The organism is Enterobacter sp. PGRG2 (genome assembly GCF_030291195.1).
Taxonomy (GTDB): domain Bacteria; phylum Pseudomonadota; class Gammaproteobacteria; order Enterobacterales; family Enterobacteriaceae; genus Enterobacter_D.
Genome location: NZ_CP127837.1, coordinates 2,425,101 through 2,482,233 on the forward strand (window position 1 = coordinate 2,425,101; position 57,133 = coordinate 2,482,233).

Genomic DNA, 57,133 nt, shown 5'->3' on the forward strand with positions numbered 1-57,133 from the left:
CCGGGTGCAGCTATGCACCCGTTTTCCCCCAACACCATGATTCAAGTTGCATTCAGGCAGCCCGGATAAGGCAGCTTGCATGATGATGTTTTTTAGCAGGAGATTAAAAATGCTCGACACAAATATGAAAACCCAGCTTAAGGCCTACCTTGAGCGTCTGACAAAGCCTGTTGAGTTGACTGCCACGCTGGATGACAGCGCCAAATCGGCGGAAATCAGGGAACTGCTGGTCGAAATCGCCGAACTGTCTGACAAAGTGACCTTTGTTGAAGATAACAGCCTGGCGGTACGTAAGCCGTCGTTCCGTATTGCTAACCCAGGCTCCGATCAGGGCCCGCGTTTCGCTGGCTCGCCGCTGGGTCATGAATTTACCTCGCTGGTGCTGGCGTTGCTGTGGACGGGCGGTCATCCGTCAAAAGAAGCGCAGTCTCTGCTGGAGCAGATCCGCGACATCGACGGTGATTTCGAATTTGAAACCTACTACTCGCTGACCTGCCACAACTGCCCGGACGTGGTGCAGGCGCTGAACCTGATGGCGGTACTTAACCCGCGCATCAAACACACTGCGATTGACGGCGGCGCGTTCCAGAACGAAATCACCGATCGCAACGTGATGGGCGTTCCGGCAGTCTATATGAACGGCAAAGAGTTCGGCCAGGGTCGTATGACGCTGACGGAGATCGTCGCCAAAGTGGACACCGGCGCGGAAAAACGCGCAGCCGATGAGCTGAACCAGCGTGAGGCCTATGACGTGCTGATCGTCGGTTCCGGCCCGGCGGGCGCAGCAGCGGCCGTGTACTCTGCACGTAAAGGTATTCGTACCGGTCTGATGGGCGAGCGTTTCGGCGGCCAGGTGCTCGACACTGTAGATATTGAAAACTATATCTCCGTGCCGAAAACTGAAGGTCAGAAGCTGGCAGGCGCGCTGAAAGCGCACGTGGATGATTACGATGTTGATGTTATCGACACGCAAAGCGCCACCAAACTGACCCCGGCGGCAGAAGAAGGCGGCCTGCACCAGATTGAAACCGCCTCCGGCGCGGTGCTGAAAGCGCGCAGCGTGATCATTGCCACCGGCGCAAAATGGCGCAACATGAACGTGCCGGGCGAAGATCAATATCGCACCAAAGGCGTAACCTATTGTCCGCACTGCGACGGCCCGCTGTTTAAAGGCAAGCGCGTGGCGGTAATTGGCGGCGGTAACTCCGGTGTGGAAGCGGCCATTGACCTGGCGGGTATCGTTGAACACGTAACCCTGCTGGAGTTTGCGCCAGAGATGAAAGCGGATCAGGTATTGCAGAATAAAGTTCGCAGCCTGCCAAACGTTGACATCATCCTGAATGCGCAGACCACGGAAGTGAAAGGCGACGGCACCCGTGTGACCGGCCTTGAGTATCGTGCCCGTGTAAGCGGCGATACGCACCAGCTGGAACTGTCAGGGATCTTCGTGCAGATTGGTCTGCTGCCGAATACGAACTGGCTGGAAGGCGCCATTGAGCGCAACCGCATGGGCGAAATCATCATCGACGCCAAATGCGAAACCAGCGTGAAAGGTGTGTTCGCGGCGGGTGACTGCACTACCGTGCCGTACAAACAGATTATTATTGCCACCGGTGAAGGGGCAAAAGCGTCACTGAGCGCCTTTGATCACCTGATCCGTACCAAAATCTGATAAGAAAGTAAGATACACCTGCATCAAAGGCCCGGCGGCGTCAGCTTCCGGGCCTTTGTTTTTATCAGAACGGCTTAACGTATCACCAGCACAGGCACATGCGCATGGCTGACAATGTTTGAAGCGTTGGACCCGAGTAAGTGAGTGCTCATTGACGGATTACGCGAGCCGATCACCACTACGTCCGCATGCAGCTCTTCGGCCATTTCATTCACCACATCGCGTACGCTGCCAACCCGCACATGGGTTTTGAGCCGTTCAGGTGGCAGTGAAAAATGGCTGAGCATGGTTTGCAGACGCGCTTGTGCTTCATTCTGGATATGCTCTTCAAAGCGGCGAATATCTGCGGCGAAGCGGTATAAACTCAGATGCGCCGAGCCGGGAACCACGTGCAGCAGATGGATAATTCCATCGGACTGCGCAAGAAATTCGGCGTGACGGATCGCCTTTTCACTGAGTTCCATGTCAAAAACATCAACCGGCATAATGATGGACTTATACATAATTACGTCTCCCTGTTAGTTCCAGGGCTTATTCAACCATAACTAACCCGCAATTTTTGTAAGGTTTGTCATGCATCCTGTAAAAGTCAGGCGTAACGGAAAGGATTGTACAAAAGAGCGTGCCGGAAAGAGGATGCGCAGGCATCCTCTGCAAGACAAAGCGCAGGGCTTAATCAGAAGAGTTAGCGATTGAATTCACCGGCCGCTTCGGGCTGATAAAGGATTTCAATCACTTCAAGGTGGGTGGAGGCGCCGCCGGGTAATTCCCACTGGATGCTGTCACCCACGCGCAGGCCCAGCAGTGCCGCGCCAACCGGGGCCAGTACGGATAACTGTTTCGTGCTGTCGCTCATCTGCGCCGGATAAACCAGCGTACGCACGCGGATTTCGCCGCGGGTCAGATCGCGAAACTTCACTTCACTGTTCATGGTCACCACATCGGCTGGCATTTCTTCCGGCGCGCACATCTGCGCGCGATCCAGTTCCGCGGTCAGCGCGGCGGCAACGGGCAGCCCGGCGTAGGGCGCCTGCTCCAGCAGCCGATCAATGCGCCCGGCGTCTCGTTCATTAATGATAATGGCAGGTCTGGACATTTCTTACTCCATGTCGTTCCCGGTGACATTCACCGAATTAATCCAAAGAAAAACCCTCACCGTCAGACGGCGAGGGTTTAGCAGATCCGATGATACTCATTCTTGCCCGATCATTGAAGTGATATAGCTCACACCCACGTTTTTCCGCGCCGCTTTTTTTGAATGATTTCGCCTTTCCGCCGCACAGGATCCGCTAAGATAACAGGCTGATTTTTACCGGAGCGCCCATGCCAGAGAATCCCTTACCCGCCGATCAGCAATTTTTCGCCGACCTGCTCAGTGGCCTGGTACTTAACCCACAGCGGCTGGGGCGCATCTGGTTTGCCGTACCCGCGGCTGGCGGCAGCCTGGCAGAATGGCCGCGGCTGGATATTGTGCTGCGCGGCGAATACGGTGCGCTGGGCGAAGGCGAAATGCTGTTTATCCCGGCGCGGACCGCGATCCGCCAGACGGGAGATAAACCGGCGATGGTGTTAAGTCTGGTGTTCGCCCCGGCGTGGCTGGGGCTGACCTTTCACGACAGCCGGGGACGGCAGCCGCTGCGCAACATTGAGCTGCCCCATCCGCAGCGCGGGGAAGGGGAGGCGATGCTGACGGCGCTCACACACCTCGCCCGCACACCGCAGGATCAGGACATTATTCAGCCGCTGGTGCTAAGTCTGCTGCATCTGTGCCGCAAGGTGGTCAACAGCCTGCCGGGTCGCTCCCTGCCGCGGGCGGATTTCCTTTATCAAAGCCTCTGTAACTGGATCGAGGATAACTACGCCACACCGCTGACCCGCGAGAGCGTCGCCGCGCTGTTTAACATCACGCCAAACCATTTATCGCGTCTGTTTTCCCGGCAGGGCACCATGAGTTTTGTGGACTATGTGCGCCAGGTGCGTATGGCAAAGGCGCGGATGATTTTGCAGAAATATCACCTGCCGATACACGAGGTGGCGCTGCGTTGTGGATTTCGCGACAGCGATTACTTTTGCCGCGTGTTCCGGCGTCAGTTCGGGCTGACGCCGGGGGAGTACCGGGCGCGTTTTCAGTAGGCTTACAGCTCCAGCTCCGCCTGCAACAGCGCCAGAATGGCCGGTGCGTCTCCGGCGGCAAAGAGCGCGTCGCGGAAGGCGGTATTCATTAGCTTACGGGCCAGCTGCGAAAATACCTTCACATGGCTGATGCCTTCGCTTTCGCCCAGCGTCAGCATAATCACCATCTCCACGTCGCCCCCGTCAGCGCCCCAGCTTATGGGCTGCGGCAGACGGGCAATGCTGACGCTGGAATGGCGCACCCACGGGGATTTGGTATGCGGGATCGCCACGCCAAAGCCGATAGCGGTCGAGACAATTTCCTCCCGTTGCCAGACATCTTCCTCCAGCGCCTGCGGCGCATCGGTACGGCCATGCAGCGCCAGATTGCCGCACAAATACTGGATCACCTGTTCACGTGAAGCGAGCGGCTCGCCAACGCAAATGGTTTCCAGCGCCAGCAGCGGGCGCGGCGCTTCATGCACCACGATATTATTTAACGCCAGCTCGATCTCCTCTGCGCTGCGGCACTCGCAGGCTTTCTCCGCCAGCTCACGGCATGCCGCATAATCCAGCTGGCGCACCAGCGCTTTCACCGGCGCGATGCGTGGTCCGCTCATGCTGAGTTCATCCAGATCCAGCCCCAGCAACAGCGGCAGATAACGGCTTTCGCCGCCCAGCTCGCCGCAAATGCCCACCCGCTTATGATGGCGGTGCGCGGTGCTGACAATCTGGCGCAGCATACGCAAGAACGACGGTGTGATGGGGTTATACAGCGGCGACACGCGCGGATTATTGCGATCCACCGCATAGAGGTATTGCGTCATGTCGTTCGAGCCGATGCTGAAGAAATCCACCTCCTCGCAGAAGTGGTCGATGATAAAGCACACCGACGGGACTTCGACCATAATGCCCAGCGGCAGGGTGGGGGCGACGCGCAATCCCTCCGCTTTCAGTTCGGCACGCACCGACTTCAGCATATTTTTCACCCACAGGATCTGATCGAGGCTGTGCACCATCGGGATCATCAACTGGGCATTGCCGAACGCGCTGGCGCGCAGAATGGCGCGCAGCTGCGTGCGAAACAGATCGGCAAACTCCGGATAAATGCGCACCGCGCGATAACCCAGGAACGGGTTTTCCTCATGAGGGATCGGCAGATAGGGAATATGTTTGTCGCCGCCAATGTCCATGGTGCGGAAAATCACCGGCTGATTGCCAGCACTGACCAGCACCTGCTGACAGGCTTCGAACTGCTCCTGCTCGTCCGGGGCGCTGTCGCGATCCATAAACAGCATTTCCGTTCTGAACAGGCCGACGCCCTGCGCGCCGCTGGCAAAGGCGGCGGGGGCCTCCAGCGCGCTGCCGATATTGGCGGCGATATCAACGCGGTGTCCGTCGCGGGTTATCGCCGGTAAACCGGCATCGTTGATTTGCTGCTGGTGGCGTTTCATCGCCAGCTTTTGCGCCAGCGCATAATAGCCGTTCACTGCCTCGTCCGGCGCCATCACCAGCACGCCGCATTCGCCGTCGAGTATGCACTCAGCGCCATCATGCAGGCTGAGGGAGGCAGGCGGCAGGCCGCTTAATACCGGAATAGCGTGGGCGCGGGCGAGGATCAGCGTGTGCGAGGTGCGCCCGGTTTTTTCCAGCACCATGCCTTTTAAATAATCTAAATCGAGGCCGAGAAACTGGCTCGGCGTGACGTCTTCCGCCACCAGAATCGTCGGCTGATTCAGCGTCAGGCTGCTGCCCTGCCGCACCTCAGGCCAGGTGATGTGCAGCAGTTGCTCGCTGATGTCGCGGATATCGCTGACCCGCTCACGCAGATAGTCGCTGGCGGAGGCCGCCAGTTTCGCGCATACCTGCTCCATATTCGTGATGATCGCCTGCGCCAGCCCCTGGCGCTGCTCGCTCATCAGCCGACGGATATTACCGCTGAATTCGGCATCCTGGATCAGCGACAGATGGGCGCTGATAATGGTTTTGCTTTCGCCATCCAGCGCCTGCAACTGCCCGTTCAGATGTTCGGCCAGCGCCGCCAGACTGTGCTCCAGCCGCGCGTTATCTTCCGCGCGGGCGGGCAGTTGCCGGTAACGATCAAGATTATCGTGTTGCCAGACGGTAAGACGGCCTGCGCCTATGCCGCCTGCCAGTACGCTGGCATGAATAAGCGTGGGATTAAGCCGGGCCAGCGAGCGCGGCAACGGCGTGGCAGACGGAGCTGCCTGCGGGGGCGGCAGGCTGTCGCTGTCAATAAACTGATGTTCGAGATAGTGCTCCAGCGCCCGGCGGGCGGCCTCTTCATCGCTGCCGTTGATTTCCAGACGGCAGCTGTCGTTAAACAGTGTGCCGGTACTCACCAGCGCCAGCGAGCTTTTGGCGTCGGCCTGGGTGTTGAGGCGCAGGTTAATAAAGCGAATATCGCTGTGCCAGGCGGCGCACTGTTCTTTCAGCGCCCAGGCGGGACGCGCATGCAGGCCGTTTGGCAGCGGGCAGTAAAAGGGGATGGTTAACATAAATGACTCCCTGAAAGAGAACCTGACCTGAAATCCGTCAGATCGTTGACCGTTGCGGCAGTAAACGCGTTGATCAGCGCCACCAGCAGGCGGTGTGTGTCCGCCAGATCCGTCAGATCGGCAATGGAGGCCGCGCAGTGACCGTGACGCGTGGGCGGCCCCAGCACAATAGTCGGCACGCCGGTACCGGACAGGTGAACCGCGCCGCCATCCGTGCCGCCGTTACTGAACATATCGTTTTGCAGCGTAATGCCATAGTCATGCGCCACCTGCTGCACAGCCGCGGCGAGCTTCGGCGGCGCAACCATCGATTTATCGTACAGCACCAGCATCGGCCCTTTGCCGATCTGCCGGTTATTGGCCGGGCCGTAATCAAAATTATTGCCCCAGCAGGCGGTGTCGAGCACCAGCGCCACATCAGGCTGCACCGCCCAGGAGGCAGTCTGCCCGCCGCGCAAACCCACTTCTTCGCTGGAGCTGGCGACCAGCCAGACCTCACAGGGCAGCGGCGTGGCGTGCAATTCCCGCAGCAGTGACAGCAACAGCCAGCAGCCGAGGCGATCGTCAAAAGCTTTGCCCATCACCCGCTGCCCGGGCAGCCTTTGAAATGGACTGGCAAAGGTGACGCGATCGCCGGGGGCAATGCCTGCGGCGCTGACCTCCTGCTGGCTTGCGGCGCCGATATCGACGCGCAGATTTCCGCCCTGGGCGTCGCCGTCCAGCAGGCCGTGAATTTTCTGTCCGTCGCGGGTAGTAATGCGCACCGGCTGAAGGGTGCGCGCGCTCAGGCGCACATTGCCGACGGGCAATACGTCAATCGCCCCGTCGCGGCTGATGCTGCGTACGATAAAGCCAACTTCATCCATATGGGCGCATATCATTACTTTTGGCCCGGCGCTGTCGTTAAGCCGGATCAGCACCGACCCCAGCCCGTCAAACTGCACCGCTTTGCCGTACTTCTGCGCTTCGCGAAGGAAAATATCCCGCACTTCCTGCTCGGCGGCAGCAATGGCATCCGCCTCACTGAGCGCTTTCAGTAATGCGACATCCATCAGCATTCTCCCGTCAGTTGCAGTTCCGTTGGCTGGCGATACAGCACCTCATGACCGCTGTCGGTGACCAGCACCATATCTTCGATGCGCACGCCGCCTTCGCCGGGCAGGTAAATCCCCGGCTCGACGGTCAGCACCATGCCCGGCTGTAAAGGCGTGGCGTCAGAAGGCGCGAAACGCGGATTTTCATGCACATCTATTCCGACCGCATGGCCGGTGTTATGGCCGAAGCGATCGCCATAGCCTGCATCAGCGATGAGCCGGCGTGCGGCGGCATCCACCTCCCGGCACAGCACGCCGGGGCGGATGGCGTTAATCGCCGCCCGCTGCGCGCGTAAGACGATCTGATAAATGTCGTAAAGCGGCGTCTCTTCGGGCGGCGTGTCGCGTCCGGCGACAAGGAAAGTCCTCGTCATATCCGAACAGTATCCCTGGTACTGGCAGCCGAAATCGAGGGTGACGAACTCACCCGCGACTATGACTTTTTCTGAGGCTTTGCCATGCGGCAGCGCACCGCGCGCGCCGCTGGCCACAATGGTGTTGAACGAGGGCTTTTCCGCCCCCTGTTGTTTCATATACCACTCCAGTTCGGCGGCCACTTCACGTTCACGCATCCCGGGGGCGATAAAGCGGCGAATGTGGTCGGCGCTGACATCGGCAATGCGGCAGGCTTCACGGATCAGCGCGATTTCCGCCGTGTTTTTTATCTGCCGTAACGGATCGAGCGACACGCTGACCAGGCTGGCGTTCAGCGCCTCGCGCCACTGATTACCGGTCTGCCAGCTGACGTGCTCGCCTTCAAAGCCGAGGGTGGCGATGTTTTCAGCGGCCAGCAGGCAATTGACCACTACCGGCATGGTATGTGTGGCATCCAGCAGATGCAGCTGGTAGCCCTTAACCCGGTCGACGATGTCGGCAAAGTAACGAAAATCCACCAGAATATGCGCCTGTTCACGGGTGATCAGCACATAACCTGAACTGGTGGCGATGCCCAGGTGCGGCAGCTTATTTTGCCGGGAGGCGATCAGCACCGCATCCAGCGCATTGTCCGACAGCCAGTCACGCAGGCGGCTAAGCAGTGTCATGGTATTTATCCTTGTCATTACAGGCTGTCGATTATCAGTTTGCCCCGGCGATAGAGCATATTGCGCGAGACAATCACCAGCAGGGCGGTGATCACCGCGCCAAGCAGGATGCCGAACATATAGACGCCAAGATTAGTCACCAGCGGCCACGCCCAGATCGCCGATTCCGGGAACCACTGCACTGCGCCAAGCCACACGGCGGTGGTGGAGCCGACGATGGCGCCAATCATATAGGACGGGATAGCGGTGAGCGGGCTTTCAAGCGCAAAGGGGATCGCCCCTTCGCTGATGCCCATAAACGCCAGGAACATCGCGGTTTTGCCCTGCGGGTACAGCTGGGCGCTGAACAGGCGTTTGCCGGTCAGACGGCGATCAAGCAGGGTGGCAAGGCCAAGGCCAATCGACGGAATGACAATGGCGATAGATCGGGCGGTGACCGGCAGGACGTGATCCGTGGTAAAGCTGAAGGCGACAAAACCGGCGGCTTTATTGATCGGCCCGCCCAGGTCGATGGCCGTCGTGGCGGAGATGCCGACGGCATACATCAGCGCGCCTTTTTCTCCGGCGGCGGTCAGCAGGGTGCGGATGCCGCCGTTGATCCAGCCGCCAAAGGGCGTGATCACGTAGTACATCGCCAGCATGACAAAAATCGCCGACAGGATCGGTATCAGGAAGGTAGTTTTAAACGCCAGCAGGTAATCAGGCATGCGGAACGTCTGATTCATCCACTTCACCAGATAACCGGCGGCAACAGAGATGATCAGCGCGCCAATAAAGGTCGACGGCACCGGCGCGGTGGTAACCCATTGCAGCGCGGTCGGGTCAAAGCTCAGCAACTGCGTGGGCTGAGTGGACATCAGCCCGCCAATAAATCCCGCCGGAAACGCCAGTTTGCCGCCGATGGAGTTGGCGACAAAGGCGGCGAACATCGGAATGGCAAAGCCAAACAGCACGCCGCCGAACGACTGCGACAGCCAGGCGAACTTCAGCAGCGATAAATTAAAGCCGGTGAATTGCCCGGAATTCAGGGCGTCCATGATGCCGGTATCGGCGGGAATATCCAGCCAGCTGTAAGCGATAAGCTGTGAAAACGCGAGGATAACGCCGCCCATGATGAGCGTCGGCACCATGCGTGAAATGCCGGACATAATATGTTGCGGTAACTCACCCCAAAAGCGACGACGGGTGGCCACAGTGTTGTTGACCGTCGCCGCTGCCCCTGAAGGACTGGCGACCACGGTTGCGCTGCGTTTTTTAATGGCCATGTGCTGATCCTATTACCAGGGATTAGTGTTCTGCGGCGATCATGTCTTCAATTTCTTTCAGCGTTCCGGCGGCATTTTTGATGGCGTCCTGAAGCGTAATTTCGTACACGTCGCGGGATTCAAAGCGCTCGTTATCTTCCGGCGTAATGGCGATGGCGTGAATGATGATCGTCGCCTCGGCGATGTCCTGCGCGGTCAGGCGGTTCTGGATCCCGTCCGCGCCCTGAGTTTCGATTTTTACCTCGTAGCCTGCGGCTTTTGCGGCGTCTTCCAGCGCCTGGGCGGCCATAAAAGTGTGGGCAAGGCCCATAGGGCAGGCGCAGAGCGCGATAAGTTTTTTGGTCATGATGAACTCCTGATATGAGTGGGACTGAGGGGATTATGGTGAGGGTTTAGCGGACGGGTTACCGGATAAATAATGCATTGACTGGATTTTTAATGCGGTGAAGGGGAAATGTGACGCAGGTCGCGAAGGGGGCTAAAGGAGAAAACACAAACAAAAAAGCGCAGCGTCTTTATGACACTGCGCCCCTGGCTAATGCGAAGATTAACCAGCGATGCCCGGCACCAGGATTTCCGTGGCGACGATCACCACAATCAGACCCACGACAACGGGAACAGAGGTGCGTTTTACCACTTCGAACGGCGAAATTTTTGCCATCCCGGCCACCGCTACCACCACGCCGGAAACCGGTGAAATGGTGCGGCCAAGGTTAGACGCCTGGAGCATCGGGATCGACAGATAGGCCGGGTTAATGCCCGCTTCGTGGGCCAGTTTGGGGATCATCTCCACAAAGGCATAAAAAGGCGCGTTACCGGAGCCGGTAGTCATGGCGGCCAGCATGGTGAGGATCACCAGCACCAGCATCAAAATAATGCTCGCGGAACCGAAAGAGGTGGCGATGGAAATCAGGCTCTGGATGAAACCAATGGTGCTCAGGCCCTGGGCGAAGACGCCGGCCGCCACCAGCAGGATCACCACGCCCGCAAAGGCGTCGGCCATACCGCGGTACGCCACTTCGAGGCCAGAGAACACTTTTTGCGTGTTAAAGCCGTGCAGGAACTCCAGGATGGCGGCCAGCAGCATACAGATCACCAGAATGGTGATGATGTGCAGTTCCGGGCCCCACTTACCGTCAAAAATCAGTACGCCGACAATGGGCGTGAACGGCAGAATGGCATAGAACGACGGCGCTGAGGTGACGATGTCGTTCACATCCAGCATTTCCGGGGTGATGTTCTCTTTTTTATCCAGATAGCGCTGCCAGAAAAAGTGCGCGATCGCCATGCAGATAATGGCCGCAATGGAGATGGGCAGCGTGGTTTTAAAGGCGAAATCAATCAGCGGCATCTCTGCAGCTTTCGCGGCCAGCACCACATCGCCGGAGGTCGGCGACAGAATGATGGCAGCCGGCGAGGCGCAGATTGCCGCCGCTGCGCCGCGGCTGATGCCTACGTTAACCATGACCGGGAACAGGGTGGCCATCAGCAATACGCCAAGGCCGGTCGCGGAGGAAACCGCCAGTGACATCAGACAGGCCACGAAATAAGCGGCAATCATCAGCACATAGGGAGAGTTAATATAACGCAGCGGTTTGGACGCCAGCTTGACCACCATGTCGTTGGCGCCGATATGCGTCATGTAAGCCGCGAAGCCGCACAGCATCATGATCATCATACCGAGGTCGCCGCCACGGCTCATCAGCAGAATTTTTATGTATTCGACGATGTCGGTGACATTATAGCCGGTGCTGGTGGCGCTGGCGGGCAGTACCTTATGACCCATCAGGGCGCTGATGATTAACAGCGTCAGACCGCCCACAAAAAGCACGCCCGTTGCGGAATAGCCTTTGATGATGTAGCGCGCGACGCCCACGATCACCACGACCCCGATAAGCAGTTCAATAAACGTTAACATGGTATCCCCGGAGAGACAGAACACGGCAAAGCATTCTGTGAAAAAATAAGTAAATGAAAAAACAAAGACGCAATGTGCCGAATTAATGGGCAAAAATAGCTGATTGAAATCAATAAACAGACGAGTAAAGCAGCTTCTCACGCTGTACGTCTATACACATGCTAAATATGCTGGCGCGTTGTAACCACGATTTTGCGCACCCCAACCCTGCGCTGCTGCGCTTTGCCGGCGCTTTTTTCCAGTAAAAAGAAACACTTTCATTGTCGAAAACGCCAAAGGCGTTGCCCCCATGCAGGCAAAAAAGTTCGCGACATTAATCACTTTTTCGTAAATATCGACTGGACAAAACCCATAACAATTGTTGTACTGATACCCGACACAGCATTTGTGTCGTATTTTCATGTAAAGGTAATTTAGATGTCTAAGATTAAAGGTAACGTTAAGTGGTTTAATGAGTCCAAAGGATTCGGTTTCATTACTCCGGAAGATGGCAGCAAAGATGTGTTCGTACACTTCTCTGCAATCCAGAGCAATGGTTTCAAAACCCTCGCTGAAGGTCAGCGCGTAGAGTTTGAAATCACTAACGGTGCCAAAGGCCCTTCTGCTGCTAACGTAATGCCTATCTAAGTTAGCGATAAGACAGAATTCAAAAACCCGCTGAGAAGCGGGTTTTTTTTGCGCTGAGCGCAGCGGTTACTGCGCATTGACGGTGGAAAAAATCCAGAACGCCAGCGCGGTCATGGCAAAAGAGCCAAAAAGATTCAGCGCAACGTTCAGCATCGCCCAGCCAAAACGCCCGTCCTGTAATAAAAAAACGACCTCCGCTGAGAAGGTGGAAAAGGTGGTCAGTCCGCCGCAAAAGCCGGTAGTGATAAGTAGCTTCCATAGCGGATCGATATGCGTCATCCGGTTAAACCAGGCCAGCCCCATACCGATAATAAATGCGCCAATAAGGTTCGCCGTCAGCGTCCCCAAAGGGATAGCGTGATGAGCAGGATTTAAGCGCAGACTCAAAAACCAGCGCAGTACACTTCCGGTTCCGCCGCCAATAAATACCGCCAAAAGAAGTTGTCCCACCGCCATGTCCTGCTATTTGATTTGTCAGAGGAATGAGTGTAATGCTGTCAGAATAATATGACTATCGCAAAAAGCTGAGGAGTGACGATGCGGGTGGCAGCGGGACAATTTGCGGTGACGCCGTACTGGGAAACCAATGCGCAGATCTGTGCCGACCTCATGGCACAGGCAGTCGTGCAACAGGCCGCTTTACTGGTGCTGCCGGAAGCCTTACTGGCGCGCCGGGATGACGACCCGACGCTGTCGGTGAAATCGGCGCAGCCGCTGGATGGCGGCTTTATTACGCGCCTGTTGCAGGCAAGCCACGGCAATACTATGACCACGGTGCTGACCCTGCATGTGCCTTCCACGGCGGGCAGGGCGGTCAATACGCTGGTGGCGATCCGCGGCGGCGAGATTATCGCCCATTACGCCAAGCTGCATCTCTACGACGCCTTCAGTATGCTGGAATCCGCACAGGTGGACGCGGGAGATAATATTGCCCCGCTGATTGAGATTGATGGCATGAATGTCGGGCTGATGACCTGTTACGATCTGCGTTTTCCGGAGCTGGCGCTGTCGCTGGCATTAGGGGGCGCGGATCTGCTGGTGTTACCCGCCGCCTGGGTGCGCGGCCCGCTGAAAGAGCAGCACTGGGCTACGCTGCTGGCGGCCCGTGCGCTCGACACCACCTGTTATCTGATCGCCGCCGGGGAGTGCGGTAATCGCAACATCGGACAGAGCCGGATTATCGATCCACAGGGTGTGACGCTGGCGGCCGCCGCTGAAGACCCGCAGCTGATTTTTGCAGAGCTAACGCGAGAGCGTATAATGCAGACGCGCGAAAAGCTGCCGGTGCTTAAAAACCGTCGCTTTGCGCCACCGCAATTATTGTGATGTTTTTTTAAACAACACTTGATTCACCTTGTTACAGATTGCTATTGTGTGCGCGCGTCATATGACCGTTAATAACGTCAGGTTTTAGGGCGCATTTCGCAGCCTGTTTTATGAAAGAAGGTATTTATGGGTGAGATTAGTATTACCAAACTGCTGGTGGTAGCCGCTCTGGTTGTGCTGCTGTTTGGTACCAAAAAGTTACGTACGCTCGGCGGTGACCTTGGCGCAGCCATCAAAGGCTTTAAGAAAGCCATGAACGACGATGACAGCAGCGCGAAGAAAACCGTAGACGGTGACATCGCCGCAGAGAAACTCACTCACAAAGAGTGATAGCAATGCCCCAGGCTTGCAAAAAAACCGGCTTATCAGGCCGGTTTTTTTATGCGCATCTGTAAGTAAATATGTCGTGCTTATTTTACTTCCAGACCTTTCGCCTGCATGTCGGCGTGATAGGACGAACGCACAAACGGGCCGCAGGCGGCATGGGTAAAGCCCATCGCCAGCGCTTCGGCTTTCATCTCATCAAATTCGTCCGGGCTGACGTAGCGCTGTACCGGCAGGTGATGGCGGCTTGGCTGCAAGTACTGACCCAGCGTCAACATGGTGACACCGTGGCGACGCAGATCGCGCATCACTTCGATGATTTCGGCGTTGGTTTCACCCAGGCCGACCATCAGACCGGATTTGGTCGGGATCTCCGGGTGCGCTTCTTTAAAACGCTCCAGCAGCTTCAGCGACCAGTTATAGTCCGCGCCAGGGCGTACCTGACGGTAGACGCGCGGCACGTTTTCCAGGTTGTGGTTAAACACATCCGGCGGCGTGGCGTTCAGGATGTCCAGCGCGCGATCCATACGACCACGGAAATCGGGAACCAGCGTCTCGATTTTGATGGTCGGGCTTTTCTCGCGGATGGCGGTGATACAATCAGCAAAGTGCTGTGCGCCGCCGTCACGCAGATCGTCGCGATCCACGGAGGTGATCACCACATAGCGCAGCGCCATGTCAGCGATGGTTTGCGCCAGTTTATTCGGTTCATTCGCATCAGGCGCGACCGGACGACCATGAGCAACGTCACAGAACGGGCAACGGCGGGTACAAATCGCGCCGAGGATCATAAAGGTGGCGGTGCCGTGGTTGAAACACTCCGCAAGGTTCGGGCATGACGCCTCTTCGCAAACAGAGTGCAGGCCGTTTTTGCGCATAGCCGCTTTGATACCCTGGATACGGGTGGAGTCTGCCGGGAGTTTGATTTTCATCCACTCCGGTTTTCTTAACAGGGCTTCACGCTCTGTTACCACGTTTTTGACCGGGATAAGAGCCATCTTATCGGCGTCGCGGTATTTAACACCGCGTTCCATCACAATGGGTTTACTCATAGCGTGCGTGTTCCAGTTGCGAATAACGAAGGAAAGCTTTTCAATTCAAGGGAATGTTGTATTTATCAACTATTTTTGAATTAGCTGCGCCGCAGTATACCATTGAAAAGGGTGATAAAGCAGCCTGACGGCCCGGCAAATTGTAAAATAGTTGTTGATTTGTGCCTTTACTGCCAGGGCACGCCGCCGTTATGTCAGGCAAACTCTCCCGTCAGAATGCACGGGATATTACATTGATGACGTTTTCCAGTACCGGATCGCGCATACTCAACTTGTTGTAATACAGAGAAATTTCAATCTGCTCATTGCTGACTGCCGGGAATTCAATCTCCTGTAACGGCCAGCAGGCGCTGAACAGGGTAAATAAACGGAAGGGCATCAGCCCCAACAGGTCACTGTTGCCGATCAGTGCTGCAATGGTGAACATATTGTAACTGCTAAAGCTCACCTGACGCTCAGGGAAGAGTTCCTGTATGCGCTGACGTAATACGCTCAGGTGCTGTCCTTCCAGCATCAACATCGTGTGCTCATACTGGCGCAGCGCCTCTTCAGTAATGGGCTGTTGCAGGCAAGGATGATCTTTTCGGCACATTAGCACCAGACGGTCAGAATAGAGCACATGCTGATTAAGCGCGCGGGTGCTCGGCAGATGCGTATCGATAATTAAATCAGTCTGAAACTGACTGAGCTGGCTTTCCCCGTCGTTAATGGGAATATTGCGCAGCAGCAAATGCGGCGACTGTGCTTTGATAGCCTGATAAATGGTCGGAATAACCAGCGCGCCAAGCGAGGGCGGCGTGCCCAGCGTAATGGTGCGCTGTTTATCATAGCTACCGGTGAGATCCAGCGCCCCCAGAATAGACTCCAGTCCCAGGCTGATATATTCGTGCAAATGCGTCGCATAGGCCGTTGGCGTCACGCCCTGGCCTTTACGGATAAACAGCGGATCGGGAAAGATAGTACGGAGCTTCTGAATGGACTGGCTGATGGCTGACGGAGTGAGATTAAGCACTTTTGCCGCATTCACAATGCCTTTATGCACGTAAACGGCTTCGAAAATCGTCAATAAATTAAGATCGATATTGCGCAATGTACGGAAGATCTGCGGTTTTGCGTCCTCGGGACGTTCTGTTATTCGATTTTCCGACGGGTCATTATAATCCACGCGTAAACTCCGAATTTATTCATGCGATGAATAATGCATAACAAATAAGTGTGATGATTATTAGCGCGCAGGACAGGCAATCACCAGCAGTGATTGCCCTGCGCTTTGATTTTCCTGCTGACCCCAGATGAAATCGTCAGCATGAATAATATATTAGACGCTAATATGTTGATGCGGGGGATTATTAAGTAAATTTAGGAAATTAGCGACTAATCGCGGGCCGGTTTTATCGGTGCTGGCGTCAGCAACCCACTGGCTCATTTGCGCCATTTCCATTCCTGCATAACCGCAGGGATTAATGCGCTGGAAAGGAGCAAGATCCATGGCGATATTTAACGCCAGGCCGTGAAAAGAACAGCCTTTGCGAATGCGCAGTCCCAGCGAACAGATTTTCTTGCCGCTCACATAGACGCCAGGCGCATCCGCGCGGGGATAAGCTTCAATATCTGACTCCGCCAGCGTGTTCACCACGGTTTGTTCCAGCAGGGTGACCAGTTCGCGTACGCCCAGCTTGCGGCGTTTCAGGTTTAACAGCACGTACATTACCTGCTGACCCGGTCCGTGATAGGTTACCTGGCCGCCACGGTCGCTCTGGATCACGGGAATATCCCCTGGCATCAGCACATGTTCGGCTTTTCCGGCCTGGCCCTGGGTAAACACCGGATGATGTTCCACCAGCCAGATTTCATCAGGCGTGGCGTCGTCGCGGGTATCGGTGAATTCATGCATTGCCAGGGAGACGGGCTCGTAAGGCTGTAAACCAAGGTGACGGATAAGGATCGTATCCTGAAGCAAAACAGCATCTCCGGAGAGAGGGAAGGGTGGCAGGAGTATATCATAATGACGTGTTACCTGAGATGCCCAGGTAACACGCCTGTTAATTACAGTACCATACGCACGATGTCGATATTGCCGAGCTCTTCGTACAGGGTTTCAACCTGCTCAATATGCGTCGCGGTGATAGTGATAGAGACCGAGTGGTAATTGCCTTTGCTGCTCGGTTTTACCTGCGGAGAGTAGTCACCAGGCGCATGGCGCTGTACCACTTCCACCACCTGATCAACCAGCTCCGGTTTCGCCTGACCCATTACTTTGTAAGTAAAGGGAGTCGGGAATTCAAGCAGTTCGTTAAGTTTGGTTTTCATGTCAGCTCCGGCGTTACAAAAAAGAACAACTCCCGCCACAGGGCGGGAGTTTTATTGATGCATAGTATATGGGGATGAAATTCAGACTTTCAAGTGCTGAATTTTTAACCAAACCAGTGGTGGAACATCAGCTTGATATAATCAATGATTTTGCCAAAGAAATTGCCTTCCGGAATTTCCTGCAACACCACCAGCGGACGCTGTTCAATGGTTTTGCCATCAAGCTGGAAGTTAATGGTGCCCACTACCTGATTTTTTTGCAGCGGCGCGTGCAGCTCCGTGCTGGTCAGCACATAGCTGGCCTTCAGATCTTTCATGCGGCCGCGCGGAATGGTCAGATAAACATCTTTATCCACGCCGAGGGAGGCGCGATCGCTGTCGCCAAACCAGGCGGGTTCAGAAGCAAACTCTTTACCTGCTTTGATCGGGTTAACAGTTTCAAAGAAACGGAAGCCCCAGGTCAGCAGTTTTTTGCTTTCGGTTTCACGGCCTTTAAAGGTGCGCCCGCCCATCACGGCGGAAATCAGACGCATCTGGCCTTCGGTTGCCGAAGCCACCAGGTTATAGCCTGCTTTATCGGTATGACCGGTTTTAATACCGTCAACGTTCAGGCTGTTGTCCCACAGCAAACCGTTGCGGTTGGTCTGGCGGATGCCGTTAAAGGTGAACTCTTTCTCTTTATAAATAGAGTATTCGTTTGGCACATCGCGGATCAGCGCCTGGCCAATCAGCGCCATATCGCGGGCGGAGCTGTACTGACCTTCAGCGTCCAGGCCGTGAACGGTCTGGAAATGGGAGTTTTTCAGGCCCAGCGCGTTAACGTAGCTGTTCATCAGGCCGACAAAAGCGTCCTGGCTGCCCGCGGCAAAATCGGCCATCGCCACGCAGGCGTCGTTACCGGATTGCAGGTTGATACCACGGATCAGCTGGGATACCGGCACCTGCATGCCTGGTTTCAGGAACATCAGCGAAGAGCCTTTGAACACCGGGTTGCCGGTTGCCCAGGCATCGTTATTGATGGTTACCAGGTCCGTTTCCTTGAACTTGCCTGCTTTCATGGCCTGACCGATGACGTAGCTGGTCATCATTTTGGTCAGGCTGGCCGGATCGCGGCGAGCATCGGCATTCTGCTCCGCCAGCACTTTACCGGAGTTGTAATCAATCAGGATGTAAGACTCGGCATCGATCTGCGGCACGCCGGGGATCATGGTTTTGATGTTCAGGTCATCGGCATGGGCAGCAGACAGAGTTGCGGCTGTCAGCGCGGTGGTGAGCGCGAGGCGCTTCACGAAACGAACGGAAAAAGTGGTCTTCATGGTCAGAACAACGACATCCGTGATGGAGTGAAAAAAAGTGCCTTACTATAGCAAAAGCTATAAGGGCAGGCATCTGACTTTCCGCATGATTTGTGAATGAAACTTACACAAATTGACAAAGTAAGATGCCCTGTTGGTATTTACTGCGCGCTGGCAATAAAGGATTGCAGCTGAGCTTCGCTCTGCAGACGTGACTGTAACGCGCTGGCGTCAGCCTTGCTGCTAAACGGCCCTAACTGAATACGCCAGACCGCGCCGTTTTGTACCACCCGACCCGGCACGGAAAACTGCTGTGCCAGACGCTGCTGATACTGCTGCGCGCGAGTCTGATCGCTGACCGCGCCCACCTGCACGACATAGCCGCTGGCAGCACCTGCGGCGGCTGGCGCTGCAACGCTACCCTGCACGGAGCCGGGCGCGGTGACTGGCGCGGCAGGCGTAACCGGTGCGGCGGCATGCGCCGGGGTAGCCACGACAGGCTGTGGCTGAGCGGCAGGCGGTTCGTTACCTTCCAGCACGCCGCTTGCAAGTGTGGTCGGCGCGCCGAGGAATCCGCCGCTGCTGACCGGTGCGCCCAGCGTGTTTTCGCTTTTCAGCGTATCGTTGCTGATCGGCTGCACGTCAGCCTGTGCCTGCTCAGGCTGCGGGAGGCTGGAGGCGCTGCCCATGCCGCCGGTCAGATCCGGACGGGCGGGCAGGGCGTATGTCTGTTTCGCCACCGTCGTACAGGCGGTGCCAGGCCCTGACAGCGTGCCATCCTGCGCCACGATAATCGGATCGATGCGCACTTTGGTATTGTTGGAGTTGTTCAGACGATCCGCGGCGGCACGCGACAGGGAAATCACGCGATCGTTACCATAAGGCCCGCGATCGTTAATACGCACCACGATCATACGGCCGTTCGCCAGGTTGGTGATCCGCGCATAGCTCGGTACCGGCAGCGTCGGGTGCGCGGCGGTGAGCTGCATGGGATCGAAGGCTTCGCCGGAGGCGGTCAGATTGCTGCCGGGTTCGGCATCATAAATGGCCGCCAGACCCGCCTGGCTGAAGCGCGACGGATCCTGGACGATTTTATAACGCTTGCCATCGCGTTCGTAATCCTGATTCACGGCAGGGTTAAGTGACTCGTAGCGCGGCTCAGCCCCGCCAATTTCAACAACCGGGCCGTTACATACCGCAGGCTGCGGCGCAACCGGCGCGGGCTGTTGTTGAGTGTCACTTGTACATGCTGCCAGTAATCCTGCTGCTATGCAGACTGCAAGCCATTGCTTACGCATTGCGCACCTCTTATACGCTTTTTGACAACATTTTCCGGTGGGTATGAATAGACATCACAATACCAAACCCGGCCATGAGTACGATGAGAGCGGAGCCTCCATAACTGACCAGCGGCAGAGGAACCCCTACCACCGGCAGAATACCGCTCACCATACCAATATTTACGAAGACATAAACAAACAAAATCAGCATTAAGCCACCGGCCATCACACGACCAAAGGTGGTCTGCGCGCGGGCGGCAATATACAGCCCACGAATAATCAGCAGCAAATAGAGCGCCAGCAGCACCAGGAAGCCCACCAGACCCAGCTCTTCCGCCACTACCGCAAAGATAAAGTCAGTGTGCCGTTCGGGCAGGAATTCCAGCTGCGACTGGGTACCATGCAACCACCCTTTACCGCGCAGCCCGCCGGAGCCAATGGCAATTTTCGACTGAATAATATGATAGCCCGCGCCCAGCGGATCGGTTTCCGGATCGAGCAACATCATCACGCGCTGTCGCTGATAATCATGCATCAGGAAGAACCACAGGATCGGGATAAAGGCCGCCAGCAGGATCGCCGCAATGCCGATCAGACGCCAGCTCAGGCCGGATAAAAACAGTACGAACAGACCGGAAAGCGCGACCAGAATCGACGTACCCAGATCCGGCTGCGCCGCCACCAGCAGCGTTGGCATAAAGATCAGCACCAGCGCAATAGCGGTATTTTTCAGCGAGGGTGGGCAGACGTCGCGGTTAATAAAGCGCGCCACCATCAGCGGCACGGCGATCTTGGCGATCTCGGAGGGCTGGAAACGCACAATGCCGAGATCAAGCCAGCGCTGCGCGCCTTTTGAGATCGCGCCGAAGGCGTCCACCGCCACCAGTAAAATAACGCAGATGATATACAGATAGGGCGCCCAGCCTTCGTAGACGCGCGGCGGGATTTGCGCCATCACCACCATCACCACCAGTCCCATGGCAATCTGCCCGATCTTGCGCTCGGTCATGCCAATGTCCTGGCCGCTGGCGCTCCAGATCACCAGCGCGCTGTAGGTCAGCAGGGCCAGAATAATCAGCAGTAACGTCGGGTCGATATGGATTTTATCCCAGAACGATTTCTTGTTCGGATTATCCGTCATGATCATTGGTCCTCTGCTGCCGCGGTTGCCGGATTTTCCGCAGGCAAATCGGTATTGTTATCGCCCAGCATAATGTGGTCGAGGATCTGGCGCATGATGGTACCGACCGCAGGGCCAGCGCCGCCGTTCTCCAGAATAATCGCCACCGCGACCTGGGGTTTATCGTACGGCGCAAAGGCCGTCATCAGTTTATGGTCACGCAGACGTTCAGCGATCTTATGCGCGTTATAGGTTTCGTTGGCCTTCAGGCCAAAGACCTGCGCAGTACCGGATTTGGCCGCCACTTTGTAAGGCGCATCGGCAAAATACTTATGCCCGGTGCCGTTTGCGCGGTTAGCCACGCCATACATACCGTCTTTGGCGATTTCCCAGTAACCGGAATGAATATCGCCCACCGGCGGCTGTTCCGGCTGTTTCCACGGGATCTGCTGACCATTTTCCAGCGTGCTCATTAACAGATGCGGCACTTTAACCACGCCGTCGTTAATCAAAATCATCATGGCCTTGTTCATCTGGACCGGCGTTGCCGTCCAGTAACCCTGGCCGATACCCACCGGAATGGTGTCACCCTGATACCAGGGTTTTTTGAAGCGCTTAAGCTTCCATTCGCGGGTTGGCATGTTGCCGGAGCGCTCTTCAGCCAGATCAATGCCGGTGTATTTGCCGTAGCCGAACTTGCTCATCCATTCGGAAAGGCGGTCAATCCCCATATCGTAGGCGACCTGATAGAAGAAGGTATCCGCCGACTCTTCCAGGGACTTGGTGATGTTCAGATGCCCGTGTCCCCATTTTTTCCAGTCGCGATAACGCTTCTCGGAGCCCGGCAGCTGCCACCAGCCTGGGTCAAACAGGCTGGTATTGCGGGTGATCACCCCCGTGCTTAAGGCTGATACCGCGACGTAAGGCTTCACCGTTGACGCCGGGGGATAGACGCCCTGGGTCGCGCGGTTAACCAGCGGCGTGTTCGGATCGTTAAGCAGGGCGCTGTAATCTTTGCTGGAGATGCCGTCGACAAACAGGTTCGGGTTATAGCTTGGCATGGATACCATCGCCAGAATGCCGCCGGTGCGCGGATCGGTCACCACCACCGCCGCGCGGCTGCCCGCCAGCAGGGTTTCGATATAGCTCTGTAGCTTCAGATCCAGCGTCAGGGTAATGTCATGACCGGCCTGCGGCGGCACTTCTTTGAGCTGACGGATCACCCGGCCACGGTTGTTAACTTCAACCTCTTCATAGCCGGTCTGCCCGTGCAGGACGTCTTCGTAATAACGTTCGATTCCCTGTTTACCAATATCATGAGTGGCGGCGTAGTTAGCCAGCTTGCCCTCTTTATCGAGGCGCTTCACATCGTTATCGTTGATTTTGGAAACATAGCCAAGCACGTGGGTCAGGGCGGAGCCATACGGATAAAAGCGGCGTTTATAGCCTTTGACTTCCACGCCAGGGAAACGGTACTGGTTAACGGCAAAGCGCGCGACCTGCACTTCTGTCAGGTTTGATTTCACGGGAATCGAGGTGAAGCGGTGCGAGCGGGCGCGCTCTTTTTTAAAGTTGGCGATGTCGTCATCAGTCAAATCGACCACGCCACGCAGCGCATCCAGCGTCTGCTGCACGTTGTCGACTTTTTCCGGCATCATCTCCACCTGATAAATGGTGCGGTTCAGCGCCAGGGGGATGCCGTTACGATCGTAAATAATGCCGCGACTGGGGGCGATGGGCACCAGTTTGATGCGGTTTTCGTTCGAGCGCGTCTGGTAGTCGGTATGCCGGAGAATTTGCAGATTATAAAGGTTGGCGATCAGGACACCAGAAAGCAGCAAAATCCCCGTAAAGGCGACCACAGCCCGGCGCACAAACAGCGCGGACTCAGCCGTATAGTCGCGAAAAGAATTCTGTAATTTCATCCGCTGCGTAATCTACCTGGTCTCATTACTCTCGGTGATAAGGATGGTTGGTAGTAATGCTCCATGCACGATAGAGGCTTTCCGCCACCAGTACCCGAACCAGCGGGTGGGGTAGCGTCAGTGCAGAGAGAGACCAACTTTGTTCAGCTGCCGCTTTACAGGCAGGGGATAACCCTTCCGGCCCGCCGATCAGCAGGCTGACGTCGCGTCCGTCCTGCTTCCAGCGTTCCAGTTCATGAGCCAGCTGCGGCGTATCCCAGGGTTTGCCCGGAATATCGAGGGTGACGATGCGGTTTTTGCCAGCCGCAGCCAGCATTAACTCACCCTCTTTATCGAGAATGCGTTTGATATCGGCGTTCTTACCGCGTTTTCCGGCGGGAATTTCTACCAGCTCGAACGGCATATCCTTCGGAAAACGACGCAGATATTCAGTAAAGCCGGTTTGTACCCAGTCCGGCATTTTGGTGCCGACGGCGACCAGTTGCAGCTTCACGCATTAACCCCAGAGTTTTTCCAGCTCGTACAGCGCACGGCTCTCTGCCTGCATGACGTGAACAATCACTTCGCCTAAATCGACCACCACCCAGTCGGCGACGTTTTCGCCTTCCACGCCAAGCGGCATCATGCCCGCCGCGCGTGACTCCTGCACCACATGGTCGGCAATCGACATCACATGGCGGGTGGAGGTGCCGGTGCAAATAATCATGCAATCAGTGATGCTGGACTTACCCTGAACGTCAATTTTCACGATGTCCTGACCTTTCAGGTCATCAATTTTGTCGATAACAAAATCCTGGAGTGCTTTACCCTGCAAGTGTTCCCCCTGGGAGCGTACATATAGTCATTAATGAAGGTATGACAGTATAACTGAACTGTCATTCTGGCGGGACACATGCCGCCAGTAAGATTTTTGAAAGTGGGCTATCATCCCACCCGCGGCAGGAGATTGCATCGCCATTTTTGTAAAACAATTTCTTAAAGACTTTGCATGGCGGGGCAAGTCCGGCAGCGGAGGATAACAGCCTTGCCGGGCGTGTCAATCATGTAATGACGCGCAGGACGATTATCCGGCGTCCGGCTGCCAGACCGCGCGGCTGTTCAGTACGCTCAGGGTGGCAAAATCCTCGTGAAAATCGATGGCGCTCCACGCCCCCTGTTCGACGCGAAAATGCCACAACGAGGCAGCAGGCATGTTAAGCAGCGTGGCGATCAGTAGACTGATCACCCCCTGATGGCTGACAATCAGCACGTTATCGTGGTGCTGCCAGTCACGCAGCCCGGCAATAAATTGTTGCACGCGCTGTGAAAAATCCTGAAACCCTTCGCCGTTGGTCGGCACGGCGTTCTGCCAGTCGAGACACCAGGCGGCGTAATTATCTGCGTCTTCCTGTTTTAAATCGCGATGATGGCGCAGTTCCCAGTCGCCAAAAAACATCTCATTGAGCAGGGGCGTGGTGTGCAGCGGAATATCACGGTCGTTCAGTACCAGCCGGGCGGTATGCTGCGCGCGTTCCAGGGCGCTGCACAGCACCTGATCGAAAGGCACCTCCCGCAGCAGCGAATGCAGCGCCGTGGCCTGGGCAATGCCGCGCGGCGTCAGTGACGTCGGCGCATGGCCGCTGTACAGCCCGGCGACGTTTGCTTCGGTTTCTCCATGACGTACAAGCCATAATCGCATACGCTATCCTCCGGATATTATCTGCATAAAGTCTACCATTGCGCGCTGAGCGGGCGCGGTTTTTTCGCTCCGATAGCCGCTTTAACAGGAGTTCACCGATGGCTTTGTTTCACAGCGCCCACGGCGGTAATATCCGCGAGGCGGCGGACATGCTGGGGATCGCGCCTGACGCCCTGCTGGATTTCAGCGCCAATATTAATCCTGCCGGGATGCCCGATACGCTGCGCCAGGCGCTGGTGGATAATCTGCGTCTTGCCGAACGTTACCCGGATGTGGAGTATCAGCATCTGCATCAGGCCCTTGCCGCGCATCATCAGCTGCCTGCCTCCTGGCTGCTGGCGGGCAACGGCGAAACGGAAGCGATTTTCACCCTGGTCGATGGCCTTGCGCCGCGCCGGGCAATGCTGGTTACGCCGGGTTTTGCGGAGTACCGCCGCGCGCTTAAGCGGGCCGGGTGTGCCATAGAAGATTTCGCGCTGCGTGAAGACGCAGGATGGCAGCTCACCGGGGACATTCTGGATGCGCTGACCGCCGATCTCGACTGCCTGTTTCTCTGTACGCCCAATAATCCGACCGGCTTACTGCCCGATGAAAGCTTGCTGCTGGCCATTGCCGCGCGCTGCCGGGCGCTTGGGATCGCGCTGATCCTCGATGAAGCCTTTATCGATTTTATCGAAGGCCACTGCGGATTTATTCCTTATCTTGCGGCGAACCCGCACGTCTGGGTGCTGCGATCCTTGACGAAATTCTATGCCATTCCGGGGCTGCGACTCGGCTATCTGATTAACAGCGATGCGCAGGCGGTCGGGCGCTTACGCCAGCGGCAGATGCCGTGGTCCATTAATGCCTTTGCCGCGCTGGCCGGCGAGATCCTGTTGCAGGATACGGATTACCAGCGCGCCACCTGGCAGTGGATCAACAGGGAACGGCCACGCCTGTATCAGGAGCTGAGCGCGCTGACAGGGCTGACTCTGTGGCCGGGGGTGGCGAATTATCTGTTTTTGCGCTGCGAGGTGCCTGGGCTGGATTTACAGCGGGCGCTGCTGGAGAAGCATATTTTGATCCGCAGTTGCAGTAACTATCCGGGGCTGGACGAACGCTATTATCGGGTGGCGGTGCGTAGCCTTAAGGAGAACGACAGCTTGATCGACGCGATGCAGGCGGTGCTTAGCGATACAGGCCCTGCTGTTTGATGTAATCAAGCACGCTCTCCGGTAGCAAATCGTCGCACGCTTCGCCGCGCGACAGTCGCTCGCGGATCAGCGTGGCGGAGATATTCAGCCATGGCGTTTCCGCGAGGAAAATCTTCCCGGCGGGCAGGGCATGCAGATCGTCGATGCGGTGGGTGAGGTGCTGCTCCAGCCACTGCTGGCTGGCCTCGTCACTCATCTGTTGTGGATAACCGGGACGACGGCAGACCAGCAAATGACAGTGATCAAGAATGGTTTCATAGCGGTGCCAGGTGGGGAAGGAGAGCAGAGAATCCTGGCCGATAATAAAAGCCAGCGGTCGCGTCGGGCCTTGCTCTTCCCGCCATGCCTGAATAGTTTGCGATGACCAGGAGGGCGTATCGCGTTGCAGTTCCCGCTCATCCAGCCTGAACAGCGGTTTATCGGCAATTGCCCGCTGGATCATGGTTTTACGTTGTAGCGAACTGGCTTGCGGCTGCGGACGATGCGGCGGCACGTTATTGGGCATGATGATCACCTGCGACAGGCCGATCAGATTCGCCAGCGCTTCCACGGGTTTAAGGTGCCCGTAATGAACCGGATCGAAAGTGCCGCCAAACAGTGCCTGTAACTGATTCATCTCATCCATCAATAAAAATATCTGCCAGTGCCTTATGACAGAGTAGCAGAGAAAGCCCTTCCAGCTCCGCCCATACCGATTGCCCGTAGTCCTGCTTTACCGTTAATTCAGTGCGGGAGAGCAGGTGTACCGCATGACGTAACTGTTCGTTACTGAGCCGGTTCAGCGCCTCGCTGGTCACCGCGCGGCGGTTCTGCCAGACGCGATGCTTATCAAACAGCGTGCGCAGCGGCGTGCTGGCGGACTGACGTTTTAAGGTCACCAGCAGCAGCAGTTCCCGCTGCAGGGTGCGCAGCAGGATCACCGGCTCGCAGCCTTCCAGACGCAGCTGTTGCAGGATATGGAGCGCGCGTTTGCTTTTCCCGGCGAGCAGCGTATCCACCCAGTGAAAAGGGGTAAAGTGCGCCGCGTCGTTAACGGCCTGCTCCACGCGGGGGAGCGTCAGCTTGCCGTCGGGCCACAGCAGCGCCAGCCGATCCAGCGCCTGCGCCAGCGCCAGCAGGTTGCCTTCATAGCAATAACACAGCAACTGGCTGGCCGCTTCATCAAGCTGAAGGTTGTTCTGTTTTGCGCGGTTCGCCACCCAGCGGGGCAGCTGCGCCTGTTCCGGCGTCTGACAGGTGACCATCACGGAGCGCTCTGTCAGCGCGCTAAACCAGGCGGCATTTTCCTGCGCTTTGGTGAGTTTGTTGCCCCGCACCATCAGCAGCAGATCGCCGTGCAGCAGGCTGACCAGCGTGGCGAGCTGTTCATTGATGGCGGCATTCGGGCCGTTATCGGGGAGCTGCAATAACAGCGTCTGACGGCTGGCAAACAGGCTCATGGCCTGGCACAGTGAAAAGAGGGCGGACCAGTCGGTGCTGGCATCAATGGTCACGCTGTGATGCTCATCAAAACCCTGGGCGATCGCCGCGGCGCGCACCAGATCCTGACTTTCCTGCAATAACAGCGGATCATTACCCAGTAGCAGATACGCCGCGCGCAGCCCTTCATTGAGCTGCGCGCGGAGTTGTTCAGGGTACAGCTTCAGCATCAGTTACCTAATGATGTTGGGGCGCTGGGCGCAACATCAGGCGTGGTCACCGGCACATCGGCATCCTCACTATTGGCATGTACGCTTGGCAGCTGGCGGATCAGCTGTTCCGCCGCTTTGTCATACATTTCCTGGATGATCATCGTCTGTTCCGCATCTTTTGCCAGCGCGTTTTGCGGGTTATCGAAGAAGGAACGATAAACCTTGGTTTTTAAAGGATAAATTCCTTTGCCAGGGATCATCAGCGATGCCCATACGTCCATCACCATCTGGTATTCCGCTGTACGACCGTTCTGGAAAATAGAGGCCGTGTCCTGTACAAGACTGGCGGTACCCAGACGGAGCGAAGGAATATCCTGACGTGTGCTGCCTTTCTCAACCACTTCAACTCCGTTCAGCCGCAGCTGGGTACGAATCGCACGGCTTAACGGACCATAAGGATCCGAAGAGTCGAAAATGATGGTTTTCATTTCGGCAGGAACCTGGGTGGTATTCCGTAAATGCCAGCCGCACCCGGCGGTGACCAGCACCGCCAGTGATAGTAAAACTGTTGCCAGATATCGCACGCTTCCTCCCGCGCTTAGCCAACGACCAGATTGAGCAGTTTGCCCGGGACATAAATCACTTTACGCACGGTAACGCCCTCAAGATATTTCGCGACCAGATGTTCCTGACCCGCACGTTCGCGAACCTGTTGTTCGGTAGCATCGACAGGCACGGTAATTTTACCGCGTACTTTGCCGTTCACCTGCACAACCACTAAGGTGGAATCTTCCACCATCGCGTTTTCGTCAGCCTGCGGCCATGGCGCGTTGTCGATATCGCCTTCGCCATGCAGTTCCTGCCACAGCGTGAAGCAGGCGTGCGGCGTGAACGGGTTGAGCATACGCACCACGGCCAGCAGCGCTTCCTGCATCAGCGCGCGATCCTGCTCGTCATCCTGCGGCGCTTTCGCCAGCTTGTTCATCAGTTCCATAATAGCCGCAATCGCGGTGTTAAAGGTCTGACGACGACCGATATCATCGGTCACTTTGGCGATGGTTTTATGTACATCACGGCGCAGCGCTTTCTGATCCTCGCTCAGGCTCGCCACGTTCAGCGCGGCAACCTCGCCCTGAGAGGTATGCTCATACACCAGTTTCCAGACGCGTTTCAGGAAGCGGTTCGCGCCTTCCACGCCGGATTCCTGCCATTCCAGCGTCATGTCTGCCGGTGAGGCAAACATCATAAACAGACGCACGGTGTCCGCGCCGTAACGTTCAACCATTTCCTGCGGGTCGATACCGTTGTTTTTCGACTTGGACATTTTGCTCATGCCGGTATACACCAGCTCATGGCCGTCGGCGTCTTTCGCTTTCACGATGCGGCCTTTCTCGTCGCGCTCAACGATGGCGTCTTTCGGGGACACCCAGTTGCGCTCGCCGTTAGCACCCACATAGTAGAAGGCGTCCGCCAGCACCATGCCCTGGCACAGCAGCTGCTTCGCCGGTTCGCTGGAGGTAACCATGCCCGCGTCGCGCATCAGTTTGTGGAAGAAGCGGAAATAGAGCAGGTGCATGATGGCGTGTTCAATACCGCCAATGTAAATGTCTACCGGCAGCCAGTAGTTGGCGGCTTTCGGATCCAGCATACCGTCGGTGTGCTGCGGGCAGGTGTAACGCGCGTAATACCAGGAGGACTCCATAAAGGTGTCGAAGGTATCGGTTTCACGCAGCGCAGGCTGACCGTTGACGGTAGTTTTAGCCCACTCCGGATCGGCCTTGATCGGGCTGGTAATGCCGTCCATGACGACATCTTCCGGCAGGATCACCGGCAGCTGATCGGCAGGGGTCGGGATCACCGTACCGTCTTCCAGGGTCACCATCGGGATCGGCGCGCCCCAGTAACGCTGACGGGAAACGCCCCAGTCGCGCAGGCGGTAGTTCACTTTACGCTCGCCGACGCCCAGTGCCGCCAGCTTGTCAGCAATGGCGTTAAAGCCCTCTTCAAAGCTCAGGCCGTTGAATTCGCCGGAGTTAAACAGGGTGCCTTTTTCCGTCAGCGCCTGTTCAGACAGATCCGGCTCCGCGCCGTCTGCCGTCAGAATAACCGGCTTGATGGTCAGGCCGTATTTGCTGGCAAACTCATAGTCACGCTGATCGTGGCCCGGAACGGCCATCACTGCGCCCGTACCGTACTCCATCAGCACGAAGTTTGCTGCCCATACCGGGATCGCTTCGCCCGTCAGCGGATGAATGGCTTTAAAGCCGGTATCAACGCCTTTTTTCTCCATCGTCGCCATATCGGCTTCCGCCACTTTGGTGTTGCGGCATTCGTCGATGAAGGTAGCCAGTTCTGGATTGCTTTCCGCCGCCGCCTGCGCCAGCGGATGACCCGCAGCTACCGCCAGGTAGGTCGCGCCCATAAAGGTATCCGGGCGGGTGGTGTAGACGGTCAGCTTGCTGTCATGGCCCTGCACATCAAAGGTGATTTCCACGCCTTCGGAACGGCCAATCCAGTTACGCTGCATGGTTTTAACGGTGTCCGGCCAGTGGTCCAGCGTATCCAGATCGTTTAACAGCTCTTCAGCGTAGGCGGTGATTTTAATAAACCACTGCGGGATCTCTTTACGCTCAACTTTGGTATCGCAGCGCCAGCAGCAGCCGTCGATAACCTGCTCGTTCGCCAGCACGGTCTGGTCGTTCGGGCACCAGTTCACTGCGGAGGTTTTCTTGTACACCAGGCCTTTTTTATACAGTTCGGTGAAGAACAGCTGTTCCCAGCGATAGTATTCCGGCGTACAGGTCGCCAGCTCGCGGCTCCAGTCGTAACCGAAGCCCAGCATTTTGAGCTGGTTTTTCATGTAATTGATATTGTCGTACGTCCACGGGGCCGGAGCGGTTTTGTTTTTCACCGCCGCGCCTTCAGCCGGCAGGCCGAACGCATCCCAGCCAATCGGCTGCAGGACGTTTTTGCCCAGCATGCGCTGGTAACGGGCAATAACGTCGCCGATGGTGTAATTACGGACGTGGCCCATGTGTAGTCGTCCAGAAGGATAGGGAAGCATCGACAGGCAGTAATACTTCTCTTTGCTCTCGTCTTCGGTTACTTCAAATGTGCGCTTCTCGTCCCAGTGTTGCTGGACTTTTGATTCTATCTCTTCCGGGCGGTATTGCTCTTGCATGGCAGCCAGTGATCCTGTTTTCAATACAGCTACAAGCGTAGCATTAGATGTGATGTCTCAGATCCGCATAGCATAGCCCAAACGCCCGCCTCAAAACAGCCTTTCGCACAAAAGGAGGGATGCCGATCCTTGCAGGAATTTACACACTCTGTGGGGCGGCTGGCAAAGTATGCCGGAAATAACGTCTATTATTAGAAGGTGTTACTAAGCCCGGAGGCGAAAGGATGAACAAGGTTGCTCAATACTACCGTGAACTGGTCGGCACGCTGACCGAACGCCTGCAAAACGGCGAGCGCGACATCGACGCGCTTGTGGAACAGGCCAGACTGCGCGCCACCCAGACCGGGGAGTTAACGCGAACCGAAATTGATGAACTGCTGCGCGCCATTCGCCGCGATCTGGAGGAGTTTGCGCGCAGCTATGGGGAAAGCCAGGGCGAACTGACCGACAGCGTTTTTATGCGGGTGATCAAAGAGAGCGTCTGGCAGCAGCTGGCGGATATTACCGATAAAACCCAGCTGGAGTGGCGGGAAGTCTTTTCCGATCTCAATCACCACGGGGTCTATCACAGCGGGGAAGTGGTGGGGCTGGGTAACCTGGTCTGTGAAAAGTGCCATTTCCATCTTGCGGTTTACACGCCGGATGCGCTGCCGTTATGTCCGAAGTGCGGTCATGACCAGTTCCAGCGTCGTCCTTTCGAGCCGTAAATTTTAAGGCCGGAGCGCCTTCAGGCGTTTCCGGCCATCACGCTTTATTCTCCGTAGAACGCCAGTCGTTCGGCCAGTAAATCCACAAAAGCCCCGCGATCGACATCCATCATCACCGTCGTATTCGGCGTATTGCCGGTCAGGAAATAGTAATCCACCACCGTCATACCCTGGGTGTACTGCCCGCGGGTTTCCACGCCGACCCAGCGCTCCACCGTGGTGAAAATTTCCGGTTTCAGCAGCCAGGCGATGGTGCAGGGATCGTGCAGCGGCGCGCCCACAAAGCCCCATTTTTCCTGTTTGTGATATTCCATAAAGAAGTGGAGCAGTTCGGCCACAATCACAGCCACCGGATTGCCGATGGCGCGAAAACGCTCCACATCCGCGGCGTGGATCTGTGCTTTATGGGTGACATCCAGCCCCGCCATCACCACCGGAATGCCGGAGCGGAAGACGATTTCCGCCGCTTCCGGATCGACATAAATATTGAATTCGGCGGCGGGCGTCCAGTTACCCGGTGCCATTGCGCCGCCCATGATCACAATACGCGCGATTTTGTCATGCAGTTCCGGATGGCTGTTTAGCAGTAGCGCCACGTTGGTTTGCGGCCCGGTAGCCACCAGAGTGACCGGCTCCGCGCTCTCGCGCAGGGTTTTTGCCATCAGCTCAACGGCGGTGCAGGGCTGCGCCGCAAAACCCGGCTCCGGTAATGCCGGGCCATCAAGCCCGCTTTCGCCGTGCACGTTATCGGCGATGATAAGCTCGCGCATCAGCGGTTTTACCGCACCGCCCGCCACCGGAATGTCGCTGCGCTTAAGCAGCGTCAGCATCCGCAGCACGTTATTCAGGGTTTTGTCCGGCGTCTGGTTTCCGGCGGAAGAGGTGACGGCTTTGACGTCCAGTTCCGGGGAGGCAAGGGCGAGTACGAGGGCGATAGCGTCATCATGACCTGGATCGCAATCAATTATTACGGGCAGTGCCATTGGTATTCCTTATCCGTGTTGTTTTGTGACAAGGGTAACGCGTCACTGAAAGGCAGACGATAAAGGCGGGTAGAAAACGTGAAGCGGCGCGCAGATATGCCCTGCGCGCCAGGAAGATTAATGCAGGATTTTGGCGAGGAAATCTTTTGCGCGATCGGAGGCCGGATTCGCAAAGAACTCCTCTTTCGGCGAGTCTTCAACGATTTTGCCTTCATCCATAAAAATCACGCGGCTGGCGACTTTACGCGCAAAACCCATTTCGTGCGTCACCACCATCATGGTCATGCCTTCCTGCGCCAGCTCGACCATCACGTCCAGCACTTCGTTGATCATCTCCGGATCCAGTGCCGAGGTGGGTTCGTCAAACAGCATCGCCACCGGATCCATACAGAGCGCGCGGGCGATAGCCACACGCTGCTGCTGGCCACCGGACAGCTGGGCCGGAAATTTGGTGGCGTGTGCCGCAAGACCCACACGCTCCAGCAGTTTGCTGGCTTTATCACGGGCGGCGGCTTTATCGCGCTTAAGCACTTTGATCTGCGCCAGCGTCAGGTTTTCGATAATCGACAGATGCGGGAACAGCTCGAAATGCTGGAACACCATGCCAACGTGGGAGCGCAGCTCCGCCAGGTTGGTTTTCTTGTCGGTCACGGTGGTGCCGTTCACCACGATCTCGCCTTTCTGCACCGGCTCAAGGCCGTTGACGGTTTTGATCAGCGTCGACTTTCCGGATCCGGACGGGCCGCATACCACCACCACTTCACCTTTTTTAACCGTGGTGGAGCAGTCGGTCAGCACCTGAAAGTGACCATACCATTTTGAAACGTTTTTCAGGGAAATCATTAAACTGTCCTTTTCTTCAGATAGCTGACCAACAGTGAAGCACTGAGACTGATAACAAAATAGACGAAGCCGGCAAAGAGGATCATCTCAACCTGGGTACCGTCGCGCTCGCCGATGGTGGAGGCGGTGCGGAAGAAGTCCGCCAGGCTTAACACGTACACCAGCGAGGTATCCTGGAACAGCACGATGCCCTGGGTTAACAGCAGCGGCACCATCGCCCGGAACGCCTGCGGCAGAATAATCAGCTTCATCGACTGCCAGTGGGTCATGCCCAGCGCCAGCGCAGCGCTTGACTGGCCGCGTGAAATACTCTGAATACCCGCGCGAATAATTTCCGAATAATAGGCGGCCTCAAACATCGAGAAGGCGACCATCGCGGAGATGAGGCGAATATCCGATTTGGGCGACAGCCCCAGCACATCCTGCAACAGACCCGGCACAATCAGATAGAACCACAGCAGCACCATCACCAGTGGGATGGAGCGGAAAACGTTCACATAGGCAGTGGCAAACCACGCCAGCGGCTTGAACGTCGACATGCGCAGCACCGCCAGAATAGTGCCCCAGACGATACCGACAATCACCGCCGTAACGGTAATTTTCAGCGTCACCCAGAGTCCGTCAAGCAGATAGGGCATCGCCGGAATAATGGAACTCCAGTCAAACTCGTACATTATTTGCCTCCCATATTGCCAGGCAGGCGGACTTTACGTTCTACCAGGTTCATTACCAGCATAATCACGGCATTAATCAGGACGTAGGCAAGGGTAATAGCAGTGAAGGATTCCCAGGCGTGGGCGGAGTAATCCAGCAGCTTACCCGCCTGCGCCGCCATATCCACCAGACCAATGGTCGAGGCGATGGCGGAGTTTTTCACCAGGTTCATCATCTCAGACGTCATTGGCGGCACGATCACCCGATAGGCATTCGGCAGCAGCACATAGCGATAGGTTTGCGGCAGCGTCAGGCCCATCGCCAGCCCGGCGTTTTTCTGGCCGCGCGGCAGCGACTCTATTGCCGCACGCACCTGCTCGCACACACGGGCGGCGGTAAACAGCCCGAGGCAGATCATTGACGACAGGAAGAACTGGATATTGGGATCGAGCTCGGCTTTAAACCACATGCCGAGATCTTCCGGCAGCAGTTCAGGCACGACCAGATACCAGGTAAAGAATTGCACGATTAACGGCACGTTACGGAAGAGTTCGACGTAAAGCGTCCCGATGCCTGCCAGGAACCGGTTAGGCACGGTTCTGAGGATGCCAAACAGTGAGCCGACCAGGAAAGCAAGGATCCAGGCGGTGATCGACAGCGCGACCGTGACCTGAAAACCGCTCCACAGCCAGCCAAGATAGGTGGTGTTGCCGAACGGGGCTTGTTGCAGGAAAATTCCCCAGTTCCAGTCTATTGACATAATCTACCTCTGAAAAAAAAGGGTAGCAGCGCTACCCCCGAAGATTAATAAGAAGCTGTAATATTCGTGCTGAAAGGGGAACGACCCTTCAGCGTATAGTCTGTCCGTGCTTCATATCAATCGAGAGGGCAGGAGAACCCGCCCCTAATGGTTGTAATTAGTTAAGTGCTTTATCGTTAGGTTCTTTGAACAGCGCTTTCATCTCATCCGACAGCTCAAAGTTCATATTCAGATTTTTTGGCGGGATCGGGTTTTTGAACCACTTATCAAACCATTTCGCCGCTTCGCCGGACGTCTGCGCCTGCGCGATGGTGTCATCCATCAGCTTCTTGAATTCGGTATCGCCTTTACGCAGCATGCAGCCATAGGCTTCCTGTGACTGCGGCTTGCCGACGATTTCCCAGTTATCCGGTTTTTTCGCCTTCGCACGCTCGCCCGCCAGCAGGGCATCGTCCATCATAAAGGCCACGGCACGACCGCTTTCCAGGGTACGGAAGGAGTCACCATGATCTTTCGCGCTGATGATGCGCATATCCATTTTCTGCTCTTCGTTAAGCTTGTGCAGCAGCACTTCAGAGGTGGTGCCTGACGTCACCACGACCGCTTTACCTTTCAGATCGGCGAAGTCTTTTACGTTGCCGCCTTTTTTCGCCAGCAGACGGGTGCCGACAACGAAAATAGTGTCAGAGAAAGCGGCCTGCTTCTGGCGCTCCAGGTTATTGGTGGTGGAGCCGCACTCGAAATCAAAGGTGCCGTTCTGCAACAGCGGAATACGGTTTTGCGAGGTGATAGGGATCAGTTTTACCTGCAGATCCGGCTTGTTAAGCTTTTTCTTTACCGCTTCAACAATGGCGTTGGAGTAAGCCTGCGAATAACCCACCACTTTTTGCTGGTTATCGTAGTAGGAGAACGGTACGGAAGATTCACGGTGTCCGACCACGATCACGCCGTTTTTGGCGATTTTTTCCAGCGTGCTTTGCCCGGCCGCAGGGGCTGCATCTTCAGCCTGCGCTACGCCGGCGGACATTCCCATCACCAGCATTGCTGTGGCCAGTTTACGTAATTGCATATCCAACTCCTTCATCGTCAGCGCCAGAGACGCATTGATACCCAGTGTGAGTGATTGTGTTGTTATATCCTGCTGCTTAAGCGTGCAGTGTTATGCGTGTTTGTTAACATTTAGTCTGGCTTAATGTAAAGATTTTGCTGCGATATTGTTTATTTTTGCGAGGCGCTCCGCACCGTTTAGAGGCATAAATCGCTGCTTGCACCAAATTAGTGCCGCCGCCGATCCGTGCTGGTGCATCAAGGTTGCAGAGCCGCAAAAAATCGCTGTTCCCTGCTAATGGGTAGCAAGAGGTGTGCCAGTTTTGAAGGAGTGCAGGCCCGGTGCACTGTGTGCGACCGGTCCTGGAGGAGAGGGATTAGTGACGACGCTGGCGCAGACTCATCACCAGCGCGCCGAAACCGGCGAGCGCGGTGAGGATCCACAGCGGCCAGTTGCCGGTGCGGGCATAAGGCGTAAGGCCACGTGCCGGCGTGACCTCTGCCGTCAGCACCTGACGGGTAAACTGCGGGATCATAGCCTGAATGTCGCCCTGCGGACCAATCACGGCGGTAATGCCATTGTTGGTGCTGCGCAGCAGCGGACGTGCCAGCTCCAGCGAACGCATACGCGCCATCTGGAAGTGCTGCCACGGGCCGATAGATTTACCGAACCAGGCATCGTTGGAAATGGTCAGCAGGAAGTCCGTATCCGGACGGAAGTTGTCCCGCACCTGTTCGCCGAGAATGATTTCATAGCAGATGGCGGGCGTCAGATTAAACCCGTGCGCATGCAGCTGCGGCTGCACGTAAGGCCCGCGGCTGAATGACGACATCGGCAGGTCAAAGAACGGCGCCAGCGGACGCAGGATCGACTCCAGCGGCACGAACTCGCCAAACGGCACCAGATGGTTTTTGTTGTAGCGATTGGTGGAGTCATAACGATACGGACTGTCTTTACCCAGCGTAATGATAGTGTTGTAGGTATCGTAGCGATTCTGCTGATTCAGACGCGCATCCACAATGCCGGTGATAAGCGTTGTGTCTCTGTCACGCAGCTGCGCGTCCAGCGAGCTTAAAAAGCGCTGCTGGTTGATTTCCAGATCCGGAATGGCGGACTCCGGCCAGATGATCAGTTGCGATTTGCCCATCTCCCGCTCGCTGTTGCTAAGGTAGATCTCCAGCGTATTCACCAGCTGGTTTTCATCCCATTTCAGCGACTGCGGAATATCGCCCTGCACCAGCGACACCTGCGTGGCTTTTTCCGGCAGCAACGTATACCACTGAACATAGCGCAGCGGGAAGGGCAGCGCGAACAGCACCACGCCCGCCGCCAGCGGACGCCAGTTGCGGGTCGCGATAGCCAGCGCCAGCAGGCCGCTGACTATCATCAGAAGGGCGTTGATCGCTTCCACGCCCATCACCGGCGCCAGCCCTTTCAGCGGGCCGTCGATCTGGCTGTAGCCAAACTGCAACCACGGGAAGCCGGTCAGCACCCAGCCGCGCAGGAATTCCGTCAGCTGCCAGACGACAGGCGCGGCAATCGCCACGCGCAGCCAGTTCGTCTTCGGCCACAGGCGGGAGAGGATCCCGGCAAACAGACCGGTATAGAGCGACAGATAGGCGGCCAGCAGTACGACGAGGAAAATATTGATCGGGCCGGGCATGCCGCCGAACTGCGCGATGCTGACGTAAACCCAGTTGATGCCGGAACCAAACAGCCCCAGCCCCCAGAAATAACCAATCCAGGCGGCCTGCAGGGGGCGGCGGTTGAGGGTCAGCCCCTGCAGCCCCATCAGAGACAGCAGCGCGGCAGGCCAGATATCATAAGGAGAAAAAGCCAGCGTTCCGCTGGCTCCGAGTATCAGCGCCAGCAGCAGGCGATAGCGCTGGCGTTCCATTAATGGGGCAAAAACCATTTATTCATCCAGTAGTGGTTTTATTCGTCCAGTTTTGGCTGGGGAGAATCATCCGGTATTCTGACATGAACCTGAATAATACGGCGGCTGTCGGCCATCGCAACTTTAAACTGGTAACCATCAATGTCGATGGATTCGCCGCGTGCAGGCAGATGCCCGAACGCCTGCATCACCAGGCCGCCGATGGTATCCACTTCTTCATCGCTGAAGTTGGTACCGAAGGTTTCGTTGAAGTCTTCAATGGAGGCCAGCGCGCGCACCGTCCAGGTATGACGGCTGAGCTGGCGGAATTCGATATCCTCTTCTTCATCGTATTCGTCTTCAATTTCACCGACGATCAACTCAAGAATATCTTCAATGGTCACCAGACCTGAAACGCCACCAAATTCATCAATGACGATCGCCATGTGGTAACGTTGTGAACGGAACTCTTTCAGCATGCGGTCCACCCGCTTGCTTTCCGGCACAACCACCACCTGGCGTAACACTTTCTCCATGCTAAAGGCTTCGGCATCGCTGCGCATAAACGGCAGCAGATCCTTGGCCATCAGAATCCCTTCAATGTGATCTCTGTCTTCGCTGATCACCGGAAAACGCGAGTGGGCAGACTCGATGATAACGTCGAGACATTCATCCAGCGTTTGATTGCGTTTGAGGGTGATCATTTGCGAGCGGGGGATCATGATGTCGCGGACGCGCTGGTCTGCAATATCCATTACCCCTTCGAGCATGTCACGCGTATCTTCATCGATAAGATCGTTCTGCCCGGAATCACGGATTAGCGCCAGTAATTCATCGCGGTTTTTAGGTTCACCGTGGAAAAGCTGGCTCAGTAAGAGGGAAAAAAATCCCTTTTTGCTGTTAAGTGTATCGTTACTGTGGGAATTGTCGTCGCTCATGGCGTCGTGTGGGATCTCATGTTAATCAAAATGTCGCACGTCACGCGTAAACTCAGCGCCAGACGGCATGAAAAGCAGCCGCGCCGGTAAACCGGCGCACAGACTACTCCTTCTCGGCAATGTACGGATCCTCATAGCCCAGAGCAAGCATTATCTCTGTTTCGATGCCTTCCATTTCTTCTGCTTCGTCATCTTCAATATGATCATAACCCAGCAGGTGCAAACTGCCGTGGATCACCATATGCGCCCAGTGTGCGTCCAGCGGTTTTCCCTGTTCGCGGGCTTCCTGCTCCACTACCTGACGGCAGATAATTAAATCCCCCAGCAGCGGCATTTCAATCCCCGGCGGCGCTTCAAACGGGAACGACAGCACGTTGGTGGATTTATCTTTACCGCGGTAGGTCAGATTCAGTTCATGACTTTCGGCGTCGTCCACCACGCGGATGGTAACTTCTGATTCTTCCTGAAACTGCGGGATCACCGCATTCAGCCAGTCCTGGAACTGGGCTTCAGTCGGCAGGCCTGCGGTATCCTCGCAGGCCAGTTGTAAATCGAGTATCACAGAACTCATTTTTGCTCCTGCTGCTGGGCTTCGCGTTTGCGCTCGGCGGCCAGTTCAGCTTTACGTTTTTGGTCGGCCTCTTCCCAGGCCTCGTAAGCGTTAACGATACGGGCAACCACCGGGTGGCGCACCACGTCTTCGCTGTGGAAGAAGTTAAAGCTGATCTCATCCACCTCGGCCAGCACCTCAATAGCGTGGCGCAGGCCGGATTTAAGGTTACGCGGCAGGTCAATCTGCGTCACGTCACCGGTGATCACCGCTTTCGAGTTAAAGCCGATACGGGTCAGGAACATTTTCATCTGTTCGATGGTGGTGTTCTGACTCTCATCCAGGATGATGAACGCATCGTTTAACGTACGGCCGCGCATATACGCCAGCGGTGCCACTTCGATTACGTTGCGCTCCATAAGCTTTTCAACTTTCTCAAAGCCGAGCATCTCGAACAGCGCGTCATACAGCGGGCGCAGATAAGGATCCACTTTCTGGCTTAAATCACCGGGCAGGAAGCCGAGTTTTTCACCGGCTTCCACCGCCGGGCGGGTCAGCAGAATGCGGCGCACGTCCTGGCGCTCTAGGGCGTCGACGGCGGCAGCCACGGCGAGATAGGTCTTACCGGTACCGGCAGGCCCTACGCCAAAGGTGATGTCGTGATCGAGAATATTAGCCACGTACTGCGCCTGATTCGGCGTACGGGGTTTGATCACCCCGCGCTTGGTTTTGATATGGATCGCCTTGCCGTATTCCGGCACGCTTTCCGCACTCTGTTCCAGCACGCGGGCTTCTTTGATCGCCAGATGGATCTGTTCAGGCTCGATCTCCTGCGTCTGACCGCGCATCGGGGCGGTATCGACGTACAGGCTACGCAGAATATCGGCAGCCGCGTTCACGCTGATCGGGCGACCGGTCAGTTTGAAGTGGTTATCGCGGCGGTTAATTTCGATACCCAGACGGCGCTCAAGCTGTTTCACGTTGTCATCAAACGGGCCGCACAGGCTTAACAGACGTTCATTATCGGCGGGTTCAAGGCTGATTTCGCGGGTTTCTGTATTCAAATTAATCCTCTTATACCTTTAAGCCTGCCAGCAAAAGGCTGACGGGCGTGATGTCATCATTACCGAAAGTATTTACGGCATGGGGAAAAGGCGCAAGCATGGTATTGGATATGGGGGCTGGAGGGGGCAAAACAAGGCCTGCCAGCGACGGCAGGCCGCAATGATTATGGCTGGAAAAGACCGACGCCAAGCTCATTTTCTTTACGGGTGCGGGCGATCACCGACTCCGGCGTTTCGCTGATGCGCAGGCCCATCTCATCTTCCGTGCGTACCACTACGCCGCGCAGGGAGTTGGTCAGAACATCCGTGATTTCCACGTCGACGAATTTGCCGATCATCTCCGGCGTGCCCTCGAAGTTCACCACGCGGTTATTTTCAGTACGGCCGGAAAGCTCCATCACGCTCTTACGGGAGGTGCCTTCCACCAGAATACGCTGGGTGGTGCCCAGCATACGGCGGCTCCAGGCCATTGCCTGCTGGGTGATGCGCTCCTGCAAAATGTACAGCCGCTGCTTTTTGTCCTCTTCCGGCACATCGTCCACCATATCGGCGGCAGGCGTACCCGGACGGGCGGAAAAGATAAAGCTATAGCTCATGTCGAAGTTTACATCGGCAATCAGCTTCATCGTCTGCTCGAAATCCTGGGTGGTTTCACCGGGGAAGCCGACGATAAAGTCAGAGCTTATCTGAATGTCCGGACGCGCCGCGCGCAGCTTACGGATAATCGCCTTGTACTCCAGCGCCGTATGGGTACGGCCCATCAGGTTAAGCACGCGATCGGAACCGCTTTGTACCGGCAGGTGCAGGAAGCTCACCAGCTCCGGCGTATCGCGGTAGACTTCGATAATGTCATCGGTAAATTCGATGGGATGGCTGGTGGTAAAACGCACGCGGTCAATACCGTCGATGGCGGCCACCAGGCGCAGCAGCTCGGCAAAGGAGCCGGTGGTGCCGTCATAGTTTTCACCGCGCCAGGCGTTGACGTTCTGCCCCAGCAGGTTCACTTCACGCACGCCCTGGGCGGCCAGCTGGGCGATTTCAAACAGAATATCATCGCACGGACGGCTGACTTCTTCGCCACGGGTATAAGGCACCACGCAGTAGGTGCAGTATTTATTGCAGCCTTCCATGATGGAGACAAAGGCGGTCGGGCCATCGGCGCGGGGTTCTGGCAGACGGTCGAATTTTTCAATTTCCGGGAAGCTGATGTCCACCACCGGGCTGCGATTGCCGCGCACGGAATTGATCATCTCCGGCAGGCGGTGCAGGGTCTGTGGCCCGAAAACGATGTCGACATAGTGGGCGCGCTGACGAATAAGATCGCCTTCCTGGGACGCGACACAGCCGCCGACGCCAATGATCAGGTCAGGATTTTTCTCTTTTAATAATTTCCAGCGACCTAATTGATGGAAGACTTTTTCCTGCGCCTTTTCGCGAATCGAACAGGTGTTAAGCAGCAGCACATCGGCTTCTTCCGCCACCTCGGTGAGTTGATACCCGTGGGTGGCATCCAGCAGATCGGCCATCTTTGATGAATCGTATTCGTTCATCTGACAGCCCCAGGTTTTAATATGGAGTTTTTTTGTCATCGACTTGCTCTGTTAATCGCCAGGAATGCAGGCCGCGTATTGTAATGCTTTGACCCGGCGCTGACCATAGTTCATGTCCCGCCCCACGAAAATGAAAAATCCGGTAAACTTAAGGGAATTAAAAATAAGGAAAAAAGACCATGATGAATCAACCAACGGAAGTGGCCGTGGTCGGCGGCGGGATGGTCGGCAGCGCGCTGGCGCTGGGGCTGGCGCAGCACGGTTTTCAGGTAACGGTGATCGAGCAGACGACGCCGCCCGTCTTTGATAGCGCGGCCGCGCCGGATGTACGCATATCGGCCATCAGCGCCGCCTCTGTCTCTCTGCTGCGCAGTCTTGGCGTCTGGGAGGCGATCGAGAATATGCGCTGTCATCCTTACCGGCAGCTGGAAACCTGGGAATGGGAGAGCGCGCACGTTCTGTTCGACGCCGCTGAACTCAAACTGCCGCTGCTGGGTTACATGGTGGAAAACAACGTGCTGCAACGCGCGCTGTGGGAGGCGCTGGAGCGCCAGCCGAATATCACCCTGCGCGCGCCCGCCTGTCTTCGCGCTATGCACCGCGAGGCCGAGCATCATGTGCTGGAGTTTGTCGATGGCGATACCCTGTGCGCCAGGCTGGTAACAGGCGCAGACGGGGCGAATTCACAGGTACGCCAGTGGGCCGGGATCGGTATCCACGCCTGGCAATATGAACAATCCTGCATGCTGATCACCGTTCAGTGCGAAAACCCGCCGGGCGACGCCACCTGGCAGCAGTTCACCCCTGACGGGCCGCATGCTTTTCTGCCGCTGTTTGATAACTGGGCGTCGCTGGTCTGGTACGACCGCCCGGCACGCATTCGCCAGCTGAAGTCCCTCAATATGATGCAGCTGCAGCGGGAGATTGAAAAAACCTTCCCGGCGCGGCTGGGAAAAGTCACACCGGTGCAGGCGGGCGCTTTCCCGCTGACCCGCCGTCATGCGCGGCACTATGTGCAGCCGGGTCTGGCGCTGGTGGGTGATGCGGCGCATACCATTCATCCGCTGGCGGGGCAGGGCGTCAACCTGGGCTACCGCGATGTGGATGCGCTGCTGGACGTGCTGGCAGAGGCGCGCAGCGTCGGCGAGCCCTGGGCCAGCCACAGCGTTCTGCAACGCTACCAGCGCCGTCGCATGGCGGATAACTTCATCATGCAGAGCGGCATGGATCTGTTCTATGCCGGATTCAGCAATAATCTGAGGCCGCTGCGGGTGGTGCGAAACCTGGGCCTGATGGCGGCACAGCGAGCAGGCGTGCTGAAAACGAAGGCGCTGAAGTATGCGTTAGGCTTGTAAGTTTCAGCCCGGCGACAGGACGTTGCCGGGGACGTTTATGAAAGGACAAAAACAAAAAAGCCCGCCGAAGCGAGCTTTTTTGTTTTTTATGGCTGGGGTACGAGGATTCGAACCTCGGAATGCTGGTATCAGAAACCAGAGCCTTACCGCTTGGCGATACCCCAACAGGGTGTTGCTATAAATTGGCTGGGGTACGAGGATTCGAACCTCGGAATGGTGGAATCAGAATCCACTGCCTTACCGCTTGGCGATACCCCAACAATTTTTTACTGCTAAAGCCTCTTTATAAGACGCTTCCAGAATATGGTGGCTACTACGGGAATCGAACCTGTGACCCCAGCATTATGAGTGCTGTGCTCTAACCAGCTGAGCTAAGTAGCCAAATTTTACTGCTTTACCAGCCATCGACTGGCTGGGGTACCTGGATTCGAACCAGGGAATGCCGGTATCAAAAACCGGTGCCTTACCGCTTGGCGATACCCCAACGACTGACGTGTTAATACACAGGAGTCGAAGAAAAGTGGCTGGGGTACCTGGATTCGAACCAGGGAATGCCGGTATCAAAAACCGGTGCCTTACCGCTTGGCGATACCCCATCCGTGCAACGCTTACTGGGAATGGTGCGGGAGGCGAGACTTGAACTCGCACACCTTGCGGCGCCAGAACCTAAATCTGGTGCGTCTACCAATTTCGCCACTCCCGCAAAAAAAGATGGTGGCTACGACGGGATTCGAACCTGTGACCCCATCATTATGAGTGATGTGCTCTAACCAACTGAGCTACGTAGCCATCTTTTTTTCGCGTTACCTTATCGGCGTTGCGGGGCGCATTATGCGTATTGGGTCGATGATGGTCAACACCTTTTTCATCGAAAATTGCCGGATTGTGACTGTTTGGTTGGGTTGTGAACAGCCTGGCGCATTATTCAGCAACCAAAGCAAACAGGCCCCGCAGGGCCTGTAATAATAACACGGACTTATTTGTAAGCGGACTGGTGAACGCCCACCGCGCGGCCTGATGGATCGTTCATGGTTTTGAAGGCTTCATCCCATTCAATGGCTTTGGCCGACGAACAGGCCACTGACGGACCGCCAGGCACGCATTCTGCGGCACTTGGCACCGGGAACAGCTCTTCAAAAATCTCGCGGTACAGGTAGCCTTCTTTTGACGACGGCGTGTTGTACGGGAAACGGTAGCTTGCGGTGGCCAGTTGCTGATCGGTCACCTGCTGCGCCGCCACTTCTTTCAGCGAGTCGATCCAGCTGTAGCCTACACCATCAGAGAACTGCTCTTTCTGACGCCATGCCACGCTGGCCGGTAAATAGGACTCGAAGCATTCGCGCAGCACATGTTTTTCCATCTTGCCGTTGCCGCACATTTTATCCTGCGGGTTGATACGCATCGCCACATCGAGGAATTTTTTATCCAGGAAGGGTACACGCGCTTCCACGCCCCAGGCGGACATCGCTTTGTTGGCGCGGGCGCAGTCGAACATATGCAGCGCCTGCAATTTACGCACAGTTTCTTCGTGCAGCTCTTTGGCATCCGGCGCTTTATGGAAATAGAGGTAGCCGCCGAACACTTCGTCAGACCCTTCGCCGGAGAGCACCATTTTAATGCCCATCGCTTTGATTTTACGCGACATCAAATACATCGGCGTCGAGGCGCGAATGGTAGTCACATCATAGGTTTCAATGTGATAGATCACGTCGCGGATCGCGTCCAGCCCTTCCTGCACGGTGAAATGAATTTCATGGTGCACGGTGCCCAGATGGTTCGCCACTTCCTGCGCGGCCTTCAGATCCGGTGAACCGACCAGGCCCACGGCGAAGGAGTGCAGCTGCGGCCACCAGGCTTCTGAACGCTCCTGATCTTCCACGCGGCGCGCGGCGTATTTTTTGGTGATAGCCGAGATAACCGATGAATCCAGGCCGCCGGAGAGCAGCACGCCGTAAGGCACGTCAGACATCAGGTGGCTTTTCACCGCCTCTTCCAGCGCATTGCGCAGCTGTTCTTTATTGGTGACGTTGTCTTTCACCGCGTCATAGTCGAACCAGTCACGCTGGTAGTAGCTGCGGATCTCACCATCTTTGCTCCACAAATAGCTGCCTGCCGGGAACTCTTTAATGGTGCGGCACACCGGCACCAGCGCTTTCATTTCTGAGGCGATAAACATGTTGCCGTGTTCGTCGTAGCCCATATACAGCGGGATAATACCGATATGGTCGCGGCCAATCAGGTAAGCGTCTTTTTCGCTGTCATAGAGGGCGAAGGCAAACATCCCCTGCAAATCGTCGAGGAATTCCGGGCCTTTTTCCTGATACAGCGCGAGGATCACTTCGCAGTCAGAGCCGGTCTGGAAGGCATAACGTTCGCTGTATTCAGCGCGCAGCGCCTGATGGTTGTAGATTTCACCGTTAACGGCCAGCGCATGAGTTTTTTGTTCGTTATACAGCGGCTGGGCGCCAGCGTTGACGTCAACAATCGACAGACGCTCATGGGCAAGGATGGCTTTATCGCTGGCATAGACGCCGGACCAGTCCGGGCCGCGATGGCGCATCAGACGAGACAGCTCCAGTGCTTTTTTACGCAGCTCAACCGCGTCAGTTTTAATATCCAGTACGCCAAAAATCGAACACATAACCTTCTCCGTTAACCCTGTAATGGTGCGTTGTCTTATCGCCTGTTAATGAAAATGCCGCAAAGGAGCAGGGGGCGCAAGCCTTTTAGCGGGTCGGCAATAAATAGTGCAATGAGCGTTGTCGATTCATGAAAATTGCACAGGAGAAGACCGCAATAATTAACGGATCGGTAATTTTTGACGGGTTTTATTGAATGGGGTGATTTACCCGGGAACGAAATAACGCCCGGCAGTTCGCAGGCCCGGCAAGCATGCGCCGCCGGGCAACTGTGCATCAGATCACGTCGATTTCAGCGACAGACGGGTAAATCCAGCTCGGACGGAACGGCATATCATCAATGTCATCAATCTGCGAGACGCCGGAGAGCACCAGAATGGTGTCCAGCCCGGCCTGGAAACCGGCCAGAATATCGGTGCGCAGATTATCGCCGACGATCACCGTATGTTCAGAGTGCGCCTGCATGGTGTTCAGCGCCGCGCGGATGATCCACGGGCTGGGCTTGCCGACCACGAACGGCTTGCGGCCAGAGATTTTCTCAATGCCCGCGCACAGCGCGCCGCAGGCCGGATAGAAGCCGCGACCGTGCGTATCCGGGTTGGTGGCGATAAAGCGCGCGCCGTTGGCTACAAAGAAGGACGCCTTATGCATCATCTCCCAGTTGTAAGAGCGGGTCTCCCCGACAATCACAAAATCAGGATTGATATCGGTGATAGTAAATCCGGCTTTATACAGCTCATGGATCAGCGCGCCTTCGCCCACCACGTAGGCTTTTTTTCCTTCCTGACGCTTAAGAAAATCAGCGGTCGCCATGGCGGAGGTGTAAAACACGCTGTCCGGCACGTCAATGCCCGCCGAGGCAAAGCGGTTCGCCAGATCCTGGCCGGTTTGTGACGGGTAATTGGTTAACAACACCAGCGGCATGCCTTTTTCCATCACCCGCGTCAGGAACTCAGCGGCGCCCGGTACAGCAACGTTGTCATGCATCAGCACGCCGTCAATATCACAAATTACATTCTTAATGGTCATGGACTACCCGGATAAAAAATGAAGGCCCGACTATATGATCGCCTCAGCTTTCCAGCAACCGTTGCAGCAGAATGCCGTTAAGCATGGCACGTTTAACCAGCGCAAAGGCGCCGATCGCCGAGCGGTGATCGAGGGTCGAGCGCACCACCGGCAGGTTTTTACGGAACGCTTTTAACGCCTGGGTATTAATGCAGCCTTCAATGGCCGGCAGCAGCACTTTTTCCGCCTCAACGATCTCACCGGCAATCACCACTTTCTGCGGATTAAACAGGTTAATGGCGATGGCGATGGTTTTCCCGAGGTGACGGCCAACATATTCAACCACTTCGCAGGCGAGGGGATCGCCTTTGTTGGCGGCTTTACAGATGGCTTTGATGGAGCAATCTTCCAGCGTCACGCGGCTCTGATAGCCCTGTTCCAGCAGATGACGCACGCGCTGTTCGATAGCGGCGTTGGCGGCGACGGTTTCCAGGCAGCCAAAGTTACCGCAGTGGCAGCGCTCCCCCAGCGGTTCTACCTGGATATGGCCGATCTCGCCGACATTACCATTACGGCCAATAAAAATTCGCCCGTTGGAGATGATCCCAGCCCCAGTGCCACGGTGCACGCGCACCAGAATGGAGTCTTCACAGTCCTGGCTTGCGCCAAAATAGTGCTCCGCCAGCGCCAGACTACGAATATCGTGACCGACAAAACAGGTGACGTTAAAACGTTTTTGCAGCGCCTCCACCAGCGCCCAGTTTTCCACCTGAATGTGCGGCATATAGCGGATCACGCCGCTTTCCGGATCCACCAGCCCCGGCAGGATCACCGAGATGGCGATCAGTTCGCGGATTTTGCGCTGACAGCTCTCTATAAAGGAAGCGATGGTATTCAGCAACGCATGTTCCAGCGTTTCCTGGGTGCGTTCCGGCAGCGGGTAGTGCTCTTCCGCCAGCGTTTTGCTGCTCAAATCGTACAGCGTTAGGGTGGTGTCATGACGGCCCAGACGGACGCCGATGGCGTGAAAATTGCGGGTTTCGGTGACGATAGAAATCGCCCGGCGGCCCCCGGTGGAGGCCTGCTGGTCGACTTCTTTGATAAGCCCACGCTCAATGAGCTGGCGGGTGATTTTGGTGACGCTGGCGGGCGCAAGCTGGCTGTGATCGGCGATCTGAATACGCGAGATAGGCCCGTGCTGGTCGATCAGGCGGTAAACGGCCGCACTGTTAAGTTGTTTAACGAGGTCAACGTTACCAATTTGAGCTTGTCCGCCTGATGTCATTCTTTTACTTACCCGGTGACGACCTCGTTACCATTAACGATGGTCTTGATTACTTTATAATCGCGGGTGAAGGCGGTCAGGTTAGCGACCATCCCCGGCGCGATACTGCCTAACTGCTTGTCAACGCCAATGGCGCGAGCCGGGTAGAGCGTGGCCATACGCAGGGCTTCATCCAGCGCGATATTCACATGCTCCACCAGATTCTTAACCCCCTCGATCATCGTCAGGGCAGAACCGCTCAGCGTGCCGTTTTCGTCAACGCAGAGTCCATTCCGGTAGTATATTGTTTTACCAGCAAAAATGAACTGTTCAATGTTTGCGCCTGCCGGGGCAGTGGCATCCGTCACCAGGCAAAGTTTCTCGCCTTTCAGACGCTTAGCGAGACGCACATTACTGTAATCAACATGTAAACCATCAACAATAATACCGCAATAAATATCTGCATCGTCGAGGATAGCACCCGTCAGACCCGGTTCGCGTCCGGTGATGTACGGCATGGCATTGAATAAATGCGTCGCAAAGCGAATCCCTGCGCGGAAGCCCGCTTTGGCTTCTTTCAGGGTCGCGTTGGAATGTCCGGCGGATACCACAATACCGGCGGCCGCCAGTTTGCTGATGGTGTCGCTGCCCGCCATTTCCGGCGCGAGAGTGATTTTGGTGATGACATCGGCGTTCTGGCAGAGGAAATCCACCAGCGCGGGATCCGGCTTACGCACGAATTCCGGGTTGTGCGTGCCTTTCTTCACCATATTCAGCCAGGGCCCTTCCAGATGCAGACCCAGCGCCTGATGCGGATGCTTCGCCAGATACTCGCGCATCACGCGCACACCCTGTTTCATCAGATCGTCGCTGGTGGTGATCAGCGTCGGCAGGTAGCTGGTGCAGCCCGATTTTTCATTCGCGCGCTGCATGATTTCCAGGGTTTCGATGCTGACGGCTTCTGCGGTATCGTTAAACTGCACGCCGCCGCAGCCGTTGAGCTGCACGTCAATAAAGCCGGGGGCCAGTATGGCGCCTGCCAGTGAACGCTGCTCAATATCAGGCGGCAGATCCGCCAGCGGGCAGAGACGGTCGATCAGGCCATTGGCGACAATAAGCGCATGGTCATCCAGAATTTCATGGCCGGTAAAAATCCGACATTGGGTTAAAGCATACATAACGACCCCCGGTAAAAATGGCGTTCCGTCCTTCACAGATCGTAGAGGAAGGACGGAAACGTAATTACAGACCTTTAATATTTTCAGCTTCTAATTCGTTGAAATATTTCAGCGTTTTAACTTTCAGCTCCATGGTGGACGGCTCATCGCATACCACCACCGCTTTCGGGTGCAGTTGCAGACAGCTGATGGTCCACATGTGGTTGACGTTGCCTTCCACCGCCGCCTGCAGCGCCTGTGCTTTCACGCTGCCGAGCACCAGGATCATCACTTCTTCCGCATCCAGCAGCGTACCCACGCCCACGGTCAGCGCATATTTTGGCACCTGATCCACATCGCCATCAAAGAAGCGGGAATTCGCCACGCGGGTATCGTGGGTCAGCGTTTTAATACGGGTACGGGAAGCCAGTGAGGACGCCGGTTCGTTGAACGCGATGTGCCCATCGTTGCCCACGCCGCCCATAAACAGGTGAATTTTGCCGTACGCGCGGATTTTTTCTTCATACTGACGGCATTCTGCGTCAATATCTGGCGCATTGCCATTCAGCAGATTGATATTTTCTGCGGGAATATCAACGTGATCAAAAAAGTTGCGGTGCATAAAGCTGTGATAGCTTTCCGGATGCTCTTTCGGCAGGCCGACATATTCATCCATATTAAAGGTGACCACGTGCTTAAAGCTAACCTGGCCCGCTTTATGCATTTCTACCAGAGCTTTATACGCAGTGAGGGGAGTGCCCCCGGTTGGCAGACCCAGCACGAACGGACGATCCGCCGTTGGTTTGAAGGCATTGATGCGATTAACGATATGACGGGCAGCCCATTTTCCGACTTGTTCGGCGGTTGCCAGGGGGATCAGTCTCATGTTTCACCTCTACAATTTAGATAAATAAATGGACGGGTTGGGCATTCTGCCTGCTCTTGTAAGGGTAACGCAGTATAGCCGTCGAGTGGCAACAATCCGTCTTGATTTTTTGAATCATAAAATAAGTTTTGTTTGTTAGCCAGCGGAAGGGAGGGTCAATAACGATATTTGGTGATTTTAATCACAAAAAAAGGGTGTTTAATTTGCGGGGCGAATTAATTTTTTACACACTCATTCAGTAAGTGAAAAATAGCCTTTGCTTCAGGCTGGTCGGACTATAAAAAAAACTGCTTGTGATGAAGCCTGACAGGGTTTCATAGGGGGAATAAAAGTGAGTATTTTAGGCTATCTGCAAAAGGTTGGCCGCGCGCTTATGGTGCCGGTCGCCACGCTGCCTGCCGCAGCAATTTTAATGGGTGTCGGCTACTGGATTGACCCCGTGGGTTGGGGTGGTGATAACGCACTGGCGGCGTTCTTCATTAAATCCGGGTCGGCCATTATTGACAACATGTCCGTACTCTTTGCCATTGGCGTGGCGTATGGCATGTCAAAAGACAAAGACGGCGCGGCGGCGTTGACCGGCTTTGTTGGTTTCCTGGTATTAACCACGCTCTGCTCGCCCGCAGCGGTTTCCATGATCCAGAAAATCCCTCTGGACCAGGTACCGGCAGCATTCGGCAAAATCAGCAACCAGTTTGTGGGCATCCTGGTGGGTATTATCTCCGCTGAGCTGTACAACCGTTTCAGCAGCGTAGAACTGCCGAAGGCGCTCTCCTTCTTCAGCGGTCGCCGTCTGGTGCCGATCCTCACCTCCTTTGTGATGATCATCGTCGCTTTTATTCTGATGTACATCTGGCCGGTGATTTTTGATGGCCTGGTGAACTTCGGTGAACAGATCCAGAAACTCGGCTCCGTGGGCGCGGGCGTTTACGCCTTCTTTAACCGCTTGCTGATCCCGGTGGGTCTGCACCACGCGCTGAACTCCGTGTTCTGGTTCGACGTGGCGGGCATCAACGACATCCCTAACTTCCTCGGCGGCGCACAGTCTATCGAAGCAGGTAAAGCGGTTGTCGGTATCACCGGTCGTTATCAGGCGGGCTTCTTCCCGATCATGATGTTCGGTCTGCCGGGGGCAGCGCTGGCGATTTATCACTGCGCGCGTCCGGAGAACAAAGCGAAAGTGCTGGGTATCATGATGGCTGGCGCCTTTGCCGCCTTCTTTACCGGCATCACTGAACCGCTGGAATTCTCCTTCATGTTCGTGGCGCCGGTGCTGTACGTTATTCACGCCGTGCTGACCGGTATCTCCGTATTCATCGCCGCCAGCATGCAGTGGATTGCCGGTTTCGGCTTCAGCGCCGGTCTGGTGGATATGGTGCTCTCGTCCCGCAACCCGCTGGCCACGCACTGGTACATGTTGATCCTGCAGGGTCTGGTGTTCTTCGTGATCTACTATGTGGTGTTCCGCTTCACGATCACCAAATTCAACCTGATGACCCCGGGTCGTGAGCTGGCGGTTGCCGGTGATGAATCCGATGGTCAGGACGTGAATATCAGCACCGACGGTAAAGATCAGGATATCAACGGCCTGGCGCGTCAGTACATCGCGGCGGTCGGCGGCTCTGCCAACCTGACCGGTATCGATGCCTGTATCACCCGTTTGCGTCTTAACGTGAAAGACTCCTCGCAGGTCAACGAAGCGCTGGCAAAACGCCTCGGCGCAACCGGCGTGATCCGTCTGAACAAAACCAGCGTGCAGATTATCGTCGGGTTTGTGGCGGAAAAAATTGCCAATGCCATGAAAACCACCGGTGATGTTCCGGCAGCGCCGGCAACCGGTGCCGCTGCCAGCACCGCCCCTGCTGCTGCCGCGCCGGTTGCCGCAGCCCAGGCCGTGCCGAATGCCGCGACTATCGCGCAGTTAGTATCGCCGGTAACGGGTGACGTCGTGGCGCTGGATCAGGTGCCAGATGAAGCCTTTGCCAGCAAAGCTGTTGGTGACGGTGTAGCGGTGAAACCGACGGATAAACTGGTGGTTTCCCCGGCGGCCGGGACTATCGTAAAAATCTTCAACACCAACCATGCGTTCTGCCTTGAAACCGACAAAGGTGCTGAGATCGTGGTGCACATGGGTATTGATACCGTGGCGCTGGGCGGTCAGGGCTTTACCCGTCTGGTGGAAGAGGGCGCAACGGTCACGGCTGGTCAGCCGGTGCTGGAAATGGATCTGGACTATCTGAACGCTAACGCGCGTTCCATGATTAGCCCGGTCGTGTGCAGCAACATTGACGATTTCCGTGGCCTGGTGATCAACGCCGAAGGTCATGTGGTGGCGGGTCAAACGCCGCTGTTTGAAATCAAAGGCTAATCACACCACGCAGTGATAAAGGCGGCGGGATCATCCTGCCGCTTTTTTTTGCCTGTCATTCCCGTAATCGCGCTTTTTGTGCAACTTAAAGGTTGTCTCGGCGTCCGGCTTATAAGATCATATCCCGTTATACGTTATTGACGCTTTGAGGAATCCGCGATGAGTGAGGCAGAAGCCCGCCCGAGTAACTTTATCCGCCAGATTATTGATGAAGATCTGGCCAGTGGTAAGCACAGCACCGTGCACACCCGTTTTCCGCCGGAGCCGAACGGTTATCTGCATATCGGCCACGCGAAATCCATCTGCCTGAACTTTGGCATCGCCCAGGATTATCAGGGCCAGTGCAACCTGCGTTTCGATGACACCAACCCGGTAAAAGAAGACATCGAATACGTAGACTCGATCAAAAACGACGTGCAGTGGCTTGGTTTTCACTGGTCCGGCGACGTGCGCTACTCCTCTGATTATTTCGATCAACTGCATCAGTATGCGGTTGAGCTGATCAACAAAGGCCTTGCCTACGTTGACGAACTGACCCCCGATCAGATCCGCGAATACCGCGGCACCCTGACCGCGCCGGGCAAAAACAGCCCGTTCCGCGATCGCAGCGTGGAAGAGAACCTGGCGCTGTTCGAAAAAATGCGTACCGGCGGCTTCGCAGAAGGCACCGCCTGCCTGCGCGCCAAAATCGACATGGCTTCGCCGTTTATTGTGATGCGCGATCCGGTGCTGTACCGCATTAAGTTTGCCGAACACCACCAGACCGGCAACAAGTGGTGCATCTACCCGATGTACGATTTCACCCACTGCATCAGCGATGCGCTGGAAGGGATCACCCATTCGCTCTGTACGCTGGAGTTCCAGGACAACCGTCGCCTGTACGACTGGGTGCTGGATAACATCACCATTCCGGTTCACCCGCGTCAGTACGAGTTCTCGCGTCTGAATCTGGAATACGCCGTGATGTCCAAGCGTAAGCTGAACCTGCTGGTCACCGACAAGCACGTGGAAGGCTGGGACGATCCGCGTATGCCGACCATCTCCGGTCTGCGTCGTCGCGGCTACACCGCTGCGGCCATTCGCGAGTTCTGCAAACGTATCGGCGTCACCAAACAGGACAACACCATTGAAATGGCGTCGCTGGAGTCCTGCATTCGTGAAGATCTGAACGAAAACGCGCCGCGCGCGATGGCGGTTATCGACCCGGTTAAGCTGGTTATCGAAAACTACCCGCAGAATGAAAGCGAAATGGTCACCATGCCGAATCATCCGAACAAACCGGAAATGGGCAGCCGTGAGGTGCCGTTCAGCGGTGAAATCTGGATCGATCGCGCTGACTTCCGCGAAGAAGCCAACAAACAGTACAAGCGTCTGGTACTGGGTAAAGAAGTGCGTCTGCGTAACGCCTATGTGATCAAAGCTGAGCGCGTGGAAAAAGACGCGGAAGGCAACATCACCACCATCTTCTGCTCTTACGATGCGGAGACGCTGAGTAAAGATCCGGCTGACGGCCGCAAGGTGAAAGGGGTGATCCACTGGGTGAGCGCCGCCCATGCGCTGCCGGTTGAGATCCGCCTCTACGATCGTCTGTTCAGCGTGCCGAACCCGGGCGCGGCGGAAGATTTCCTCGCCACTCTCAACCCGGAATCGCTGGTGATCAAACAGGGCTTTGCGGAGCCAGGTCTGAAGGCCGCGCAGCCAGAAAAAGCGTACCAGTTCGAGCGCGAAGGCTATTTCTGCCTCGATGGTCGCCACAGCACCGCCGACAAAATGGTGTTTAACCGCACCGTAGGTCTGCGCGATACCTGGGCGAAAGTCGGCGAGTAATCGCGTCAATCTCAGGCTATCAGAATGCCGGTCAGTGAACGCTGACCGGCATTTTTTATGGCCATGATCTCCTCACTCTCTTCCATTCGCGCTGCAAATTAAACTCAGCGCTTCGTTTCAGCGCGGGCTTATTTTCCGTCTGAACATCCCCCGTACAGTGTACTGCTCAGCCGCCTGTTGCCAGATGTAACTTTTTATGTGCACTGCGTCATAGTCTCATCTTTTCCCCGGTAAATTGTGTTGATAATTCGCGACGCGAAAAATAATCTTTATGGCACCGGAACGGCGAGTTTATGACTCATAAGCGACGGTTATATTTAACTTTTTTTATTTATCGCTTCTGCGCTTGCAGGCGAGTTTTATTATGTCAAAGAGGAACCATTATGCGTACGTTCAGTGGCAAACGTAGTACGCTGGCGCTGGCTGTTGCCGGCGTCACCGCAATGTCGGGCTGGGGGCTGTCCGGGCAGGCGAGCGCCGCCGGATTTATTGACGACTCCACCCTTACCGGCGGCGTCTATTACTGGCAGCGCGAGCGCGACCGGAAAGACGTCAACGAAGACAAATACAAAACCAACCTTTCGCACTCCACCTGGAACGCCAACCTCGATTTCCAGTCGGGCTATGCCGCCGATATGTTTGGTATCGACATTGCGGCCTTTACCGCCATCGAAATGGCGGAAAACGGCGACAGCGGCCACCCGAACGAAATCGCATTCTCCTCCAGCAACAAAGCCTACGACGAAGACTGGTCCGGCGATAAGAGCGGGGTCAGCCTGTACAAAGCCGCCGCTAAGTTTAAATACGGCCCGGTCTGGGCGCGGGCGGGCTATATTCAGCCCACCGGACAAACGCTGCTGGCCCCACACTGGAGCTTTATGCCGGGCACCTATAAAGGCGCGGAAGCGGGCGCTAACTTCGACTATGGCGACGCGGGCGCGCTAAGCTTCTCGTACATGTGGACCAACGAGTACAAAGCGCCCTGGCATCTGGAGATGGACGATTTCTACCAGAACGATCAGAAAACCAAAGTGGATTATCTGCACTCGCTGGGGGCGAAGTATGACTTTAAAAACGATCTGCTGCTGGAAGCCGCCTTTGGTCAGGCCGAAGGCTATATCGATCAGTATTTCGCGAAAGCCAGCTACAAGTTTGATATTGCCGGCAGCCCGCTCTCCACCTCATACCAGTTCTACGGCACCCGCGATAAGGTCAGCGACGGCAGCGTCAACGACATCTATGACAGCACCGCCTGGCTACAGGCGCTGACCTTCGGCTATAAAATAGGGGATGTCGATCTGCGTCTCGAAGGCACCTGGGTAAAAGCGGAAGGGCAGCAGGGCTACTTCCTGCAACGTATGACGCCAACCTATGCTTCATCGAATGGTCGACTGGACGTGTGGTGGGATAACCGTTCCGACTTTAACGCCGACGGTGAAAAAGCGGTGTTCTTCGGTGCGATGTACGATCTGAAAAACTTCAATCTGCCGGGCTGGCAGGTGGGCGCGTCTTATGTTTATGCCTGGGACGCGAAACCGGCAGAGATGGCGACGCCGGATGCGTACTACGATCCGAACTATCGCCTGAAAGAATCGGCCTACAGCCTCGATGCGGTGTATACCCTGCAGGACGGTCGCGCCAAAGGTACGATGTTTAAGCTGCACTTCACCCAGTACGGCAACCACTCCGACATCCCCAGCTACAGCGGTGGCTACGGCAACATCTTCCAGGATGAGCGTGACGTGAAGTTTATCGTTATCGCGCCATTCACCATTTTCTGACCCCGGCAGTTGCCGGATTTCCTCACCCGCTCCGCTGAGCGGGTTTTTTTTAAATTTTTTTTCCCGCCATTTAATTTTTGCTCCCGGTGGTCGCTTTACCACTACATCTCGACTGAGACCCATAAAATTCAAGGAGCAGGAAAATGTTATCTATTAATACCAACGCCGCCTCTATGGCCGCTGTCAACGCCATCAACAAAAGCAATGCCTCTCTGAGCCAGTCCATGGAACGCCTGGCCACCGGTAACCGTATCAACTCCTCTGCGGATGATGCGGCAGGCAAACAGATTGCTAACCGCCTGACTGCACAGTCTGACGGCATGGCGGTTGCCCAGCGCAACATCGCCGATGCAACTGCGATGCTGCAAACCGCTGACGGCACCTTTGACGAGATGAATGACATTCTGGGTCGCATGAAAGACCTCGCTACACAGGCAGCGAACGGAACCTACAGCGATGATGACCGTGCAGCCATGCAGTCCGAGTTCGACGAACTGGGACAGGAAATGTCTGACATGATGCAGAACACCACTTACGGCGGCACCAACCTGTTCAACAAATCCGCCAGCGGTCTGTTCACCCAGGCATCCGGCGTGACTTTCCAGGTGGGTTCTGAAGCCACTGACCAGATGACCGTCAACATCTCTTCCCAGGTTGACGCGCTGACCACGTCCCTGAGCGCCCTGAGCGCCTCCTTTGCGGATGACTTCGGTACTGACGGCGCAGGCGGCGGCACCGGCGTAAGCGGCACTGAGCTGATGTCTTCTGCTTCCGCGACCGCCGCGATCGACAGCATTCAGAACGTGATGAGCGCGGTTGGCAAAATCCAGTCCACGCTTGGTGCGTCCATCAACCGTCTGAACGACACCGCGAACAACCTGCAAAGCATGCAGGACAACACCAACGTGGCGATCGGCAACATCATGGATACCGACTACGCGGCGGAAGCGTCCAACATGTCCAAAGAGCAGGTGCTGATGCAGACCAGCATCACCATGCTGAAACAGTCCAACAGCATGTCCGGCATGGTTTCCAGCCTGCTGCAGTAATCGGCCTGACGTCCAGTCAAAGCACCGCCTTCGGGCGGTGTTTTTTTTTGCCGCCCGCTGCCGCACAGAGGGAAAAAACCTTCCGCGCGAAGCGGAAAACGCCTTTCCGCCTGTAATTATCTTATTGATTTTAATGGGTAAAATTATTGGCATGGCAATTGCTAATTATGAGCCATGAAATCTGAACGGAGCAAAAAATGATTAACCCGCAGCAGATTGCGAAAAAATTCGCCCTGATGGATATCTCCACCAAGGCATCGT

Annotated in this window: 52 protein-coding genes and 7 tRNA genes (1 of these 59 running past the window's edge); 13 read left to right on the top strand and 46 right to left on the bottom strand. The window is 56.0% G+C overall.

The features are described 5' to 3' along the window. The first annotated feature begins 109 nt into the window (after nt 1-109). On the top strand, nt 110-1,672 hold the full coding sequence (ahpF, locus tag QRD42_RS10580; protein WP_072567722.1) for an alkyl hydroperoxide reductase subunit F: 1,563 nt from the start codon (nt 110-112) through the stop codon (nt 1,670-1,672). A 74-nt stretch (nt 1,673-1,746) separates the two neighbouring features. Here ahpF and uspG read toward each other — a convergent pair whose 3' ends face one another. Then, nucleotides 1,747-2,175, bottom strand: a complete 429-nt coding sequence (gene uspG / locus QRD42_RS10585; protein WP_321987071.1) for a universal stress protein UspG — start codon at nt 2,173-2,175, stop codon at nt 1,747-1,749. A gap of 182 nt (nt 2,176-2,357) precedes the next feature. Beyond that, a complete protein-coding gene (gene rnk, locus QRD42_RS10590) occupies nt 2,358-2,768 on the bottom strand; it encodes a nucleoside diphosphate kinase regulator (protein ID WP_072567724.1) in 411 nt (136 codons plus the stop codon). 227 nt (nt 2,769-2,995) lie between these two features. Here rnk and QRD42_RS10595 point away from each other — a divergent pair, with 227 nt between their 5' ends. Beyond that, nucleotides 2,996-3,805 carry a helix-turn-helix transcriptional regulator gene (locus QRD42_RS10595; RefSeq protein ID WP_318364736.1) on the top strand — a complete coding sequence of 270 codons (810 nt, stop codon included), beginning with the start codon at nt 2,996-2,998 and terminating at the stop codon, nt 3,803-3,805. A gap of 2 nt (nt 3,806-3,807) precedes the next feature. Here QRD42_RS10595 and ptsP read toward each other — a convergent pair whose 3' ends face one another. The 6 genes from ptsP to dcuC form a co-directional block, all read right to left on the bottom strand. Next, the gene (gene ptsP / locus QRD42_RS10600) at nt 3,808-6,303 is read right to left on the bottom strand and encodes a phosphoenolpyruvate--protein phosphotransferase (protein WP_321987073.1); all 2,496 of its coding nucleotides are present in this window, start codon (nt 6,301-6,303) and stop codon (nt 3,808-3,810) included. Further along, nucleotides 6,297-7,355 carry an aminopeptidase gene (ypdE, locus tag QRD42_RS10605; RefSeq protein WP_321987074.1) on the bottom strand — a complete coding sequence of 353 codons (1,059 nt, stop codon included), beginning with the start codon at nt 7,353-7,355 and terminating at the stop codon, nt 6,297-6,299. The genes ptsP and ypdE overlap by 7 nt, the downstream gene beginning before the upstream one ends. Continuing rightward, nucleotides 7,355-8,440 (bottom strand): aminopeptidase, encoded by a 1,086-nt coding sequence (gene ypdF, locus QRD42_RS10610; RefSeq protein ID WP_321987075.1) that lies wholly within the window; start codon nt 8,438-8,440, stop codon nt 7,355-7,357. Before ypdF ends, ypdE begins: the two co-directional genes overlap by 1 nt. A gap of 17 nt (nt 8,441-8,457) precedes the next feature. Beyond that, on the bottom strand, nt 8,458-9,705 hold the full coding sequence (locus QRD42_RS10615; protein ID WP_321987076.1) for a PTS fructose transporter subunit IIC: 1,248 nt from the start codon (nt 9,703-9,705) through the stop codon (nt 8,458-8,460). Nucleotides 9,706-9,727: 22 nt separating this feature from the next. Further along, nucleotides 9,728-10,051, bottom strand: a complete 324-nt coding sequence (locus QRD42_RS10620) for a PTS fructose transporter subunit IIB (RefSeq protein ID WP_072567729.1) — start codon at nt 10,049-10,051, stop codon at nt 9,728-9,730. A gap of 201 nt (nt 10,052-10,252) precedes the next feature. After that, nucleotides 10,253-11,623, bottom strand: coding sequence for an anaerobic C4-dicarboxylate transporter DcuC (gene dcuC, locus QRD42_RS10625; RefSeq protein WP_321987077.1), 1,371 nt, complete (start codon nt 11,621-11,623; stop codon nt 10,253-10,255). Between the two features lie 417 nt (nt 11,624-12,040). Between dcuC and cspE the strand changes: the two genes are divergently transcribed. Then, entirely contained in the window at nt 12,041-12,250 is a 210-nt protein-coding gene (cspE, locus tag QRD42_RS10630) for a transcription antiterminator/RNA stability regulator CspE (protein ID WP_004100146.1), read from the top strand. A 66-nt stretch (nt 12,251-12,316) separates the two neighbouring features. On the opposite strand, the gene crcB is transcribed toward cspE, so the two are convergent. Next, on the bottom strand, nt 12,317-12,700 hold the full coding sequence (crcB, locus tag QRD42_RS10635) for a fluoride efflux transporter CrcB (protein ID WP_321987078.1): 384 nt from the start codon (nt 12,698-12,700) through the stop codon (nt 12,317-12,319). Nucleotides 12,701-12,787: 87 nt separating this feature from the next. Here crcB and QRD42_RS10640 point away from each other — a divergent pair, with 87 nt between their 5' ends. Continuing rightward, nucleotides 12,788-13,576, top strand: coding sequence for a deaminated glutathione amidase (locus QRD42_RS10640; RefSeq protein ID WP_321987079.1), 789 nt, complete (start codon nt 12,788-12,790; stop codon nt 13,574-13,576). A gap of 126 nt (nt 13,577-13,702) precedes the next feature. Beyond that, the gene (gene tatE / locus QRD42_RS10645; RefSeq protein WP_072567733.1) at nt 13,703-13,906 is read left to right on the top strand and encodes a twin-arginine translocase subunit TatE; all 204 of its coding nucleotides are present in this window, start codon (nt 13,703-13,705) and stop codon (nt 13,904-13,906) included. Between the two features lie 80 nt (nt 13,907-13,986). Here tatE and lipA read toward each other — a convergent pair whose 3' ends face one another. The 11 genes from lipA to QRD42_RS10700 all read right to left on the bottom strand — a co-directional run bounded on the left by lipA (nt 13,987) and on the right by QRD42_RS10700 (nt 24,560). Further along, nucleotides 13,987-14,952, bottom strand: a complete 966-nt coding sequence (gene lipA / locus QRD42_RS10650; RefSeq protein WP_072567734.1) for a lipoyl synthase — start codon at nt 14,950-14,952, stop codon at nt 13,987-13,989. 211 nt (nt 14,953-15,163) lie between these two features. Beyond that, entirely contained in the window at nt 15,164-16,117 is a 954-nt protein-coding gene (locus tag QRD42_RS10655; protein ID WP_072567735.1) for a YbeF family transcriptional regulator, read from the bottom strand. A gap of 153 nt (nt 16,118-16,270) precedes the next feature. Continuing rightward, nucleotides 16,271-16,912, bottom strand: a complete 642-nt coding sequence (lipB, locus tag QRD42_RS10660; RefSeq protein ID WP_072567736.1) for a lipoyl(octanoyl) transferase LipB — start codon at nt 16,910-16,912, stop codon at nt 16,271-16,273. 86 nt (nt 16,913-16,998) lie between these two features. Beyond that, nucleotides 16,999-17,262 (bottom strand): DUF493 family protein YbeD, encoded by a 264-nt coding sequence (gene ybeD / locus QRD42_RS10665; protein ID WP_072567737.1) that lies wholly within the window; start codon nt 17,260-17,262, stop codon nt 16,999-17,001. Nucleotides 17,263-17,366: 104 nt separating this feature from the next. Continuing rightward, nucleotides 17,367-18,578 carry a D-alanyl-D-alanine carboxypeptidase DacA gene (gene dacA, locus QRD42_RS10670; protein WP_072567738.1) on the bottom strand — a complete coding sequence of 404 codons (1,212 nt, stop codon included), beginning with the start codon at nt 18,576-18,578 and terminating at the stop codon, nt 17,367-17,369. A 140-nt stretch (nt 18,579-18,718) separates the two neighbouring features. Then, a complete protein-coding gene (gene rlpA / locus QRD42_RS10675; RefSeq protein WP_321987080.1) occupies nt 18,719-19,855 on the bottom strand; it encodes an endolytic peptidoglycan transglycosylase RlpA in 1,137 nt (378 codons plus the stop codon). Between the two features lie 10 nt (nt 19,856-19,865). Continuing rightward, nucleotides 19,866-20,978 (bottom strand): peptidoglycan glycosyltransferase MrdB, encoded by a 1,113-nt coding sequence (mrdB, locus tag QRD42_RS10680; protein ID WP_072569414.1) that lies wholly within the window; start codon nt 20,976-20,978, stop codon nt 19,866-19,868. Nucleotides 20,979-20,980: 2 nt separating this feature from the next. Beyond that, complete coding sequence (gene mrdA / locus QRD42_RS10685; RefSeq protein WP_072567740.1) at nt 20,981-22,882, bottom strand: peptidoglycan DD-transpeptidase MrdA; 1,902 nt, start codon at nt 22,880-22,882, stop codon at nt 20,981-20,983. Nucleotides 22,883-22,907: 25 nt separating this feature from the next. Beyond that, entirely contained in the window at nt 22,908-23,375 is a 468-nt protein-coding gene (gene rlmH, locus QRD42_RS10690; RefSeq protein ID WP_003858701.1) for a 23S rRNA (pseudouridine(1915)-N(3))-methyltransferase RlmH, read from the bottom strand. A gap of 3 nt (nt 23,376-23,378) precedes the next feature. Further along, nucleotides 23,379-23,696, bottom strand: a complete 318-nt coding sequence (rsfS, locus tag QRD42_RS10695) for a ribosome silencing factor (protein ID WP_072567741.1) — start codon at nt 23,694-23,696, stop codon at nt 23,379-23,381. Between the two features lie 249 nt (nt 23,697-23,945). Continuing rightward, nucleotides 23,946-24,560, bottom strand: a complete 615-nt coding sequence (locus tag QRD42_RS10700) for an adenosylcobalamin/alpha-ribazole phosphatase (protein WP_321987081.1) — start codon at nt 24,558-24,560, stop codon at nt 23,946-23,948. A 98-nt stretch (nt 24,561-24,658) separates the two neighbouring features. On the opposite strand from QRD42_RS10700, the gene cobD reads away from it, so the two are divergent. Next, nucleotides 24,659-25,753, top strand: a complete 1,095-nt coding sequence (gene cobD / locus QRD42_RS10705) for a threonine-phosphate decarboxylase CobD (RefSeq protein WP_321987082.1) — start codon at nt 24,659-24,661, stop codon at nt 25,751-25,753. On the opposite strand, the gene nadD is transcribed toward cobD, so the two are convergent. Genes nadD through leuS form a run of 4 tightly spaced genes read right to left on the bottom strand, consistent with a single transcriptional unit; the run spans nt 25,728 to nt 30,565 of the window. Continuing rightward, nucleotides 25,728-26,369 (bottom strand): nicotinate-nucleotide adenylyltransferase, encoded by a 642-nt coding sequence (nadD, locus tag QRD42_RS10710; RefSeq protein ID WP_321987083.1) that lies wholly within the window; start codon nt 26,367-26,369, stop codon nt 25,728-25,730. The two genes, cobD and nadD, sit on opposite strands and share 26 nt — an antisense overlap. A gap of 1 nt (nt 26,370) precedes the next feature. Then, nucleotides 26,371-27,402 carry a DNA polymerase III subunit delta gene (gene holA, locus QRD42_RS10715; protein WP_321987084.1) on the bottom strand — a complete coding sequence of 344 codons (1,032 nt, stop codon included), beginning with the start codon at nt 27,400-27,402 and terminating at the stop codon, nt 26,371-26,373. Next, complete coding sequence (gene lptE, locus QRD42_RS10720; protein ID WP_072567746.1) at nt 27,402-27,968, bottom strand: LPS assembly lipoprotein LptE; 567 nt, start codon at nt 27,966-27,968, stop codon at nt 27,402-27,404. The genes holA and lptE overlap by 1 nt, the downstream gene beginning before the upstream one ends. A gap of 14 nt (nt 27,969-27,982) precedes the next feature. Then, nucleotides 27,983-30,565, bottom strand: coding sequence for a leucine--tRNA ligase (leuS, locus tag QRD42_RS10725; protein ID WP_318377219.1), 2,583 nt, complete (start codon nt 30,563-30,565; stop codon nt 27,983-27,985). Nucleotides 30,566-30,789: 224 nt separating this feature from the next. On the opposite strand from leuS, the gene QRD42_RS10730 reads away from it, so the two are divergent. Then, nucleotides 30,790-31,272, top strand: a complete 483-nt coding sequence (locus tag QRD42_RS10730) for a zinc ribbon-containing protein (RefSeq protein ID WP_072567748.1) — start codon at nt 30,790-30,792, stop codon at nt 31,270-31,272. Nucleotides 31,273-31,316: 44 nt separating this feature from the next. On the opposite strand, the gene rihA is transcribed toward QRD42_RS10730, so the two are convergent. The 10 genes from rihA to miaB form a co-directional block, all read right to left on the bottom strand. Beyond that, on the bottom strand, nt 31,317-32,255 hold the full coding sequence (rihA, locus tag QRD42_RS10735; RefSeq protein WP_321987085.1) for a pyrimidine-specific ribonucleoside hydrolase RihA: 939 nt from the start codon (nt 32,253-32,255) through the stop codon (nt 31,317-31,319). A gap of 117 nt (nt 32,256-32,372) precedes the next feature. Then, nucleotides 32,373-33,098 carry an amino acid ABC transporter ATP-binding protein gene (locus QRD42_RS10740; RefSeq protein ID WP_321987086.1) on the bottom strand — a complete coding sequence of 242 codons (726 nt, stop codon included), beginning with the start codon at nt 33,096-33,098 and terminating at the stop codon, nt 32,373-32,375. Then, complete coding sequence (gene gltK, locus QRD42_RS10745) at nt 33,098-33,772, bottom strand: glutamate/aspartate ABC transporter permease GltK (RefSeq protein WP_072567751.1); 675 nt, start codon at nt 33,770-33,772, stop codon at nt 33,098-33,100. Before gltK ends, QRD42_RS10740 begins: the two co-directional genes overlap by 1 nt. Beyond that, entirely contained in the window at nt 33,772-34,512 is a 741-nt protein-coding gene (locus tag QRD42_RS10750; RefSeq protein ID WP_072567752.1) for an amino acid ABC transporter permease, read from the bottom strand. The genes gltK and QRD42_RS10750 overlap by 1 nt, the downstream gene beginning before the upstream one ends. Before the next feature lie 157 nt (nt 34,513-34,669). Next, nucleotides 34,670-35,581 (bottom strand): amino acid ABC transporter substrate-binding protein, encoded by a 912-nt coding sequence (locus tag QRD42_RS10755; RefSeq protein ID WP_072567753.1) that lies wholly within the window; start codon nt 35,579-35,581, stop codon nt 34,670-34,672. 355 nt (nt 35,582-35,936) lie between these two features. Beyond that, nucleotides 35,937-37,475 carry an apolipoprotein N-acyltransferase gene (gene lnt / locus QRD42_RS10760; protein WP_072567754.1) on the bottom strand — a complete coding sequence of 513 codons (1,539 nt, stop codon included), beginning with the start codon at nt 37,473-37,475 and terminating at the stop codon, nt 35,937-35,939. A gap of 20 nt (nt 37,476-37,495) precedes the next feature. Further along, nucleotides 37,496-38,374: a CNNM family magnesium/cobalt transport protein CorC gene (corC, locus tag QRD42_RS10765; protein WP_072567755.1), complete on the bottom strand. Its 879-nt coding sequence runs from the start codon at nt 38,372-38,374 to the stop codon at nt 37,496-37,498. Nucleotides 38,375-38,477: 103 nt separating this feature from the next. Continuing rightward, nucleotides 38,478-38,945, bottom strand: a complete 468-nt coding sequence (gene ybeY, locus QRD42_RS10770) for an rRNA maturation RNase YbeY (protein ID WP_072567756.1) — start codon at nt 38,943-38,945, stop codon at nt 38,478-38,480. Continuing rightward, complete coding sequence (locus QRD42_RS10775; protein WP_072567757.1) at nt 38,942-39,988, bottom strand: PhoH family protein; 1,047 nt, start codon at nt 39,986-39,988, stop codon at nt 38,942-38,944. The genes ybeY and QRD42_RS10775 overlap by 4 nt, the downstream gene beginning before the upstream one ends. A gap of 164 nt (nt 39,989-40,152) precedes the next feature. After that, a complete protein-coding gene (miaB, locus tag QRD42_RS10780) occupies nt 40,153-41,577 on the bottom strand; it encodes a tRNA (N6-isopentenyl adenosine(37)-C2)-methylthiotransferase MiaB (RefSeq protein WP_072567758.1) in 1,425 nt (474 codons plus the stop codon). 140 nt (nt 41,578-41,717) lie between these two features. Between miaB and ubiF the strand changes: the two genes are divergently transcribed. Next, complete coding sequence (ubiF, locus tag QRD42_RS10785) at nt 41,718-42,893, top strand: 3-demethoxyubiquinol 3-hydroxylase (RefSeq protein WP_321987087.1); 1,176 nt, start codon at nt 41,718-41,720, stop codon at nt 42,891-42,893. Between the two features lie 89 nt (nt 42,894-42,982). On the opposite strand, the gene QRD42_RS10790 is transcribed toward ubiF, so the two are convergent. The 12 genes from QRD42_RS10790 to nagB form a co-directional block, all read right to left on the bottom strand. Further along, a tRNA-Gln gene (locus QRD42_RS10790) sits at nt 42,983-43,057 on the bottom strand. A 19-nt stretch (nt 43,058-43,076) separates the two neighbouring features. After that, a tRNA-Gln gene (locus QRD42_RS10795) sits at nt 43,077-43,151 on the bottom strand. 46 nt (nt 43,152-43,197) lie between these two features. After that, a tRNA-Met gene (locus QRD42_RS10800) sits at nt 43,198-43,274 on the bottom strand. A gap of 28 nt (nt 43,275-43,302) precedes the next feature. Then, nucleotides 43,303-43,377: transfer RNA gene (locus tag QRD42_RS10805), tRNA-Gln, on the bottom strand. 37 nt (nt 43,378-43,414) lie between these two features. Then, nucleotides 43,415-43,489: transfer RNA gene (locus QRD42_RS10810), tRNA-Gln, on the bottom strand. A gap of 22 nt (nt 43,490-43,511) precedes the next feature. Further along, nucleotides 43,512-43,596: transfer RNA gene (locus tag QRD42_RS10815), tRNA-Leu, on the bottom strand. 9 nt (nt 43,597-43,605) lie between these two features. Next, a tRNA-Met gene (locus QRD42_RS10820) sits at nt 43,606-43,682 on the bottom strand. Between the two features lie 187 nt (nt 43,683-43,869). Further along, nucleotides 43,870-45,534, bottom strand: a complete 1,665-nt coding sequence (gene asnB, locus QRD42_RS10825; protein WP_072567760.1) for an asparagine synthase B — start codon at nt 45,532-45,534, stop codon at nt 43,870-43,872. A gap of 274 nt (nt 45,535-45,808) precedes the next feature. Beyond that, entirely contained in the window at nt 45,809-46,561 is a 753-nt protein-coding gene (locus QRD42_RS10830; protein WP_072567761.1) for an HAD-IIA family hydrolase, read from the bottom strand. A 43-nt stretch (nt 46,562-46,604) separates the two neighbouring features. After that, the gene (nagC, locus tag QRD42_RS10835) at nt 46,605-47,825 is read right to left on the bottom strand and encodes a DNA-binding transcriptional regulator NagC (protein WP_321987088.1); all 1,221 of its coding nucleotides are present in this window, start codon (nt 47,823-47,825) and stop codon (nt 46,605-46,607) included. Nucleotides 47,826-47,833: 8 nt separating this feature from the next. Beyond that, nucleotides 47,834-48,982: an N-acetylglucosamine-6-phosphate deacetylase gene (nagA, locus tag QRD42_RS10840; protein ID WP_072567763.1), complete on the bottom strand. Its 1,149-nt coding sequence runs from the start codon at nt 48,980-48,982 to the stop codon at nt 47,834-47,836. A 64-nt stretch (nt 48,983-49,046) separates the two neighbouring features. Beyond that, nucleotides 49,047-49,847 carry a glucosamine-6-phosphate deaminase gene (nagB, locus tag QRD42_RS10845; RefSeq protein ID WP_318364779.1) on the bottom strand — a complete coding sequence of 267 codons (801 nt, stop codon included), beginning with the start codon at nt 49,845-49,847 and terminating at the stop codon, nt 49,047-49,049. A 331-nt stretch (nt 49,848-50,178) separates the two neighbouring features. Between nagB and nagE the strand changes: the two genes are divergently transcribed. The 5 genes from nagE to fliD form a co-directional block, all read left to right on the top strand. Beyond that, entirely contained in the window at nt 50,179-52,215 is a 2,037-nt protein-coding gene (gene nagE, locus QRD42_RS10850; protein WP_321987089.1) for an N-acetylglucosamine-specific PTS transporter subunit IIBC, read from the top strand. A gap of 159 nt (nt 52,216-52,374) precedes the next feature. Next, nucleotides 52,375-54,042: a glutamine--tRNA ligase gene (glnS, locus tag QRD42_RS10855; RefSeq protein ID WP_072567766.1), complete on the top strand. Its 1,668-nt coding sequence runs from the start codon at nt 52,375-52,377 to the stop codon at nt 54,040-54,042. Between the two features lie 383 nt (nt 54,043-54,425). Next, nucleotides 54,426-55,823, top strand: a complete 1,398-nt coding sequence (gene chiP / locus QRD42_RS10860; protein ID WP_321987090.1) for a chitoporin ChiP — start codon at nt 54,426-54,428, stop codon at nt 55,821-55,823. 143 nt (nt 55,824-55,966) lie between these two features. Next, entirely contained in the window at nt 55,967-56,872 is a 906-nt protein-coding gene (gene lafA, locus QRD42_RS10865; protein ID WP_072567768.1) for a lateral flagellin LafA, read from the top strand. A gap of 197 nt (nt 56,873-57,069) precedes the next feature. Next, on the top strand, nt 57,070-57,133 hold the beginning of the coding sequence (gene fliD / locus QRD42_RS10870; protein WP_072567769.1) for a flagellar filament capping protein FliD. 1,253 nt of this gene lie beyond the right edge of the window; the window shows 64 of its 1,317 coding nt (coding positions 1-64); the start codon lies at nt 57,070-57,072; the stop codon falls past the right edge of the window.

What these genes read in the sequence shown, in the direction of transcription:
- ahpF (WP_072567722.1), top strand. Translation starts at nt 110, where the DNA reads ATGCTCGACACAAATATGAAAACCCAGCTTAAGGCCTACCTTGAGCGT.
- uspG (WP_321987071.1), bottom strand. Translation starts at nt 2,175, where the DNA reads ATGTATAAGTCCATCATTATGCCGGTTGATGTTTTTGACATGGAACTC.
- rnk (WP_072567724.1), bottom strand. Translation starts at nt 2,768, where the DNA reads ATGTCCAGACCTGCCATTATCATTAATGAACGAGACGCCGGGCGCATT.
- QRD42_RS10595 (WP_318364736.1), top strand. Translation starts at nt 2,996, where the DNA reads ATGCCAGAGAATCCCTTACCCGCCGATCAGCAATTTTTCGCCGACCTG.
- ptsP (WP_321987073.1), bottom strand. Translation starts at nt 6,303, where the DNA reads ATGTTAACCATCCCCTTTTACTGCCCGCTGCCAAACGGCCTGCATGCG.
- ypdE (WP_321987074.1), bottom strand. Translation starts at nt 7,355, where the DNA reads ATGGATGTCGCATTACTGAAAGCGCTCAGTGAGGCGGATGCCATTGCT.
- ypdF (WP_321987075.1), bottom strand. Translation starts at nt 8,440, where the DNA reads ATGACACTGCTTAGCCGCCTGCGTGACTGGCTGTCGGACAATGCGCTG.
- QRD42_RS10615 (WP_321987076.1), bottom strand. Translation starts at nt 9,705, where the DNA reads ATGGCCATTAAAAAACGCAGCGCAACCGTGGTCGCCAGTCCTTCAGGG.
- QRD42_RS10620 (WP_072567729.1), bottom strand. Translation starts at nt 10,051, where the DNA reads ATGACCAAAAAACTTATCGCGCTCTGCGCCTGCCCTATGGGCCTTGCC.
- dcuC (WP_321987077.1), bottom strand. Translation starts at nt 11,623, where the DNA reads ATGTTAACGTTTATTGAACTGCTTATCGGGGTCGTGGTGATCGTGGGC.
- cspE (WP_004100146.1), top strand. Translation starts at nt 12,041, where the DNA reads ATGTCTAAGATTAAAGGTAACGTTAAGTGGTTTAATGAGTCCAAAGGA.
- QRD42_RS10640 (WP_321987079.1), top strand. Translation starts at nt 12,788, where the DNA reads ATGCGGGTGGCAGCGGGACAATTTGCGGTGACGCCGTACTGGGAAACC.
- tatE (WP_072567733.1), top strand. Translation starts at nt 13,703, where the DNA reads ATGGGTGAGATTAGTATTACCAAACTGCTGGTGGTAGCCGCTCTGGTT.
- lipA (WP_072567734.1), bottom strand. Translation starts at nt 14,952, where the DNA reads ATGAGTAAACCCATTGTGATGGAACGCGGTGTTAAATACCGCGACGCC.
- ybeD (WP_072567737.1), bottom strand. Translation starts at nt 17,262, where the DNA reads ATGAAAACCAAACTTAACGAACTGCTTGAATTCCCGACTCCCTTTACT.
- dacA (WP_072567738.1), bottom strand. Translation starts at nt 18,578, where the DNA reads ATGAAGACCACTTTTTCCGTTCGTTTCGTGAAGCGCCTCGCGCTCACC.
- rlpA (WP_321987080.1), bottom strand. Translation starts at nt 19,855, where the DNA reads ATGCGTAAGCAATGGCTTGCAGTCTGCATAGCAGCAGGATTACTGGCA.
- mrdB (WP_072569414.1), bottom strand. Translation starts at nt 20,978, where the DNA reads ATGACGGATAATCCGAACAAGAAATCGTTCTGGGATAAAATCCATATC.
- mrdA (WP_072567740.1), bottom strand. Translation starts at nt 22,882, where the DNA reads ATGAAATTACAGAATTCTTTTCGCGACTATACGGCTGAGTCCGCGCTG.
- QRD42_RS10700 (WP_321987081.1), bottom strand. Translation starts at nt 24,560, where the DNA reads ATGCGATTATGGCTTGTACGTCATGGAGAAACCGAAGCAAACGTCGCC.
- cobD (WP_321987082.1), top strand. Translation starts at nt 24,659, where the DNA reads ATGGCTTTGTTTCACAGCGCCCACGGCGGTAATATCCGCGAGGCGGCG.
- nadD (WP_321987083.1), bottom strand. Translation starts at nt 26,369, where the DNA reads ATGAATCAGTTACAGGCACTGTTTGGCGGCACTTTCGATCCGGTTCAT.
- holA (WP_321987084.1), bottom strand. Translation starts at nt 27,402, where the DNA reads ATGCTGAAGCTGTACCCTGAACAACTCCGCGCGCAGCTCAATGAAGGG.
- leuS (WP_318377219.1), bottom strand. Translation starts at nt 30,565, where the DNA reads ATGCAAGAGCAATACCGCCCGGAAGAGATAGAATCAAAAGTCCAGCAA.
- QRD42_RS10730 (WP_072567748.1), top strand. Translation starts at nt 30,790, where the DNA reads ATGAACAAGGTTGCTCAATACTACCGTGAACTGGTCGGCACGCTGACC.
- rihA (WP_321987085.1), bottom strand. Translation starts at nt 32,255, where the DNA reads ATGGCACTGCCCGTAATAATTGATTGCGATCCAGGTCATGATGACGCT.
- QRD42_RS10740 (WP_321987086.1), bottom strand. Translation starts at nt 33,098, where the DNA reads ATGATTTCCCTGAAAAACGTTTCAAAATGGTATGGTCACTTTCAGGTG.
- gltK (WP_072567751.1), bottom strand. Translation starts at nt 33,772, where the DNA reads ATGTACGAGTTTGACTGGAGTTCCATTATTCCGGCGATGCCCTATCTG.
- QRD42_RS10750 (WP_072567752.1), bottom strand. Translation starts at nt 34,512, where the DNA reads ATGTCAATAGACTGGAACTGGGGAATTTTCCTGCAACAAGCCCCGTTC.
- QRD42_RS10755 (WP_072567753.1), bottom strand. Translation starts at nt 35,581, where the DNA reads ATGCAATTACGTAAACTGGCCACAGCAATGCTGGTGATGGGAATGTCC.
- lnt (WP_072567754.1), bottom strand. Translation starts at nt 37,475, where the DNA reads ATGGTTTTTGCCCCATTAATGGAACGCCAGCGCTATCGCCTGCTGCTG.
- corC (WP_072567755.1), bottom strand. Translation starts at nt 38,374, where the DNA reads ATGAGCGACGACAATTCCCACAGTAACGATACACTTAACAGCAAAAAG.
- ybeY (WP_072567756.1), bottom strand. Translation starts at nt 38,945, where the DNA reads ATGAGTTCTGTGATACTCGATTTACAACTGGCCTGCGAGGATACCGCA.
- miaB (WP_072567758.1), bottom strand. Translation starts at nt 41,577, where the DNA reads ATGACAAAAAAACTCCATATTAAAACCTGGGGCTGTCAGATGAACGAA.
- ubiF (WP_321987087.1), top strand. Translation starts at nt 41,718, where the DNA reads ATGATGAATCAACCAACGGAAGTGGCCGTGGTCGGCGGCGGGATGGTC.
- asnB (WP_072567760.1), bottom strand. Translation starts at nt 45,534, where the DNA reads ATGTGTTCGATTTTTGGCGTACTGGATATTAAAACTGACGCGGTTGAG.
- QRD42_RS10830 (WP_072567761.1), bottom strand. Translation starts at nt 46,561, where the DNA reads ATGACCATTAAGAATGTAATTTGTGATATTGACGGCGTGCTGATGCAT.
- nagC (WP_321987088.1), bottom strand. Translation starts at nt 47,825, where the DNA reads ATGACATCAGGCGGACAAGCTCAAATTGGTAACGTTGACCTCGTTAAA.
- nagA (WP_072567763.1), bottom strand. Translation starts at nt 48,982, where the DNA reads ATGTATGCTTTAACCCAATGTCGGATTTTTACCGGCCATGAAATTCTG.
- nagB (WP_318364779.1), bottom strand. Translation starts at nt 49,847, where the DNA reads ATGAGACTGATCCCCCTGGCAACCGCCGAACAAGTCGGAAAATGGGCT.
- glnS (WP_072567766.1), top strand. Translation starts at nt 52,375, where the DNA reads ATGAGTGAGGCAGAAGCCCGCCCGAGTAACTTTATCCGCCAGATTATT.
- chiP (WP_321987090.1), top strand. Translation starts at nt 54,426, where the DNA reads ATGCGTACGTTCAGTGGCAAACGTAGTACGCTGGCGCTGGCTGTTGCC.
- lafA (WP_072567768.1), top strand. Translation starts at nt 55,967, where the DNA reads ATGTTATCTATTAATACCAACGCCGCCTCTATGGCCGCTGTCAACGCC.